General features: G+C 71.4%; 49 protein-coding genes, 5 tRNA genes and 1 pseudogene (1 of these 55 running past the window's edge). 40 read left to right on the forward strand and 15 right to left on the reverse strand.

Going from position 1 to position 57,308, the window contains the following annotated elements:
- The 3 genes from J7F03_RS07185 to J7F03_RS07195 form a co-directional block, all read right to left on the reverse strand.
- A partial coding sequence (locus J7F03_RS07185; protein ID WP_214947821.1) for a DUF742 domain-containing protein occupies positions 1 to 390 on the reverse strand: 390 nt, incomplete at its 3' end.
- Between the two features lie 151 nt (positions 391 to 541).
- The gene (locus tag J7F03_RS07190; RefSeq protein WP_214947952.1) at positions 542 to 955 is read right to left on the reverse strand and encodes a roadblock/LC7 domain-containing protein; all 414 of its coding nucleotides are present in this window, start codon (positions 953 to 955) and stop codon (positions 542 to 544) included.
- A 9-nt stretch (positions 956 to 964) separates the two neighbouring features.
- On the reverse strand, positions 965 to 4,798 hold the full coding sequence (locus tag J7F03_RS07195; protein WP_214947822.1) for a nitrate- and nitrite sensing domain-containing protein: 3,834 nt from the start codon (positions 4,796 to 4,798) through the stop codon (positions 965 to 967).
- Between the two features lie 602 nt (positions 4,799 to 5,400).
- On the opposite strand from J7F03_RS07195, the gene J7F03_RS07200 reads away from it, so the two are divergent.
- From J7F03_RS07200 to J7F03_RS07240, 9 genes are all read left to right on the forward strand, one after another.
- Positions 5,401 to 5,586, forward strand: a complete 186-nt coding sequence (locus J7F03_RS07200) for a hypothetical protein (RefSeq protein WP_214947823.1) — start codon at positions 5,401 to 5,403, stop codon at positions 5,584 to 5,586.
- Between the two features lie 98 nt (positions 5,587 to 5,684).
- Positions 5,685 to 6,491 (forward strand): fumarylacetoacetate hydrolase family protein, encoded by an 807-nt coding sequence (locus J7F03_RS07205; protein WP_214947824.1) that lies wholly within the window; start codon positions 5,685 to 5,687, stop codon positions 6,489 to 6,491.
- Complete coding sequence (gene gltX, locus J7F03_RS07210; RefSeq protein WP_214947825.1) at positions 6,484 to 7,959, forward strand: glutamate--tRNA ligase; 1,476 nt, start codon at positions 6,484 to 6,486, stop codon at positions 7,957 to 7,959. The genes J7F03_RS07205 and gltX overlap by 8 nt, the downstream gene beginning before the upstream one ends.
- Positions 7,960 to 8,095: 136 nt before the next feature.
- Positions 8,096 to 8,824: an HAD family hydrolase gene (locus J7F03_RS07215; protein ID WP_214947826.1), complete on the forward strand. Its 729-nt coding sequence runs from the start codon at positions 8,096 to 8,098 to the stop codon at positions 8,822 to 8,824.
- Between the two features lie 86 nt (positions 8,825 to 8,910).
- Positions 8,911 to 8,982: transfer RNA gene (locus J7F03_RS07220), tRNA-Gln, on the forward strand.
- A 26-nt stretch (positions 8,983 to 9,008) separates the two neighbouring features.
- A tRNA-Glu gene (locus J7F03_RS07225) sits at positions 9,009 to 9,081 on the forward strand.
- A gap of 61 nt (positions 9,082 to 9,142) precedes the next feature.
- Positions 9,143 to 9,215: transfer RNA gene (locus tag J7F03_RS07230), tRNA-Glu, on the forward strand.
- A 24-nt stretch (positions 9,216 to 9,239) separates the two neighbouring features.
- Positions 9,240 to 9,311 (forward strand) — tRNA-Gln (locus J7F03_RS07235).
- A 22-nt stretch (positions 9,312 to 9,333) separates the two neighbouring features.
- A tRNA-Glu gene (locus J7F03_RS07240) sits at positions 9,334 to 9,406 on the forward strand.
- Between the two features lie 151 nt (positions 9,407 to 9,557).
- Here the strand turns inward: J7F03_RS07240 and ndgR are convergent.
- Positions 9,558 to 10,274: an IclR family transcriptional regulator NdgR gene (ndgR, locus tag J7F03_RS07245; protein ID WP_112450208.1), complete on the reverse strand. Its 717-nt coding sequence runs from the start codon at positions 10,272 to 10,274 to the stop codon at positions 9,558 to 9,560.
- A 184-nt stretch (positions 10,275 to 10,458) separates the two neighbouring features.
- Here ndgR and leuC point away from each other — a divergent pair, with 184 nt between their 5' ends.
- From leuC to J7F03_RS07265, 4 genes are all read left to right on the forward strand, one after another.
- Positions 10,459 to 11,883 carry a 3-isopropylmalate dehydratase large subunit gene (gene leuC, locus J7F03_RS07250; protein WP_214947827.1) on the forward strand — a complete coding sequence of 475 codons (1,425 nt, stop codon included), beginning with the start codon at positions 10,459 to 10,461 and terminating at the stop codon, positions 11,881 to 11,883.
- 5 nt (positions 11,884 to 11,888) lie between these two features.
- Positions 11,889 to 12,482 (forward strand): 3-isopropylmalate dehydratase small subunit, encoded by a 594-nt coding sequence (gene leuD / locus J7F03_RS07255; RefSeq protein WP_214947828.1) that lies wholly within the window; start codon positions 11,889 to 11,891, stop codon positions 12,480 to 12,482.
- A gap of 137 nt (positions 12,483 to 12,619) precedes the next feature.
- On the forward strand, positions 12,620 to 12,847 hold the full coding sequence (locus J7F03_RS07260; protein ID WP_112450211.1) for a hypothetical protein: 228 nt from the start codon (positions 12,620 to 12,622) through the stop codon (positions 12,845 to 12,847).
- A gap of 145 nt (positions 12,848 to 12,992) precedes the next feature.
- Positions 12,993 to 13,676: an HU family DNA-binding protein gene (locus J7F03_RS07265; protein WP_214947829.1), complete on the forward strand. Its 684-nt coding sequence runs from the start codon at positions 12,993 to 12,995 to the stop codon at positions 13,674 to 13,676.
- Positions 13,677 to 14,006: 330 nt separating this feature from the next.
- Here the strand turns inward: J7F03_RS07265 and cofC are convergent.
- Positions 14,007 to 14,672, reverse strand: a pseudogene (cofC, locus tag J7F03_RS07270) (2-phospho-L-lactate guanylyltransferase); the annotation flags it as partial.
- 181 nt (positions 14,673 to 14,853) lie between these two features.
- Here cofC and J7F03_RS07275 point away from each other — a divergent pair.
- Genes J7F03_RS07275 through J7F03_RS07285 form a run of 3 tightly spaced genes read left to right on the forward strand, consistent with a single transcriptional unit; the run spans position 14,854 to position 17,810 of the window.
- Positions 14,854 to 15,606: a 1-acyl-sn-glycerol-3-phosphate acyltransferase gene (locus J7F03_RS07275; RefSeq protein WP_214947831.1), complete on the forward strand. Its 753-nt coding sequence runs from the start codon at positions 14,854 to 14,856 to the stop codon at positions 15,604 to 15,606.
- Entirely contained in the window at positions 15,603 to 16,613 is a 1,011-nt protein-coding gene (locus J7F03_RS07280) for an NAD(P)H-dependent glycerol-3-phosphate dehydrogenase (protein ID WP_214947832.1), read from the forward strand. The genes J7F03_RS07275 and J7F03_RS07280 overlap by 4 nt, the downstream gene beginning before the upstream one ends.
- A 39-nt stretch (positions 16,614 to 16,652) precedes the next feature.
- Positions 16,653 to 17,810, forward strand: a complete 1,158-nt coding sequence (locus tag J7F03_RS07285) for a D-alanine--D-alanine ligase family protein (protein WP_214947833.1) — start codon at positions 16,653 to 16,655, stop codon at positions 17,808 to 17,810.
- Positions 17,811 to 17,947: 137 nt separating this feature from the next.
- Here the strand turns inward: J7F03_RS07285 and J7F03_RS07290 are convergent, their stop codons facing one another.
- Positions 17,948 to 18,442, reverse strand: coding sequence for a DUF3515 domain-containing protein (locus J7F03_RS07290; RefSeq protein WP_214947834.1), 495 nt, complete (start codon positions 18,440 to 18,442; stop codon positions 17,948 to 17,950).
- 23 nt (positions 18,443 to 18,465) lie between these two features.
- Positions 18,466 to 18,699: an Lrp/AsnC ligand binding domain-containing protein gene (locus J7F03_RS07295; RefSeq protein WP_214947835.1), complete on the reverse strand. Its 234-nt coding sequence runs from the start codon at positions 18,697 to 18,699 to the stop codon at positions 18,466 to 18,468.
- A gap of 245 nt (positions 18,700 to 18,944) precedes the next feature.
- Between J7F03_RS07295 and J7F03_RS07300 the strand changes: the two genes are divergently transcribed.
- Positions 18,945 to 19,928, forward strand: a complete 984-nt coding sequence (locus tag J7F03_RS07300) for a thiamine-phosphate kinase (RefSeq protein ID WP_214947836.1) — start codon at positions 18,945 to 18,947, stop codon at positions 19,926 to 19,928.
- Positions 19,925 to 20,743 carry a bifunctional hydroxymethylpyrimidine kinase/phosphomethylpyrimidine kinase gene (gene thiD / locus J7F03_RS07305; RefSeq protein ID WP_214947837.1) on the forward strand — a complete coding sequence of 273 codons (819 nt, stop codon included), beginning with the start codon at positions 19,925 to 19,927 and terminating at the stop codon, positions 20,741 to 20,743. Before J7F03_RS07300 ends, thiD begins: the two co-directional genes overlap by 4 nt.
- A 143-nt stretch (positions 20,744 to 20,886) precedes the next feature.
- On the opposite strand, the gene rpmB is transcribed toward thiD, so the two are convergent.
- Positions 20,887 to 21,072 (reverse strand): 50S ribosomal protein L28, encoded by a 186-nt coding sequence (gene rpmB / locus J7F03_RS07310; RefSeq protein ID WP_073911113.1) that lies wholly within the window; start codon positions 21,070 to 21,072, stop codon positions 20,887 to 20,889.
- Between the two features lie 243 nt (positions 21,073 to 21,315).
- Between rpmB and J7F03_RS07315 the strand changes: the two genes are divergently transcribed.
- The 9 genes from J7F03_RS07315 to mutM all read left to right on the forward strand — a co-directional run bounded on the left by J7F03_RS07315 (position 21,316) and on the right by mutM (position 30,275).
- Entirely contained in the window at positions 21,316 to 22,968 is a 1,653-nt protein-coding gene (locus tag J7F03_RS07315; protein WP_214947838.1) for a DAK2 domain-containing protein, read from the forward strand.
- 16 nt (positions 22,969 to 22,984) lie between these two features.
- Positions 22,985 to 25,210, forward strand: a complete 2,226-nt coding sequence (recG, locus tag J7F03_RS07320; protein ID WP_214947839.1) for an ATP-dependent DNA helicase RecG — start codon at positions 22,985 to 22,987, stop codon at positions 25,208 to 25,210.
- Positions 25,211 to 25,272: 62 nt separating this feature from the next.
- Positions 25,273 to 25,851, forward strand: a complete 579-nt coding sequence (gene rsmD, locus J7F03_RS07325) for a 16S rRNA (guanine(966)-N(2))-methyltransferase RsmD (protein ID WP_214947840.1) — start codon at positions 25,273 to 25,275, stop codon at positions 25,849 to 25,851.
- 29 nt (positions 25,852 to 25,880) lie between these two features.
- Positions 25,881 to 26,360 carry a pantetheine-phosphate adenylyltransferase gene (gene coaD, locus J7F03_RS07330; protein WP_214947953.1) on the forward strand — a complete coding sequence of 160 codons (480 nt, stop codon included), beginning with the start codon at positions 25,881 to 25,883 and terminating at the stop codon, positions 26,358 to 26,360.
- Between the two features lie 95 nt (positions 26,361 to 26,455).
- Positions 26,456 to 27,505, forward strand: coding sequence for a DivIVA domain-containing protein (locus tag J7F03_RS07335; RefSeq protein ID WP_214947841.1), 1,050 nt, complete (start codon positions 26,456 to 26,458; stop codon positions 27,503 to 27,505).
- A 134-nt stretch (positions 27,506 to 27,639) separates the two neighbouring features.
- Positions 27,640 to 28,305, forward strand: a complete 666-nt coding sequence (locus J7F03_RS07340) for a DUF177 domain-containing protein (RefSeq protein WP_214947842.1) — start codon at positions 27,640 to 27,642, stop codon at positions 28,303 to 28,305.
- 2 nt (positions 28,306 to 28,307) lie between these two features.
- Complete coding sequence (gene rpmF, locus J7F03_RS07345; RefSeq protein ID WP_003965982.1) at positions 28,308 to 28,481, forward strand: 50S ribosomal protein L32; 174 nt, start codon at positions 28,308 to 28,310, stop codon at positions 28,479 to 28,481.
- A 19-nt stretch (positions 28,482 to 28,500) separates the two neighbouring features.
- A complete protein-coding gene (gene rnc, locus J7F03_RS07350) occupies positions 28,501 to 29,280 on the forward strand; it encodes a ribonuclease III (RefSeq protein WP_214947843.1) in 780 nt (259 codons plus the stop codon).
- Between the two features lie 125 nt (positions 29,281 to 29,405).
- Entirely contained in the window at positions 29,406 to 30,275 is an 870-nt protein-coding gene (mutM, locus tag J7F03_RS07355; protein ID WP_214947844.1) for a bifunctional DNA-formamidopyrimidine glycosylase/DNA-(apurinic or apyrimidinic site) lyase, read from the forward strand.
- Here mutM and J7F03_RS07360 read toward each other — a convergent pair.
- Complete coding sequence (locus tag J7F03_RS07360) at positions 30,248 to 30,661, reverse strand: helix-turn-helix domain-containing protein (protein WP_214947845.1); 414 nt, start codon at positions 30,659 to 30,661, stop codon at positions 30,248 to 30,250. The genes mutM and J7F03_RS07360 overlap by 28 nt on opposite strands.
- Before the next feature lie 132 nt (positions 30,662 to 30,793).
- Between J7F03_RS07360 and J7F03_RS07365 the strand changes: the two genes are divergently transcribed.
- The gene (locus tag J7F03_RS07365) at positions 30,794 to 31,399 is read left to right on the forward strand and encodes a flavodoxin family protein (RefSeq protein ID WP_214947846.1); all 606 of its coding nucleotides are present in this window, start codon (positions 30,794 to 30,796) and stop codon (positions 31,397 to 31,399) included.
- 70 nt (positions 31,400 to 31,469) lie between these two features.
- Here J7F03_RS07365 and J7F03_RS07370 read toward each other — a convergent pair whose 3' ends face one another.
- Positions 31,470 to 32,405, reverse strand: coding sequence for an aldo/keto reductase (locus J7F03_RS07370; protein ID WP_214947847.1), 936 nt, complete (start codon positions 32,403 to 32,405; stop codon positions 31,470 to 31,472).
- 111 nt (positions 32,406 to 32,516) lie between these two features.
- On the reverse strand, positions 32,517 to 33,386 hold the full coding sequence (locus tag J7F03_RS07375; protein WP_214947848.1) for a CAP domain-containing protein: 870 nt from the start codon (positions 33,384 to 33,386) through the stop codon (positions 32,517 to 32,519).
- A gap of 134 nt (positions 33,387 to 33,520) precedes the next feature.
- On the opposite strand from J7F03_RS07375, the gene J7F03_RS07380 reads away from it, so the two are divergent.
- The 4 genes from J7F03_RS07380 to J7F03_RS07395 all read left to right on the forward strand — a co-directional run bounded on the left by J7F03_RS07380 (position 33,521) and on the right by J7F03_RS07395 (position 39,952).
- The gene (locus J7F03_RS07380; protein ID WP_112452854.1) at positions 33,521 to 33,802 is read left to right on the forward strand and encodes an acylphosphatase; all 282 of its coding nucleotides are present in this window, start codon (positions 33,521 to 33,523) and stop codon (positions 33,800 to 33,802) included.
- Positions 33,803 to 34,159: 357 nt separating this feature from the next.
- Positions 34,160 to 34,375 (forward strand): hypothetical protein, encoded by a 216-nt coding sequence (locus tag J7F03_RS07385; protein WP_214947849.1) that lies wholly within the window; start codon positions 34,160 to 34,162, stop codon positions 34,373 to 34,375.
- A 186-nt stretch (positions 34,376 to 34,561) separates the two neighbouring features.
- Positions 34,562 to 38,290, forward strand: a complete 3,729-nt coding sequence (locus J7F03_RS07390; protein WP_214947850.1) for an AAA family ATPase — start codon at positions 34,562 to 34,564, stop codon at positions 38,288 to 38,290.
- Positions 38,291 to 38,515: 225 nt separating this feature from the next.
- Positions 38,516 to 39,952 (forward strand): sugar porter family MFS transporter, encoded by a 1,437-nt coding sequence (locus tag J7F03_RS07395; protein ID WP_214947851.1) that lies wholly within the window; start codon positions 38,516 to 38,518, stop codon positions 39,950 to 39,952.
- Positions 39,953 to 40,006: 54 nt separating this feature from the next.
- Here the strand turns inward: J7F03_RS07395 and J7F03_RS07400 are convergent, their stop codons facing one another.
- A complete protein-coding gene (locus J7F03_RS07400) occupies positions 40,007 to 40,993 on the reverse strand; it encodes an LLM class flavin-dependent oxidoreductase (protein ID WP_214947852.1) in 987 nt (328 codons plus the stop codon).
- 63 nt (positions 40,994 to 41,056) lie between these two features.
- Positions 41,057 to 42,526: a cytosine permease gene (locus tag J7F03_RS07405; protein ID WP_214947853.1), complete on the reverse strand. Its 1,470-nt coding sequence runs from the start codon at positions 42,524 to 42,526 to the stop codon at positions 41,057 to 41,059.
- A 145-nt stretch (positions 42,527 to 42,671) separates the two neighbouring features.
- Between J7F03_RS07405 and ftsY the strand changes: the two genes are divergently transcribed.
- Positions 42,672 to 43,895 (forward strand): signal recognition particle-docking protein FtsY, encoded by a 1,224-nt coding sequence (gene ftsY, locus J7F03_RS07410; RefSeq protein ID WP_214947854.1) that lies wholly within the window; start codon positions 42,672 to 42,674, stop codon positions 43,893 to 43,895.
- Between the two features lie 129 nt (positions 43,896 to 44,024).
- On the opposite strand, the gene J7F03_RS07415 is transcribed toward ftsY, so the two are convergent.
- Positions 44,025 to 44,696, reverse strand: a complete 672-nt coding sequence (locus J7F03_RS07415; protein ID WP_214947855.1) for a bifunctional DNA primase/polymerase — start codon at positions 44,694 to 44,696, stop codon at positions 44,025 to 44,027.
- Positions 44,697 to 45,120: 424 nt separating this feature from the next.
- On the opposite strand from J7F03_RS07415, the gene J7F03_RS07420 reads away from it, so the two are divergent.
- The 6 genes from J7F03_RS07420 (at position 45,121) to ftsH (ending at position 55,004) form a co-directional block, all read left to right on the forward strand.
- Entirely contained in the window at positions 45,121 to 46,647 is a 1,527-nt protein-coding gene (locus tag J7F03_RS07420) for a hypothetical protein (protein ID WP_374104281.1), read from the forward strand.
- 332 nt (positions 46,648 to 46,979) lie between these two features.
- Positions 46,980 to 48,326, forward strand: a complete 1,347-nt coding sequence (locus J7F03_RS07425) for an ammonium transporter (protein WP_214947856.1) — start codon at positions 46,980 to 46,982, stop codon at positions 48,324 to 48,326.
- On the forward strand, positions 48,323 to 48,661 hold the full coding sequence (locus J7F03_RS07430; RefSeq protein WP_214947857.1) for a P-II family nitrogen regulator: 339 nt from the start codon (positions 48,323 to 48,325) through the stop codon (positions 48,659 to 48,661). Before J7F03_RS07425 ends, J7F03_RS07430 begins: the two co-directional genes overlap by 4 nt.
- Before the next feature lie 48 nt (positions 48,662 to 48,709).
- The gene (locus J7F03_RS07435) at positions 48,710 to 51,136 is read left to right on the forward strand and encodes a [protein-PII] uridylyltransferase (protein ID WP_214947858.1); all 2,427 of its coding nucleotides are present in this window, start codon (positions 48,710 to 48,712) and stop codon (positions 51,134 to 51,136) included.
- A gap of 201 nt (positions 51,137 to 51,337) precedes the next feature.
- Complete coding sequence (gene ffh, locus J7F03_RS07440) at positions 51,338 to 52,912, forward strand: signal recognition particle protein (protein ID WP_214947859.1); 1,575 nt, start codon at positions 51,338 to 51,340, stop codon at positions 52,910 to 52,912.
- Between the two features lie 169 nt (positions 52,913 to 53,081).
- Positions 53,082 to 55,004, forward strand: coding sequence for an ATP-dependent zinc metalloprotease FtsH (gene ftsH / locus J7F03_RS07445; protein ID WP_214947860.1), 1,923 nt, complete (start codon positions 53,082 to 53,084; stop codon positions 55,002 to 55,004).
- A gap of 72 nt (positions 55,005 to 55,076) precedes the next feature.
- Here the strand turns inward: ftsH and J7F03_RS07450 are convergent, their stop codons facing one another.
- Entirely contained in the window at positions 55,077 to 55,757 is a 681-nt protein-coding gene (locus J7F03_RS07450; protein ID WP_251071557.1) for a methyltransferase type 11, read from the reverse strand.
- 142 nt (positions 55,758 to 55,899) lie between these two features.
- Here J7F03_RS07450 and proS point away from each other — a divergent pair, with 142 nt between their 5' ends.
- Positions 55,900 to 57,308 carry the 5' portion of a proline--tRNA ligase gene (gene proS, locus J7F03_RS07455; protein ID WP_214947861.1) on the forward strand. Its footprint extends 4 nt past the window's final position, so 1,409 of the gene's 1,413 nt are visible here — the first part of the coding sequence; its start codon is at positions 55,900 to 55,902; its stop codon lies off the right edge, out of view.

Here is a 57,308-nt window from a genome sequence, read left to right on the forward strand (position 1 = left end):
GAGCTTGCGAAGTCCACTGAGAACCCTCTCGAGCAGCGTTACGTCCGGAGTTCCGCCGGCCTCTCCATTGCCCGGCTGGTGGATGGCCACCATGCCGGCCTCCGCCAGGTCGGCGACGAGGATCCGGGCGACACCGAGCGGCATCGACAGCAGCGCGGAGACCTCCGCGACCGACTTCACCTCACGGCAGAGCGTGCAGATGCGCTGGTGCTCCGGGAGCAGCCCGGACAGGTGCATCGGATCGGCCGTGGTGCTGACCAGGGCCTCGATGGCGAGCTGGTAGCGCGGTCGGGTCCGGCCGCCGGTCATCGCGTACGGACGAACCAGCGGCTGGTCGCCATCCGAGTACGAGTCTCCGTACTGATCGGAATAGGCGGGGGGCGGGGTCATTGATCCTCCGGGCTGGACAGCAGTGGTCAGCGTGCCGTCTGACGGGGCGGCCGGTGGGGGGACGGTATGACGGCCTGGCGGCGGTACTTGGTTCCGGGGCGGGCGCCCCGGTCCCCCGGCCGGAAGTACCGTCCGGCCGGGAGAGCGTCAGTCAGATGAGCAGGCTTCCCTGCAGTTCCGCGCGCAGGTCCGGGGTGAGGACACTGCCCGCGCGGTCCACCAGGAGGGCCATCTCGTAGCCGACGAGGCCGATGTCGCAGTCGGGGTGCGCGAGCACGGCCAGCGAGGATCCGTCGGAGACGGACATGAGGAAGAGGAATCCCCGGTCCATCTCGACCACGGTCTGGTTGACGGCGCCGCCCTCGAAGATGCGGGAGGCCCCGGCGGTCAGCGACGTCAGCCCGGAGGCCACGGCCGCCAGCTGGTCGGCGCGGTCGCGCGGGAATCCGTCGGACATCGCCAGAAGGAGGCCGTCGGCGGATACCACCACCGTGTGGGACACCCCAGGGGTGTTGTCCACGAAGTTGGTGATCAACCAGTTCAGGTTCTGTGCCGCCTGGCTCATCGAACTCAACTATCGCTCCTGCTGGTAAGTGGGGTCGATCTGGTAACTGCCGGTAGCCGGGCCGCTGTTGCCTGCCTGGCGTCCCTGCTGGATACCGCGTCGGAGGTTGGTCAGACGGCCGCGGACGTCGTCCGGCGCCCGCGAGACCTGCGGACCTGCCTGCGCCTCGGACTGCTGCTGCGCGGTGCCGGCCACGAGGTTCGCCCGCGGTACCCGGCGGGGCAGCCCCGAAGTGGTGATGCCGCCGGCGGCGGGCTGGCGCACGCGCTCGGCCTGCCGCATCAGCTCGTCGTTCGGCGAGGAGCGCCAGCTGACGGTCGGCATCGCGCCCGTCTGCGTTTGCGGCGACTCCGCCGACCCGGCCGGTGTCTGTTCCTGGCCGCGCTGCGGCAGCGAAGGCTGCTGCGGGCGCTGGGGGGAGGCCGGAACGGGAGCCGTCGGGGCGGGCTGCTGCGACTGCTGGCCCTGGTTGGGTGCCGCCGTGGCCGGTCCTTGCGCGGGGGGCTGAGCGCCCTCCTGGCGGAACCAGTTCGACTCCAGCGTGTCGAAGATCGGGCTGCGGCCCTCGCCGGCGCCCGGGCCGGCCGGGGGCAGTGCCTCCGGCCGGGGCGCCTGCGGCAGCCGCGGAGCCTCCGCGCGCGGAGGCGGTACGGGGGCGTAGCCGGCCTGGCCCGGCTGGCCGTAGCCGCCGACACCGGGACCGCCGGGCCGCTGGCCCTGGAAGTCCGGTCGCGGGAACTGGCCGGTGGAGGCAGGGTCGGCGAAGTCCGGGCGGGGGAACTGGCCGGTGGAGGCAGGGTCGGCGAAGTCCGGGCGGGGGAACTGGCCCGTACCGCTGTTGTCGGTGTAGTCGGCCCGGCCGGCGCCGCCGAGGTTGCCGCCGGCCTGCGGGGCCGGGGCGTTGAAGTCGGGACGGGCGAACTCGGAGGTCGAGCCGGGGCCCGACAGCTCGTCGTGGCCGCGCGGTACGTCGTGCCCGCGCTGGCCGGAGCCCCAGCTGGTCGTCTGCGGGATCCCGGTGGGGGAGGTTCCCGCCCCCGGGAGCTCCGGACGAGGAGCGCCACCGCGCGGCGGCAGCTGCGGCCGGGGGCCGCGCGCGGCCGGACCGGCGGGAGCCGGGGCCGCGGGGGCGCCGGTCTGCTGCTGCGCCTGCGGGGGCTGCTGCATCTGCTGCTGGGGCGGCTGCGGACGCTCGAAGCCGTTGCCCTGCGGGAAGCCGCCGGGCCCGGACGCCGTGGGAGCGCCGGCCGGGCGGGCCTGCGGACCACCGAAGCCGCCGGGAGCGCCGGGGCCGGAGGGGGCGCCGGGGCCGGAGGGGGCGCCGGGACCCGAGACCGGACCGCGGCCCGGCAGCGGGGCACCCGAGCCGAAGGTGCTCTGCGTCTGCCCGCCGGGAGCGCCCTGCTGGGGACGGCCTGCCTGCGGTCCCTGCGGACCGCCCTGCTGGCCGGGCCCCTGGGGACGCTGTCCGCCGGGGGCTCCGCTCTGGCCGGGCAGGGCCGCGCGCTGGGCGCCGCCGGCGACCTGGCCGCGCTGCGCGGCCGCGCCCACGGGGGCACGTACGCCGGGACCGGGAAGGGAACCCTGGGCCTGAGCGCCGGAACCGCCCTGACCGGGACCGCCCTGGCCGCCGGGACCGTTCTGGCCGGGCATCGGCGCCGGCTTCTTGCCGCCCTGGGCGACGTCCACCGGGAGCATGACGAGGGCCGTCGTACCGCCCGAGTCGGAGGGGCGCAGCTGGATGCGGATGCCGTGTCGCAGGGACAGGCGGCCGACCACGAACAGGCCCATGCGGCGGGAGACGGAGACGTCCACGGTCGGCGGCGAGGCGAGCCGCTCGTTGATCGCGGCGAGGTCCTCGGGGGAGAGGCCGATGCCGGTGTCGTGGATCTCGACGAGCACGCGGCCGTCGGGAAGGGCGTGGCCGGTGACCTTGACCTTGGTCTGCGGGGAGGAGAACGAGGTGGCGTTCTCCAGCAGCTCGGCGAGCAGGTGCACGAGGTCGTTGACGACGCGGCCGGCGACATCGGTGCCGGGCACCGACGCGAGTTCGATGCGCTCGTACTGCTCCACCTCGGACGCCGCGGCGCGGAGCACGTCGACGAGCGGGACGGGGCGGGTCCACCGGCGGCCCGGCTCCTCACCCGCGAGGACGAGGAGGTTTTCGCCGTTACGGCGCATGCGGGTCGCGAGGTGGTCGAGCTTGAAGAGCGATGACAGCTGGTCCGGGTCGGCCTCGCGCGACTCCAGCTCGGAGATGAGCGAGAGCTGACGCTGGATGAGGCCCTGCGAGCGGCGCGAGAGGTTGGTGAACATCGCGTTGACGTTGCCTCGCAGGAGGGCCTGCTCGGCGGCGAGGCGGACGGCCTCGCGGTGCACGTCGTCGAAGGCCGCGGCCACCTGGCCGATCTCGTCGCGGGTGTGCAGGCCGACGGACTCCACCGTCGTGTCCACGTCCTGCGGGTCGGACTCGGACAGCTGCTTGACGAGCTCGGGCAGGCGGTCCTGGGCGACGCGGGTCGCGGTGTCCTGCAGGCGGCGCAGCGAGCGGATCATCGAGCGGGCCATGACGAAGGCGCCGACGAGGGAGACGCCGAGGACGAGGAAGATCAGCGCACCGTTGATGATGGCGTCGCGCTGCGACTCGTTCTTGAGCTCGCGGGCCTTCTGCTCCATGTCCTCGAGCAGGGTGAGCTCGATGACCTTCATGGCCTGGAGCTTGGTGTCGTCCGCGTCGTACCAGTCCATCCAGGACCGGTTCTTCTCCTTGGCGAACTGGTCCTTGGTGTTCAGGACGCGGCGGGCGTAGTGGTCGGCGGTGCCGATCTCCTGGTTGCCGTCGCCGAGCACCGAGAGGAGTTCCTCGGGCTTGCCCTGGTAGACGAGTTCGAAGGTCTTCTTCGACTGCTCCTCGCCGCGGAGCGCGGAGAGGGCGTACAGCCGGTCGTTCTCGTTGAGGACGCCGCCCTTGGTGGGGTCCTCGGGGAGCGAGGCCGCGATGATCGCGCGCTGGATCGAGGCGTACTCCTTGGCGGAGGAGAACGCCGCCAGGGCGCGCGTGCGCTTGATCATCTCGGGGTTCGAGGTGGCCTGGGCCATGTCCTGCGAGAGCGAGAGCAGCGAGACGATCAGCGAGTTGTACTCGGTGACGGTCTGCTGGGCGCCGTTCTGGTACGCCTTCTTGCGGATTTCCTCGATGTTGGTGAGCTGGCGGCCGATCTGCAGGATGTTGTTGCGGATCGACTTGAGCGTCTCGTCCTTGTCCTCCGCGTTGTCGACCTTGTCGGTCGCGGCGGCGAAGGCCTTGGCGGCGGAGTCGGTCTGGTCGCGGACGCCCTGGACGAGGCTGTTGGGCTTGCCCGCCTGGCCGGGTACCGACAGCGGACCGGCGGAGTTGTCACGCTCGGCCTGCAGCATGGCGGCCAGGTTGGTGGCCTGCCGGGTCATCGTCGTCAGCAGCTGCATGTGCTCCAGCTGCGCGATGTCGTTCATCGAGTCGTTGATGCGGAAGCCACCGAGCGTGGTGGCGGCGACGACCGGCAGGGTCAGCAGCGACACCAGTCGCGTGCTGATGCGCCAGTTCTGCATGGCGAGACGGGAACCGGACCCACTGGGGGCCTTGGGTATCGCCGTGTCGCGCTCGGCCGACTCGTCGTTGCCCCTGGGCGCGCCCTTGGGCTTGGCGCGTCCCTTCGCCTTCACCGCGACGGAGGCGTCGGGGCCCCCGCCTTCGACAGCCGGCCCGCGGTTTTGGGCGTGCTGGGGCGAGGAGCCACGGTCGGTCCCGCCGCGCGGCTCCTGCTCCGCCGCAGCGCTGCCATCCCTCTTGAATCGTCCCTGCACTAGCGTCGCAACCTCTGGACCAGGCGTCCCGCCGGGCGACCGGTGGGACGGTGTCGAGTCGTGGGGCAATGCGCCCCATGGTGGTCGTCGGTGACCGGCGCGTCTCCCTCTCCGTTGCCGCCGCGCTCGGCGCTGTCTCGCGCCACCTGCGCGCCGGCTGATTCCCGCGGCGGTCCCGCGAATTCCAGCACAGAGGCGGATCTCCAACAAGGTGCGAGTGTCGGCCCGGAGAGTCGGTCACGGCTTGCGACCGAGGCACTACCCGGCGTGGGGGCCAATTCATCTGTAATCGGACTTACGCCGCCCAAACTCCACGCCTGTCAAGGTGCCCTAGTCGAGATGATCAGGAGCGGAATGGCGCATTCAGTGGCGCAATGTCTGTTTTTTCGGGTGCAATTGACTGCCCGTAATGCCCGTAATGACCGGTCACGGGTGAGCAAACTCACATAGCCGTGGCCATTACTTCCCGGTTCAGCCGGGGATTCAGATGTTTAGCCTTGAGCTTTACAGGGTTGGCGCGTGCGACAAGCGGCACCCCCGAAGGCATCCCGGCGGCACCCGCCGCCGCCATCCGACCAGCGAGCCGAGGGCCCCACACTCCGATGAAGACGACGATGATGTTCCGCAACATAGCCAACCCGCGCCGCACCACCCTCGCGCACCTCAAGGACGCCGAGGAGCTGCAGGCCGTACCGGCCCCGGAGCACACCGTCGAGCTGCCGGGCCAGACCGCGAACCCGCGCCGCACCATCCTGATGGACGCGCCGGTCGCCGCCGCCGCGCAGTAGGCCCCCGGCGAAAGCCGCGCGAAGCGTCGGCCCCCACCGCGTTAGCCTGGAGTCTGCAGACTCCAGCCAGCGGAAATACAGAGGGGCAGACGCAACACGTGCGCATCGCCAGGTTCTCGATCGACGGCAATGTCGCGTTCGGCGTGGTCGAGGGCAGCACTGCCCCCGGCGCCGAAGGTGAGCTCGTCCTCGACATCATCAAGGGCATCCCGTTCGCGGACTTCGAGCTCTCCGGCACGAAGGTCCCGCTGAGCAAGGTCCGGCTGCTGCCGCCCGTGCTCCCCAACAAGGTCGTGGCCATCGGCCGCAACTACGCGGAGCACGCGGCGGAGCTGGGCAACACCATCGTCGACAGCGAAGGCCGTCCGGACGCCCCGATCACGTTCTTCAAGCCCTCCACCTCGGTGGTCGGCCCGGGCGACCCGATCGCGTACCCCTCCTTCTCCCAGGACCTCCACCACGAGGCGGAACTCGCCGTGGTCATCGGACGCATGTGCCGCGAGGTCCCGCGCGAGCGGGTCAAGGACGTCATCCTCGGCTACACCTGCGCCAACGACGTCACCGCGCGCGACGTCCAGCAGCGCGAGAAGCAGTGGGCCCGCGCCAAGGGCTTCGACAGCGCCTGCCCCCTCGGCCCCTGGATCGAGACCGACCTCGACCCGAGCGACCTGACCATCCAGTGCACCGTCAACGGCGAACAGCGCCAGCTCGGCCGCACCAGTCAGATGATCCGCTCCATCGAGGACCTGATCGTGCACATCACCGAGGCCATGACGCTGCTCCCGGGCGACGTCATCCTCACGGGGACCCCGGCCGGAGTCGGCCCCCTCAACGTCGGCGACGAGGTCGCCGTCACCATCGAAGGCATCGGCACTCTCACCAACAAGGTGATCAAGCGTGGCTAACGCGAACGTCCGCGTACGTTTCTGTCCGTCCCCGACCGGCAACCCCCACGTGGGCCTGGTCCGCACGGCCCTCTTCAACTGGGCGTTCGCCCGCCACCACGGCGGTACGTTCGTCTTCCGCATCGAGGACACCGACGCGGCCCGCGACTCCGAGGAGTCGTACGGGCAGCTGCTCGACTCGCTGCGCTGGCTCGGCTTCACCTGGGACGAGGGTCCCGAGGTCGGCGGCCCGCACGCCCCGTACCGCCAGTCCGAGCGCATGGACATCTACAAGGATGTCGCGCAGAAGCTGCTCGACGGCGGTTACGCGTACCACTGCTACTGCACCACCGAGGAGCTCGACGCGCGCCGCGCCGCCGCCCGCGCGGCCGGCAAGCCCTCCGGCTACGACGGCCACTGCCGCGAGCTGACCACCGTGCAGGTCGAGGCGTACCAGGGCGAGCACCGCTCCTCCATCGTCCGCTTCCGGATGCCCGAGGAGCCGATCACCTTCACGGACCTCGTCCGCGGCGAGCTGACCTTCACCCCGGACAACGTGCCGGACTTCGGCATCCTCCGGGCCAACGGCGCCCCGCTGTACACGCTGGTCAACCCGGTCGACGACGCGCTCATGGAGATCACCCACGTCCTGCGCGGCGAGGACCTGCTCTCCTCGACCCCCCGCCAGATCGCCCTGTACAAGGCGCTGATCGAGCTGGGCGTCGCCAAGACCACCCCCGCCTTCGGCCACCTGCCGTACGTGATGGGCGAGGGCAACAAGAAGCTCTCCAAGCGCGACCCCGAGGCCTCCCTCAACCTGTACCGCGAGCGCGGCTTCCTGCCCGAGGGCCTGCTGAACTACCTCTCGCTGCTGGGATGGTCCTTCTCCAAGGACCAGGACATCTTCTCGATCGATGAGATGGTCGCGAAGTTCGACATTCCGGACGTCAACGCGAACCCGGCGCGCTTCGACCTCAAGAAGGCCGAGTCGATCAACGCGGACCACATCCGCATGCTGGACCCGAAGGCCTTCGCGGACGCCTGCGCCCCGTGGCTGACGGCCCCGCACGCCAACTGGGCCCCCGAGGACTTCGACGCCGCGGCCTGGGAGCGCATCGCGCCCTACGCCCAGACCCGCGTCACGGTCCTGTCTGACATCACGGCCAACGTCGACTTCCTGTTCCTGAAGGAGCCGGTGGAGGACCAGGCCTCGTGGGACAAGGCGATGAAGGGCGACCCGGCGGCCCTGCTGACGACGGCCCGCGAGAACCTGTCCGCCGCCGACTGGTCGGACCCCGAGTCCCTCAAGCAGGCGGTCCTGACCGCCGGCGAGACCCACGGCCTCAAGCTCGGCAAGGCCCAGGCTCCGGTCCGCGTCGCGGTCACCGGCCGCACGATCGGCCTCCCGCTCTTCGAGTCCCTGGAGATCCTGGGCAAGGACCGCTCCCTGTCCCGCATCGACGCGACCCTGGCGAAGCTCGCCGCGTAAGCGCACGGCGCGTACGCGCACCCGCACGCCCCGCAGGGGCGGCCACCGGACCTCCGGCGGCCGCCCCTGCGGCGTTTTCGGCCCGACTTCCCCGTCGTGCCCGTGCCCGACGGGGCCGCGGCGTAGGGTCGGCCGTATGGCGATACGCGCGGTGCTGTGGGACATCGACGACACCCTGTTCGACTACACCGGGGCCGACCGGGCCGGGCTCGCGGCGCACCTCGCCGACGAGGGGCTGGCCGAGCGGTACGGGACCGCGAGCGAGGCGCTCGCGCTCTGGCGGCGCATCACCGACCGGCACTGGGAGCGCTTCGCCGCCGGGGAGGGGACCTTCCAGGGGCAGCGCCGGGACCGGGTGCGGGAGTTCCTCGGGGCGCCCGCGCTGAGCGACGCGCAGGCCGACGACTGGTTCGGGCGGTACGTCGAGCACTACCAGGCCGCCTGGGAGCTGTTCCCCGACGTGGTGCCCGTACTGGACGCCCTGGCCGGCGGCTACCGGCACGGGGTGCTCTCCAACTCCTCCGTGGCCAACCAGGACCCCAAGCTGCGCCACCTGGGCCTGCGCGACCGCTTCGAGGTCCTCGTGTGCGCCGTGGAGCTGGGCGTCAGCAAGCCCGAGGCCGGCGCCTTCCTCGCCGCGTGCGCCGAGATGGGGCTGGAGCCCGGGGAAGTGGTCTACGTGGGGGACCAGCCGGAGATCGACGCGCGCGGTGCCCGTGACGCCGGACTGACGGCCGTCTGGCTCGACCGCGACGGGGAGCGCGGGCCGGGACCGGACGGAGTGCACCGGATCGCCGGACTCGACCGGCTCCCGCAGGTGCTGGCCGGGGATACCCGTTTTGGAGCACGGTCAGCCATCCGGTAATGTTCTTTCTGCGCCGCCCGCTCGGGCCGAAAGGCCGGGCCGGAGACGCTAACCGAACGAAAGTCCCTCAGGGTCTTGCGTTTTGGTGGGCTATAGTGTAATTGGCAACACGAGAGTTTCTGGTTCTCTTATTCTAGGTTCGAGTCCTGGTAGCCCAGCGCAGTTCAGCAGTAACGCAGTGCTTGCCCCCGTTGTGTAGCGGCCTAGCACGCCGCCCTCTCAAGGCGGTAGCGCCGGTTCGAATCCGGTCGGGGGTACAGATCCTTCCCGCGAGATCTCCAGGGTCGCACCCGGATGTTTTGATGCAGGATCGCTAGGGCCCCCGTTGTGTAGCGGCCTAGCACGCCGCCCTCTCAAGGCGGTAGCGCCGGTTCGAATCCGGTCGGGGGTACGGTGTCTAGCTGGTCTAGACCTGTGGGCTATAGTGTAATTGGCAACACGAGAGTTTCTGGTTCTCTTATTCTAGGTTCGAGTCCTGGTAGCCCAGCGCAGTACCGCAGTAGCAGCTAGCCCCCGTTGTGTAGCGGCCTAGCACGCCGCCCTCTCAAGGCGGTAGCGCCGGTTCGAATCCGGTCGGGGGTACGCACAGGAGAGGCCTTCCGCGTTCATCGCGGAGGGCCTCTTCTTCGTTTCACGGACAAGGCGCACAAGTATGGGCCCGAAGGCGCGCGTTCGGACGTGTGCGGCGTCGTGCGCGCCCCCGGGCCCGGGGGAGTGGTGGGAGGTCGGAAGGTCAGCTGGAGCGGCGCAGGGCCTCGGTCAGGCGGGCCGCCGCGTCGATGACGGCCTGGGCGTGCATGCGCCCCGGGTGCCGGGTCAGGCGCTCGATCGGTCCGGAGACCGACACGGAGGCCACCACCCGGTTCGAGGGGCCGCGCACCGGTGCCGATACGGAGGCCACGCCGGGCTCCCGCTCGCCGATCGACTGCGCCCAGCCGCGGCGCCGTACGCCCGAGAGCGCCGTCGCCGTGAAGCGCGCGCCCTGCAGGCCGCGGTGGAGCCGCTCGGGCTCCTCCCAGGCCATCAGGATCTGCGCGGCCGAGCCGGCCTTCATCGGAAGCGTGGAGCCCACCGGGACGGTGTCCCGCAGGCCCGACAGCCGCTCGGCGGCCGCCACGCAGATGCGCATGTCGCCCTGACGCCGGTAGAGCTGCGCGCTCTCTCCCGTCACGTCCCGGAGGTGGGTGAGCACCGGTCCGGCCGTGGCCAGCAGGCGGTCCTCGCCGGCCGCGGCGGCGAGCTCCGCCAGCCGCGGTCCGAGGATGAACCGGCCCTGCATGTCCCTCGCCACCATCCGGTGGTGTTCCAGTGCCACGGCAAGGCGATGTGCCGTGGGTCGTGCGAGCCCTGTCGCCGCGACCAGCCCGGCGAGGGTGGCCGGACCGGACTCCAGTGCGCTCAATACCAGAGCTGCCTTGTCGAGAACGCCGACGCCGCTAGAGTTGTCCATGAAACGATATTCGCGTCTCACACTGTGAAACGCAAGTTCAATTTTTCCAAGAACGAGCGAGTCTGTATGTGCGGGTCCACGAACCACTGGGTCCGAGCCGTCGTCCGGGACGTGGGGTACGGGCGATCAGGCGCACAAGATCTCTATGAAGCGCCGGCACAACCGGCCGGCCGGAGGGAAAGCGATGGGTAGGACACTCGCGGAGAAGGTCTGGGACGACCATGTCGTCCGGCGCGCGGAGGGCGAGCCCGATCTCCTCTTCATCGATCTGCACCTGCTGCACGAGGTGACCAGCCCGCAGGCCTTCGAGGGTCTGCGCCAGGCCGGCCGCAAGGTCCGCCGTCTCGACCTCACCATCGCGACCGAGGACCACAACACCCCCACGATCGACATCGACAAGCCGATCGCGGATCCGGTCTCCCGGGCCCAGCTCGAGACGCTGCGGGCGAACTGCGCGGAGTTCGGCGTACGCCTGCACTCGCTGGGCGACGTGGAGCAGGGTGTCGTCCACGTCGTGGGGCCGCAGCTGGGCCTGACCCAGCCGGGCACCACGGTGGTCTGCGGCGACTCGCACACCTCCACGCACGGCGCCTTCGGCGCGCTGGCCTTCGGCATCGGCACGAGCCAGGTCGAGCACGTGCTGGCGACCCAGACGCTGCCCCTGGCCCGCCCCAAGACGATGGCGATCACCGTCACCGGCGCGCTGGCCGACGGCGTCACCGCCAAGGACCTGATCCTGGCGATCATCGCCAAGATCGGCACCGGCGGCGGCCAGGGCTACATCCTGGAGTACCGCGGCAAGGCCATCGAGCAGCTGTCGATGGAAGCCCGCATGACCATCTGCAACATGTCGATCGAGGCCGGCGCCCGCGCGGGCATGATCGCCCCCGACCAGACCACCTTCGACTACCTCCAGGGCCGCGACCACGCCCCGGCGGGCGAGGACTGGGACGCGGCGGTCGCGTACTGGAAGACCCTGCGCACCGACGAGGACGCGGTCTTCGACGCCGAGGTCGTCATCGACGGCACCACGCTGTCCCCGTTCGTCACCTGGGGCACCAACCCGGGCCAGGGCGCGCCGCTGTCGGCCGACGTCCCCGACCCTGCTTCGTACGAGGACGCTTCGGAGCGCCACGCCGCCGAAAAGGCCCTGGAGTACATGGGGTTGACCGCCGGGCAGCCGCTGCGCGACATCAAGGTCGACACCGTCTTCGTAGGTTCCTGCACCAACGGCCGCATCGAGGACCTGCGCGCCGTCGCCGGCATCATCGAGGGCCGCAAAGTCGCCGACGGCGTACGGATGCTGGTCGTCCCGGGCTCCGTCCGGGTCGCCCTGCAGGCCGTGGCGGAGGGCCTGGACAAGGTCTTCAAGGAGGCCGGCGCCGAATGGCGGCACGCGGGCTGCTCGATGTGTCTGGGCATGAACCCCGACCAACTGGCGCCTGGTGAGCGCTCCGCGTCCACCTCCAACCGCAACTTCGAGGGCCGGCAGGGCAAGGGCGGGCGCACCCACCTGGTCTCCCCGCAGGTGGCCGCCGCCACCGCGGTGCTGGGCCACCTGGCCTCGCCCGCCGACCTGTCCGACGCCACCGCGACCGCCGGAGTCTGAGAACGATGGAAGCCTTCACCACCCACACCGGCCGGGCCGTCCCGCTGCGCCGCAGCAACGTCGACACCGACCAGATCATCCCGGCCCACTGGCTGAAGAAGATCACCCGCGACGGGTTCGAGGACGGGCTCTTCGAGGCCTGGCGCAAGGACCCGGAGTTCATCACGAACCGTCCGGAGCGCGAGGGTGCGACCGTCCTGGTCGCCGGTCCCGACTTCGGCACCGGCTCCTCGCGCGAACACGCCGTCTGGGCCCTGCAGAACTTCGGCTTCAAGGCGGTCATCTCCTCCCGCTACGCCGACATCTTCCGCGGCAACTCGCTGAAGAACGGTCTGCTGACCGTCGTCCTGCCCCAGGAGACCGTCGAGCGGCTGTGGAAGCTGACCGAGGCCGACCCCACCGCCGAGATCACGGTCGACCTGGTCGACCGCCAGGTTCGAGCCGAAGGCGTCGTCGCGGAGTTCGAACTCGACGACAATGCCCGCTGGCGGCTGCTGGAGGGTCTGGACGACATCTCGCTCACCCTTCAGAACGAAGCGGACATCGCCATTTACGAAAGCGGCCGGCCCACCTTCAAGCCGCGCACGATTCAGGCGTGATTCCGGCCTGATCAGGGCTTATTCACCCTAGGGTGATCACATCGCCAACACTGTGCCCCCTGCCTTCCGGCAGGGGGCACAGCTGTGTGTTGAGGCCCCGTGAGGCGACAACTCGCCCCAGATGGCACAATCTGTGCATGGAACGCGACAGTCAACTTGAGCTCTACGAACTCGTCGCGGACCGATTGAAAGAAGCACACACAAGGGTGCGCGAACTGCAAGTCCCGGAGGGCGTAAGGATGGCGCTGTCCCGGAAGCTGTTGGTCGTCACGGCTGCGGCGAAGCATGATCTCGCCGATGCGGCAAGGCGCCTGGACAGGTTGATGAAGGACCTCGACGAGGGTCGATTCCCTGAAGGCGACTGATGCGAAGGAACTCCGTAACGGCCTACAGCGTTGCGGCACTAGGGTGATAAGCCCGTTTCGTGTTTGATTTGCGGTATATATCCGCCTAACGTGCGAAATAAGCTTGAACACATTCGTTCTGGCGAAGTCTCCGAAGGGGAAGACGTTGAACAAGGCGCAGCTCGTAGAAGCGATTGCCGACAAGCTGGGCGGCCGTCAGCAGGCCGCGGACGCTGTCGACGCGGTACTGGACGCCATCGTCCGCGCGACCGTCGCGGGCGACCGGGTCTCGGTCACGGGCTTCGGCTCGTTCGAGAAGGTCGACCGCCCGGCCCGCTACGCACGCAACCCGCAGACGGGTGAGCGCGTCCGGGTCAAGAAGACCTCGGTTCCCCGCTTCCGTGCGGGCCAGGGGTTCAAGGATCTGGTCGCCGGCACCAAGAAGCTGCCCAAGGGCGGCGAGGTGTCGGTGAAGAAGGCACCCAAGGGCAGCCTCACGGGTGGCTCTTCCGCCGCCGCCGCCACGGTGAAGAAGGCCGCGGCGAAGAAGGCCACCACCGCCAAGAAGGCGGCTGCCAAGACCGCGGTCGCCAAGAAGGTCACGGCCAAGAAGGTCGCCACCACCGCCAAGAAGACGGCCGCGAAGACCGCCGTGGCGAAGAAGGCCGCGCCCGCGGCCAAGAAGGCGACCGTCAAGAAGGCCGCGGCGACGGCGAAGAAGGCCACCGCCACCGCGAAGAAGACCGCTCCGGCGGCCAAGAAGGCCACCGCCGCGACGAAGGCGCCCGCCAAGAAGACGGCGACGCGCAAGGCCACCGCGAAGAAGGCCACCGCCCGCAAGACCAAGTAGGGCAGGAGTTCACGCGCCGGGCCGGCTTCCCCACCTCGGGGAAGCCGGCCCGCGGTGCGTTAGCGCAGGTCGCGGCCGCCAAGCCCGCGGCCTTGAAGGCCGTGGCGGGGAAGGCCGCGGCGGGGGAAGTCAGAACGTCAGCAGCGTCACCAGGGTGATCCGCAGGCCCGCGCCCTCGCCGTCCGTCTCGATCCGGACCCGCTGCCCGGGGCGCAGCAGCCGCAGGCCGCCCGCGTCGAACGCCGGGGCCTCGAAGGGCACCGGGGTGCCGTCGTCCAGCAGCACACTGCCGCTGCGGGTCTGGGAGTCGTACGTGTACGCGGTCGCCTGCATACGGGCACTGTATCGGGCCGTGTGGGGCCCCACGCCGAGGGTGAGGGCCGTCCGCAGATCCGCCGCCGTGTCCACGTCCCGGCGCACGCTGTCGACGCCTTCCAAGGCCATTTCCACCGCCCCCGACGCCGAATGGCGGGCCCGTGACGGGCCGCCGAACGAGGGTGTCAATTCCACGTCCGGAGCAGCGGAAAGCAAGGTCGTCCCGATTCCCGCCGCATCCGCCAGAAATGCCCGGGGAAATACCGATGCGGTTTCGAGCACGCGTAGCAATTCGGGCGGCCGCAACGCCGGCAGGTCGGCATTCATCGCGGCCACCGCCGCCCCCGGCCTGCCCGTACGTATCTCCCGTGCCCCGTGGGCCAGTGCCGCGTTGAGCCCGGCCGCCGGGGAATCCGGCACGATCCGCGCCCCCAGCCGCGCCAGTTCCGCCCCGGCCGCGGGGTCGTCCGTGACGACCACCACATCGGCGACCGCCGCGCAGGCCAGCGCCCCCGCGACGGTGTCCAGCGCGAACGCCAGGGCCAGCCCCGGCCGGGATCCGCCGACGGCCTCCGCGAGACGGCTCTTGGCCACCGCCAAGGGCTTCAGCGGAACCACCAGACTCCAGACGGCGTTCGTGACGGACCCCTTCCCTCCGGTTGTGCTCGCGAGGCCGCGCAGACCATGCGCGGGTCATGACCTGGTCATGCGTGGGCCCATTGTCACCTCATGCCGGGCGACCCGGGGCCTGACCCGGGTGTGCGGGGCGTACGGTGTTCTCGACAGAGACCGGACCCGGGGCGACACTTGTCCGGCCCCGAGGCGCCCAAGCCGCGCACCGGTCCTAGAGGAAGGTGTCCGAGTGTCCCGCCGCAGAATCGGCTTCTGGTACCGCCTTGCGGCGGCCATCGCGAAACCGCCGCTGGTAGTGCTGTTCAAGCGGGACTGGCGGGGAACGGAACATATTCCGGCCGAGGGCGGATTCATCACCGCCGTCAATCACAACTCGTATCTGGACCCGCTGTCCTACGCGCACTTCCAGTACAACACCGGCCGGGTGCCCCGATTGCTCGGCAAGGCGGCCCTCTTCGACGTCCCGATTGTCGGCGCGATCCTGCGCGGATCCGGCCAGATCCCCGTCTACCGGGAGTCCACCAACGCCCTGGACGCATTCCGGGCGGCCGTGGATGCGATCGAGAAGGGGGAATGCGTCGCTTTCTACCCGGAAGGCACCCTCACCCGCGACCCCGACATGTGGCCGATGGCCGGCAAGACCGGCGCCGCACGCGTGGCACTCATGACCAAGGCCCCCGTCATCCCGGTGGCCCAGTGGGGCGCGAACCTCGCGATGCCGCCCTACGCCAAGGAGAACAAGCTCAGCCTGTTCCCGCGCAAAACCCTCCAGGTCCTCGCCGGACCGCCCGTGGACCTCTCCGAGTACTACGACCGGGAACCCACCCCGGACGTGCTCAAGGACGTCACCGAAGTCATCATGGCGGCCGTCACCGGGCTGCTGGAGGAGCTGCGGGGAGAGAAGGCGCCCGCGCAGCCGTACGACCATCGCAAGGCCAGGGCGGAACAGCGGCGCAAAGCCGCGGGGGAGGGCAACAAGTGACACGTCCCGTGAAGGCAGCCGTATTCGGAACCGGCTCCTGGGGCACGGCCTTCGCCATGGTGCTCGCCGACGCCGGCTGCGAGGTGGTCCTGTGGGGCCGCCGCCAGGAGCTCGCCGACGCCGTCAACGACAGCCGGACCAACCCGGACTACCTGCCCGGCGTCGAACTCCCCGCGAACATCCGCGCCACCACCGACCCGGCCGAGGCCGCGGCGGGCGCCGACTTCACCGTCCTCGCCGTCCCCTCCCAGACCCTGCGCGGCAACCTCGCCGACTGGGCGCCGCTGCTCGCCCCCGACACCGTGCTCGTCTCCCTGATGAAGGGCGTCGAACTCGGCACCGCCAAGCGGATGAGCGAGGTCATCGAAGAGGTGGCCAAGGTCCCCGCCGGCCGCGTCGCCGTCGTCACCGGCCCCAACCTGGCCCGCGAGATCGCCGCCCGGCAGCCCGCCGCATCCGTGGTCGCCTGCGTGGACGAAGCAGTCGCCCGGCGCCTCCAGGCCGCCTGCCACACCCCGTACTTCCGCCCGTACACGAGCACCGACGTCGTCGGCTGCGAGCTCGGCGGCGCCGTCAAGAACGTCATCGGCCTGGCCGTCGGCATCGCGGACGGCATGGGCCTCGGCGACAACACCAAGGGCTCGCTCATCACCCGGGGCCTCGCCGAAGCCACCCGCCTGGGCCTGGCGATGGGCGCCGACCCGCTCACCTTCTCCGGCCTCGCGGGCCTCGGCGACCTCGTCGCCACCTGCTCCTCGCCGCTCTCCCGGAACCACACCTTCGGCACCAACCTCGGCCGCGGGATGACCCTGGAGGAGACCATCGCGGTCACCAAGCAGACCGCCGAGGGCGTCAAGTCCTGCCAGTCCGTGGCCGATCTGGCCCGCCGCCACGGGGTCGACATGCCGATCACCGACACCGTCGTCGACATCGTCCACCACGGCAAGCCCACCCTGGTCGCCCTCAAGGAACTCATGGGGCGCAGCGCCAAACCGGAACGGCGCTGACTGCTTTCCGGACGTCCGAGCGGGTACCCTCGTGGCGATATGAGCAGCGAGAACCTCCCCCAGACCCCTGAGCAGCAGGGCCGCAAGCCCCGCGTGGCCGTCGTGTTCGGCGGCCGCAGCTCGGAACACGCCATCTCGGTCGTCACCGCGGGCGCCGTCCTGCGCTCGATCGACCGCTCCAAGTACGAGGTGCTGCCCATCGGCATCACCACGGACGGCCGGTGGGCGCTGACCGCCGACGAGCCCTCCCGGATGGCCATCGCCGACCGGCAGCTCCCGAACGTCGAGCAGCTCGCGGACTCCGAGTACGGCGCCGTGGTGCTCTCCGTCGACCCGGCCAGCCGCGAGGTCGTCTACACCGAGCCCGGCGCCGTCCCCAAGGCCCTGGGCGAGGTCGACGTCGTCTTCCCCGTCCTGCACGGCCCGTACGGCGAGGACGGCACGCTCCAGGGCCTCCTGGAGCTCTCCGGCGTCCCGTACGTCGGCTCGGGCGTCCTCGCCTCGGCCGTCGGCCAGGACAAGGACTACATGAAGCGGGTCTTCACGTCCTTCGGGCTGCGCGTCGGCCCGTACGTGACCATCCGCCCCCGCGAGTGGGAGAACGACCGCGAGGGCGCCCTCGCCCGCATCACGGACTTCGCCGGCGAGCACGGCTGGCCGCTGTTCATCAAGCCCGCGCGGGCCGGCTCCTCGATCGGCATCACCAAGGTCGACGACGCCTCCGGGCTGGACGCCGCCATCCGCGAGGCCCGCCGCCACGACCCGAAGATCATCGTGGAGGCGCTGCTGCGCGGCCGCGAGATCGAGTGCGGGGTCCTGGAGTTCGAGGACGGGCCGCGCGCGAGCGTGCCCGCCGAGATCCCGCCGGTCTCCAGCCACGACTTCTACGACTTCGAGGCGAAGTACATCGACTCCGCCTCCGGAATCGTGCCGGCCCCGCTCACCGCGGAGCAGACCGCCGAGGTGCAGAAGCTCGCGATCGAGGCCTTCGACGCCGCGTCCTGCGAGGGCCTGGTGCGCGCCGACTTCTTCCTCACCGAGGACGGCACCTTCGTCATCAACGAGATCAACACGATGCCGGGCTTCACCCCGATCTCCATGTACCCGCGGATGTGGCAGGAGTCGGGCATCGAGTACCCGGAGCTGGTGGACTGCCTGATCCAGGCCGCCCTGCGCCGCTCCACCGGGCTGCGCTAGGGCCTAGGCCCTGGGCCGCGCGTTCTCCCGTACGCACAAGGACCGCCCGCCGCCCGCCCTGAAAAGGGTGGCCGGCGGGCGGTCCTTGTGAGCGGCGGGCGGCGGGCGGGTGCGAAACCCGTACGCCGCCGCGGGCCTCAGTACGAGGAGATGCCCTTCGGAACGGTCTTGGCGATCGCGGCGGACAGGCCCACCAGCATGCCTGCATCCGTGGCATGCTCCTTGTCGACCCGGACCTCCGTGTACGCCAGCCGCGTCCCGGTGGTGAACCGGAAGCCGCCGTCGTCCAGCTTCTCCAGGAGCCAGCCGACACCGTTCACGTCGATGCCGTCCTGCGCCTCGTCCGCCATCTTCTCGGGTCTGGCGATACCGCACCGCAGTACGATCGCCGAGCCGCCCCACGCGGCGGTCAGATCGGACGCCGGAACCGCCGGGGTCCGGTCCAGGCCGGACACCGTCGCGGGGAGCTCCTTGTGCAGCGCCGCACACAAGTCCGCGACCTTGGCGGGCGGAGCGGACGGCGGATTCACACGGGCTTCGGAACCACCCGGCGAACAGCCCGCGAGGGCCGCCGGAGCGGCCAGCGCGGTCAGTGCGGCGAGCAGAGAGAAGGGCCGGCGGTGTCGTGACATCACCGGCCAAGAGTAGACGGGGGCTACAGATGGACCACCGGGCAGGTCAAGGTGCGGGTGATCCCCTCCACCTGCTGGACCTTGGCCACGACCATGCGGCCGAGTTCGTCCACGGTGTCGGCCTGGGCGCGCACGATCACGTCGTACGGGCCCGTCACGTCCTCGGCCTGGATCACCCCCGCGATCTGCGCGATGGACTCGGCGACGAACGACGCCTTGCCCACCTCGGTCTGGATGAGGATGTACGCCTGTACCACGGAACCTCCAGGGCGGCCACGAGGATCATTTCCCCTACCCTTCGGGTGGGCCCGGGGATCACGGGTGGGCCCGGGGAAGAAGGGACGCCACGGTACCGCGTCGCCGAGCGCCGCGGGGAGACCCGCGGGTCCGGCTCCACGCACAGCGGGGCGTACGAAGAGCAGAAGTTGACGTATCTGTTGACGGTACCCAGAGCTGTGACGGCTCGCGACCGCAAGCGGACTGGGCAAGAAGGGGCACAGCGATGAAGGGCACTGTGGGCGAGCTGGGGGAGTTCGGGCTCATTCGAGAGCTCACCTCACGGCTCACCACCACCCCGGCGGTCCGGCTCGGACCGGGCGATGACGCCGCGGTCGTGTCGGCCCCCGACCGGCGGGTCGTGGCGAGCACGGACATCCTGCTGGAGGGCCGGCACTTCCGCCGCGACTGGTCCACCGCCTACGACGTCGGCCGCAAGGCCGCCGCGCAGAACCTCGCGGACATCGCCGCCATGGGCGCGGTGCCGACCGCGCTGCTGCTCGGCCTCGTCGTCCCGGCCGAGCTGCCGGTCACCTGGCCCACCGAGCTGATGGACGGCATCCGCGACGAGTGCCAGGTCGCCGGCGCGGCGGTGGTCGGCGGGGACGTGGTCCGCGGCGACACCATCACCGTCGCCATCACCGCCCTCGGCGACCTGCGCAACCGCGAGCCCGTGCTGCGCTCCGGCGCCCAGCCCGGCGACGTCGTGGCGGTCACCGGCTGGCTCGGCTGGTCCGCGGCCGGCTTCGCGGTGCTCTCGCGCGGCTTCCGCTCGCCGCGGGCCTTCGTGGAGGCCCACCGGCGCCCCGAGCCGCCCTACCACGCGGGCCCCGCGGCCGCCGGGCTCGGCGCCACCGCCATGACCGACGTCAGCGACGGCCTGATCGCCGACCTCGGGCACATCGCCGAGGCCAGCAAGGTACGGATCGACCTGCGCTCGGCGGCCGTCGACATCCCGACGCAGATGCACGACATCGGGCAGGCCGTCGGAGTGGACCCGCTCCAGTGGGTCCTCACCGGGGGAGAGGACCACGCCATCGTGGCCACCTTCCCGCCCGACGTGAAGCTCCCCGCCCGCTGGAAGGTGATCGGGGAGGTGCAGAACCGCTCCGCGCTGCCCCAGGTGACCGTGGACGGCGCCCCCTGGACCAGCACCGGCGGCTGGGACCACTTCGGCGGCGACCAGGCCGCCGAGGAGTCCCCGCGTTGACCGGGGCCCCCCCAGGCCGCCCGCACCCGCCGCTGTGCCTGACCGTCGCCGGATCCGACTCCGGCGGCGGCGCGGGCATCCAGGCCGACCTCAAGACGATGCTCGCGCTCGGGGTCCACGGGATGAGCGTGGTGACCGCTGTGACCGCGCAGAACTCGCTGGGCGTCAAAGGCGTCTGGGAACTGCCCGCCGAGGCCGTCAGGGGCCAGTACAGGGCCGTGGTGGACGACATCGGCGTCCAGGCCGTGAAGACGGGCATGCTGTCCAGCGCCGAACTCGTGGAAACCGTCGCCGAGCTGCTGGCCGGGACCCGTGCCCCGGCCGTCGTGGACCCGGTCGGAGTCTCCAAGCACGGGGACGCGCTGCTCGCCGCCACGGCGCTGGACGCCGTACGCGGGGAACTGCTGCCCCGGGCCACCGTGGCGACCCCGAACCTCGACGAGGTGACCCAGCTCACCGGCGTCGTCGTGGAGGGCGAGGACGACATGCGCCGGGCCGCCGACGCCGTCCTCGCGTACGGGCCCGCGTGGGTGCTGATCAAGGGCGGCCACCTCGCCGCGCACGGGGGCGAGGCCGTGGACCTGCTGACGGACGGGACCGCCGAGCACTGGCTGCGCGCCCCCCGCCACGGCAACCGGCACACGCACGGCACCGGCTGCACCCTGGCCAGCGCGATCACGGCGGGCCTGGCGAAGGGCCTGGAGGTCCCGGAAGCGGTCACGGCGGCCAAGGAGTACGTCACGGGCGCCATCGCGGCCGGTTTCGCGCTGGGCGCGGGCATCGGACCGGTCGACCACGCGTGGCGTTGGCGCTGAAACGCCTGTAGGGCCTGCTTCACCGCGTGAGTTCACGAGGTGAGGCAGGCCCCACAGGTTCGATCAGGCAAAGCAAGAGGCCGGCCCACCAGGTGGACCGGCCTTCTCAGCAACCGGAAAGGGCTGCGCTACGACGGGAGGCGTCAGCGCGAGACCTTGCCGGCCTTGATGCACGAGGTGCAGGCGTTGAGGCGCTTCGGCGTCCCATTGACCACGGCACGGACGCGCTGGATGTTCGGGTTCCAGCGACGCGAGGTGCGGCGGTGCGAGTGGGAAATGCTGTTGCCGAAGCTCGGCCCCTTGGCGCAAACGTCGCAGTTGGCAGCCACAGGTCACTCCAAAGACTTCAGATGCACTTACAGTGAATTCCGGCGCACCGGAATCAGGGAGTCTGAAGTGGTTTGCCGGAGGAATGGCCCGACTCTCATCGGGCAACCGGAGCAGCATACAACGCCTGCCTCGGTCCAAGAAAACTACCATGGCCGCCGCCACCCCCGCCCCGGGGTCCCGCCTCCCCGGCAGTCCTTCGTTACCCTGCGGTGAACCCTGGCCCGCACAAGGAGGAACGCCCGGTGGCGCACGAGCCTCAGCCGTACCCCCTCGACGCCCTCGACGCCGAAGCGGTGCGCACCTGGAGCTCGCTGGCCCTGGCCGCACTGGGCCGGGCCCGCGAGGACATCGACGCGATCAACGTCTACCCCGTCGCGGACGCGGACACCGGAACCAACCTCTACCTGACCGCCGAATCGGCCGACCGGGAGCTCGGGGAAGCCTTCGCCGGAGTGACGGACGGCACAGCGGAAGCCTCCCTGCCCCGGGCCGTACGGGCCTTCGCGCACGGCGCCCTCATAGGCGCCCGGGGCAACTCCGGGACGATCCTCGCGCAGCTGCTGCGCGGAGTCGCCGACGTACTCGGTGACGAGCCCGCCGGTCGCGGGCCGGCGAGCCTGCTCGCGCAGGCGCTGGACCGGGCCGCCGAGGAGGCGTACCAGGCCGTCGCGCACCCGGTGGAGGGCACGATGCTCACCGTCGCCGCCGCCGCCGCGCAGGCCGCCGTCATCGCCGAGGCTGACGCCGGGACCGCCGCCGACGTGGCCCGGGCCGCCTACGACGGGGCCCGCGCGGCCCTGGAGCGGACCCCCGGGCAGCTGGCCGTACTGGGCCGGGCCGGGGTGGTGGACGCCGGGGGCTGCGGACTGGTCGCGGTCCTCGGAGCCCTGTGGCAGGCGCTGTCCGGGCAGGTGCCCGCCCCCGAGCCGGTGCGCGGCCGGGCCGTGTCCGTACCGCGGCCGCCCGAGCCCTGCGCGCAGGAGGGCGGCGGGCCCGGGTACGAGGTGGTGTACCTGCTGGAGGCCTCCGAGGCGGCGGTCGGGGGGCTGCGCACGCGGCTCGACCGACTCGGCGACTCCCTGGTGGTGGTCGGCGGCGACGAACTGTGGAACGTCCACGTGCACGTCGACGACCCCGGCGCGGCCGTGGAGGCCGGCGTGGTCGCCGGGCGGCCGTACCGGATCCGCATCACGCACTTCGGCGACGAGCGGCGGCGGGCCCGCGGCGAGCGCGTCCAACGGGCCGTCGTCGCCGTGGTCCAGGGCGAGGGACTGGCCCGCCTGTGCGAGGAGGCGGGCGCCACCACCGTGCTCGCCCGGCCCGACGGACCGCCGGCCGTCGCCGAACTGGCCGCCGCCGTCCGCCGGGCGCACGCACGCGAGGTGGTGCTGCTGCCGAACGACACCGAACTGCGGGCGGTGGCGGCCGCCGCCGCCGAGCAGGCCCGCGCCGACGGCGTACGGGTCGCCGTGATCCCCACCCGCTCCGAGGTCCAGGGCCTGGCCGCGCTCGCCGTGCATGACGCCGACGGCACCTTCGACGAGGACGTGGTCGCCATGACCGCGGCCGCCGGAGCCACCCGCTACGGCGAACTCGCCGTCGCCGAACGGCAGTCCTTCACCTCGGCCGGCATCTGCCAGGCCGGCGACGTGCTCGGGCTCATCGACGGCGACGTGGCCGTCATCGGCCAGGGCCTGCCCGAGACCGCCGAAGCCGTCCTGGCCCGGATGCTCGGATCCGGCGGCGAACTCGTCACGCTGGTCCTGGGACCCGAGGTCCCGGACGCGCTGGCCGAGCGGCTGGAGGCGTACGTCCAGCACGGGCACCTGGCCGTCGACACCGTGACCTACCGGGGCGGGCGCTGGTCGGCGCCGCTGCTCATCGGGGTGGAATAGCCGGGTTGTCGGCGCCATGGTGTGCAATGAACACGTGCCCGCGCTCGACGAAGACCTCAAGAAGACCCTCGGCCCCGCCACCGCCAAGGTGCTGGCCGAGCAGCTCGGCCTGCACACGGCCCTGGACCTGCTCCACCACTACCCCCGGCGGTACGCGGAGCGCGGCGAGCTGACCTCCCTGGCCGAACTCGCCGACCAGATCGACGAGCACGTCACGGTCGTCGCGCAGGTCGCCGACGCGCGGCTGATGACCTACCAGGGCAGCCGCGGCGGCGGCAAACGCCTCGAAGTCACCATCACCGACGGCAGCGGGCGGCTCCAGCTCGTCTTCTTCGGGTCGGGCGTCCACAAACCGCACAAGGACCTGCTGCCCGGCAGCCGGGCGATGTTCGCCGGCAAGGTCTCGAAGTTCAACCACAAGCTCCAGCTCGCCCACCCCGCCTACGAGCCGCTGGGCGCGGAGGCCGGCGAGTCCGACGCGGCGGCCGCCTTCGCGAACCAGCTGATCCCCATCTACCCGGCCTGCGCGAAGCTGGAGTCCTGGAAGATCGCCAAGTGCGTGGACGCGGTGCTGCCCAGGGCCCAGGAGGTCGTGGACCCGCTGCCCGGCGCTCTGCGCGAGGGCCGCGGGCTGGTCCCGCTCACCGACGCCCTGCTGAAGATCCACCGCCCTGCGACCAAGGCCGACATCGAGGACGCCCGCGGGCGCCTGAAGTGGGACGAGGCCTTCGTCCTCCAGGTCGCCCTGGCCCGCCGCCGCCGCGCCGACTCCCAGCTCCCGGCCGTCCCGCGCCGCCCCGCGCCCGGCGGCCTCCTCGACTCCTTCGACGTGAAGCTCCCCTTCACCCTCACCGAAGGCCAGCAGGCCGTCTCGAAGGAGATCTTCGACGACCTCGCCACCGAGCACCCCATGCACCGCCTTCTCCAGGGCGAGGTCGGAAGCGGCAAGACGCTGGTCGCCCTGCGCGCGATGCTCGCCGTCGTGGACTGCGGCGGGCAGGCCGCGATGCTCGCGCCCACCGAGGTGCTCGCTCAGCAGCACCACCGGTCCATCACCGAGATGATGGGCGAGCTCGCCGAGGGCGGGATGCTGGGCGGCTCCGACCGGGGCACCAAGGTCGTGCTGCTCACCGGCTCCATGGGGATGCCCGCGCGCCGTCAGGCGCTGCTCGACCTGATCACCGGCGAGGCCGGGATCGTGATCGGCACCCACGCGCTGATCGAGGACAAGGTGCAGTTCCACGACCTCGGCCTGGTCGTCGTCGACGAACAGCACCGCTTCGGCGTGGAACAGCGCGACGCCCTGCGCTCCAAGGGCAAGCAGCCGCCGCACCTGCTCGTCATGACCGCCACCCCGATCCCGCGCACGGTCGCCATGACCGTCTTCGGTGATCTGGAGACCTCCGTCCTGGACCAGTTGCCGGCCGGCCGCTCCCCGATCGCCACCCACGTGGTGCCCGCCAAGGACAAGCCGCACTTCCTGGCCCGGGCCTGGGAGCGGGTCCGCGAGGAAGTCGAGAACGGCCACCAGGCGTACGTGGTCTGCCCGCGCATCGGCGACGGGGAGGACGATGCGAAGAACGGCAAGAACGCCAAGAAGAAGGCGGCCGAGGAGGACGGCGACAAGCGGCCCCCGCTCGCGGTGCTGGAGATCGCCGAGCAGCTCACCCGCGGCCCCCTCGCCGGGCTGTCCGTCGAGGTGCTGCACGGGCGGATGGACCCCGCCGACAAGGACGACGTCATGCGCCGCTTCACCGCCGGCGAGGTCAAGGTGCTGGTCGCCACCACCGTCATCGAGGTCGGGGTGAACGTCCCGAACTCCACCGTCATGGTGATCATGGACGCGGACCGCTTCGGCGTCTCCCAGCTCCACCAGCTGCGCGGCCGCGTCGGCCGCGGCTCCGCCCCCGGACTGTGCCTGCTGGTCAGCGAGATGCACGAGGCCAGCCCCGCCCGCGCCCGACTCGCCGCCGTCGCCGCCACCCTGGACGGCTTCGAGCTCTCCCGCATCGACCTGGAGCAGCGCCGTGAGGGCGACGTCCTCGGCCAGGCCCAGTCCGGAGTCCGCTCCTCGCTGCGCATGCTCGCGGTCATCGAGGACGAGGAGGTCATCACGCAAGCCCGCGAGGAGGCCACCCGCGTGGTCGCCGCCGACCCCGAGCTCGCGCGGCTGCCGGGCCTGCGGACGGCCCTGGAGGCGCTGCTGGACACCGAGCGCGAGCAGTACCTGGAGAAGGGATGAGCGGTACGACCTATCGTTGAGGGCCTGCACCACCTCCCCGCTCGCCTCACGAAGGACCCCAGATGACCCGCGTGATCGCCGGAAGCGCCGGCGGGCGACGCCTCGCCGTACCGCCCGGCACCGGCACCCGCCCGACCTCGGACCGGATGCGCGAAGGCCTGTTCTCCACCTGGGAGTCGCTGCACGGAGTCGAGGGGGCCCGCGTGCTCGACCTCTACGCGGGCTCCGGCGCCGTCGGCCTGGAGGCGCTCTCCCGCGGCGCCGGCCACGCGCTGCTGGTCGAGCCCGACGCCAAGGCGGCCAAGGCCATCCGGGACAACATCAAGGCCATCGGCCTGCCCGGCGCCGAATTCCGGGCCGGCAGGGCCGAGCAGATCGCGGCGCTCCCCCTGCACGGGGAGCCGTACGACGTGGTCTTCCTGGACCCGCCGTACGACGTCGAGCACGACGATCTTCGCGAGATCCTGCTCACACTCCGGTCCAATGGCTGGCTCACCGGCGATGCGCTCGTCACCGTGGAGCGCAGGACGAGGAGCGGCGCCTTCCCGTGGCCCGAGGGCTTCGAGCCGCTCCGGTCCCGGAAGTACGGCGAAGGCACCCTTTGGTACGGTCGCGCCGCCTTCACCGGCGAAGAGTCATGAAGCCCGCACCCGGGAGCGAGGGAATCCAGTTGCGCCGCGCCGTCTGTCCGGGGTCGTTCGACCCCATCACCAACGGTCACCTCGACATCATCGGCAGGGCCTCCAGGCTCTACGACGTGGTCCACGTGGCCGTGATGATCAACCAGTCCAAGCAGGGGCTGTTCACCGTCGACGAGCGGATCGAGCTGATCCGCGAGGCGACCGCCGACTACGGCAACATCGAGGTCGAGTCCTTCCACGGACTCCTCGTCGACTTCTGCAAGCAGCGGGACATCCCGGCCATCGTCAAGGGCCTGCGGGCCGTCAGCGACTTCGACTACGAGCTGCAGATGGCCCAGATGAACATGGGGCTGTCGGGCGTCGAGACGCTCTTCGTCCCGACCAACCCCACCTACAGCTTCCTGTCCTCCTCGCTGGTCAAGGAAGTGGCCGCCTGGGGCGGCGACGTCGCCCACCTGCTGCCCGCGCACGTGCACGCGGCGCTGATGGAGCGCCTGGCCGACCGCTGAGAGGGCATCGGCCGTTGCCGGGTCCCGGCCCGGTGGCCTTAAAGTCGTCCCGTCCGTCTCGGGAACCGCCCGAGGCCGAGAGAGTGCGAGCCCCCATGGACGTGCAGAAGAAGCTCGACGAGATCGTCGCGGCCGTCGGCAGTGCCCGCTCCATGCCCATGTCGGCCTCGTGCGTGATCAACCGCGCCGAGCTGCTCGCCCAGCTCGAAGAGGTGCGCGGGGCCCTGCCGGGCTCGCTCGCGCAGGCTCAGGAGCTCATCGGCGGCCGGGAGCAGATGGTCGAGGAGGCCCGCCGCGAGGCGGAGCGGATCATCGAGTCGGCGCACGCCCAGCGCGGTTCGCTGATCTCCGACACCGAGGTCGCGCGCCGCTCCCAGGACGAGGCGGACCGGATCCTGGGCGAGGCCCGCCGGGAGGCCGAGGAGATCCGGGCCGAGGCCGACGACTACGTCGACAGCAAGCTCGCGAACTTCGAGGTCGTGCTCACCAAGACCATCGGCTCCGTGGACCGCGGCCGCGAGAAGCTGTTGGGCCGCGGACCCGGGCTCGACGAGCAGGGCTATCCCGACGCGGAGGCGCCCGAGCGCAGCCACGACCCGCAGACGCAGCGCGAGCAGGCGGACGCGTACGTGGACACCAAGCTGGCGACCTTCGAGGCGGTGCTCTCCAAGACCCTGGAGGCCGTCGGGCGGGGCCGGCAGAAGCTCCTCGGCCAGGTGGCCACCGACGACCTCGGCGCGCACATGGCCGCCCAGGACGCGGCCGGGATCCAGCAGTCGCGCTCGGCGAGCGACGCGGACTTCCTGGCGGGCCTGGCCGAGCCGCAGGCGCCGCTGATCCCCGCGCAGTCACAGGCGCGGGTCCACGCCCAGCCGCAGCAGGAGCCGGTGTACGACACGTACTCCTACCAGCAGCCCGTCCAGCAGGACGCCTACGGCTATCAGGACCCCTACGGGAACTACCAGCAGGTCCAGCAGCCGGACCCCTACGCGGTCTCCTACGAGCAGCAGCCCGACCCGTACGGGGGCTACCAGCAGCCGCAGCAGGGCACGCAGGAGCAGCAGGCGGCGCTGGACGAGACCAGCTTCTTCGACACGAGCATGATCAACTTGGAGCAGCTGCGCCAGTACGAGCAGGGCCGCTGAGCGCTCCTCGGGGCCTGGATTGGGCTCAGGGCGAAGCGGCGGGTATCCTGGCTCTTCGGTCGCGCGTATGCACCGCGATCCATGCTGCCCTTGAGTGGCGGAATTCTTGATCTTCAGCAGTCTCCAGTGATTTTGTGAAAGCAGGAACGGCCCTGAATACCCGCCTCGACCACCACAACCCCCTCGTGTTCGACACGCACGAGCTGGGTCGGCGTCCTGGTGCCATGCTGCGGCTGTCCCGTGAGATCGCGGCACCGGCGGACCTCGGTCTCGCCGGCGTCATCGGAGTGCCGGAAGGCAACCGGCTGAACATCAAGCTCCGCCTCGAGTCGGTCATGGAAGGGGTGCTTGTCACAGGCACCGTCCGTGGAATGGCCGCAGGGGAGTGCGTAAGGTGTCTGGAGGCCGTCGAGAGCGAGCTCAAGGCGGACTTCCAGGAGATGTTCTCGTACCCTGACGCCGACGACCGGATCCGCTCGAAGGCGGAGCCGGCCGACGACGCCGAGGACGACGAGGACACGCTCTTTCTCGAGGACGGCTTGTTCGACCTCGAACCCGTGCTGCGCGACGTGGTGGTGCTCGCACTGCCGCTGCAGCCGGTGTGCCGGGAGGACTGTCTCGGACTGTGCCCCGATTGCGGGCTCAGCCTGAACGACGACCCGGACCACCACCATGACGCCGTCGACATCCGTTGGGCGGCATTGCAAGGACTCGTCACCGATCAGGGCGTCGAGAAGGACAACATGAGCGGCACTGCGTCTGACGGAGTTCAGAGCGCCGCCGAGAAGCAGGAGAAGTAGCCGTGGCTGTTCCGAAGCGGAAGATGTCGCGCAGCAACACGCGCCACCGCCGGTCGCAGTGGAAGGCTGCGGTCCCCACCTTGGTTTCGTGTGAGCGTTGCCAGGAGCCGAAGCTCCAGCACATTGCGTGCCCGAGCTGCGGCACCTACAACAAGCGCCAGGTCCTCGAGGTCTGAGCGGCTGGTGAGAGGCGCAATGTCTGAGCTGTCCAACGCTGAGAAGCAGGCAGACAGTAAGAACGCGGCCTCGTCCCACACGCTTCTGGAAGGGCGGCTCGGGTATCACCTCGAGTCCGCCCTTCTGGTGCGTGCGCTGACCCACCGTTCGTACGCGTACGAGAACGGCGGTCTGCCCACCAACGAGCGGCTGGAGTTCCTCGGGGACTCAGTGCTGGGCCTGGTGGTCACGGACACGCTGTATACGACCCACCCCGATCTGCCGGAAGGCCAACTGGCCAAACTGCGGGCCGCGGTAGTCAACTCGCGTGCACTTGCGGAGGTCAGCCGCGGCCTCCAACTCGGCTCCTTCATCCGGCTCGGCCGGGGCGAAGAGGGCACGGGCGGCCGGGACAAGGCGTCCATCCTCGCCGACACCCTTGAAGCGGTGATCGGCGCGGTCTACCTCGACCAGGGCCTCGACGCGGCCTCGGAGCTGGTTCACCGGCTCTTCGACCCGCTCATCGAGAAGTCCTCGAACCTCGGTGCCGGCCTGGACTGGAAGACCAGTCTCCAGGAGCTCACGGCAGCCGAAGGTCTTGGTGTGCCGGAATACCTGGTCACCGAGACCGGTCCGGACCACGAGAAGACCTTCACCGCTGCCGCTCGCGTCGGTGGTGTCTCGTACGGCACCGGCACCGGCCGCAGCAAGAAGGAAGCTGAACAGCAGGCGGCGGAGTCCGCGTGGCGCGGTATCCGTACCGCGGCGGACGAGCGGATCGCGGCGCAGACGCCCGTCGACCCGGCGCCCGGAGCCTGACGCTTTCTTCCGGATTTCACCCGCCCGCCCTCGCACCGCGAGGGCGGGCGGACCCGTTTCCGGACGCCGCCGGGAAGGCCGGTACGCTCGCCGTGAGAGCCACCGCACCCTTCCGGAGGAAACCCGTGCCCGAGCTGCCCGAAGTCGAAGTGGTGCGGCGCGGCCTGGAGCGCTGGGTGGCCGGGCGGACCGTCGAGGCCGTCGAGGTGCTGCATCCGCGTGCGGTACGCCGCCACGCGGGCGGTGGCGCCGACTTCGCGGCGCGGCTCGCGGGGGAGACCTTCGCGGTGCCCCGGCGCCGCGGGAAGTACCTGTGGCTGCCGCTGGCGGAGCGGGACCTGTCCGTGCTCGGCCACCTCGGGATGAGCGGGCAGCTGCTCGTGCAGCCCGCGGACGCGCCGGACGAGAAGCACCTGCGCGTCAGGGTGCGGTTCCAGGACGACGCCGGGACCGAGCTGCGCTTCGTGGACCAGCGGACCTTCGGCGGGCTGTCGCTGCACGAGTGCGTCGCCGACAGCGCGGACGGGCTGCCCGACGTCATCGCGCACATCGCGCGGGACCCGCTGGACGCGCTCTTCGACGAGGAGGCCTACCACCGGGCGCTGCGCGCCAAGCGCACCACGGTGAAGCGGGCGCTGCTCGACCAGTCGCTGATCAGCGGGGTCGGCAACATCTACGCGGACGAGGCGCTGTGGCGCGCCAGATTGCACTACGAGCGCCCGACGGCCACCCTCACGCGCCCCGTGAGCACCGAGCTCCTCGGCCATGTCCGGGACGTCATGAACGCGGCCCTCGCCGTCGGCGGCACCAGCTTCGACAGCCTCTACGTGAACGTCAACGGCGAGTCCGGCTACTTCGACCGGTCCCTCGACGCCTACGGGCGCGAGGACGAGCCCTGCCGCCGCTGCGGCACCCCGATACGGCGCCGGCCGTGGATGAACCGGTCGAGCTACTTCTGCCCGCGCTGTCAGCGCCGGCCGCGCGAAGCGTCGTAGACGGCCCTGGACGAGAGCACCGCCGGCATCCTGCCTTCGAGCAGCTCGATGAGCGTGATCAGGCGTTCCGCGATCTCGGCGCCCAGGGGGGTCAGCTCGTAGTCGACCCGGGGCGGGTTGGTCGGCTGGGCCTCGCGCAGGACGAGGCCGTCGCGTTCGAGTGCCTGCAAGGTCTGGGACAGCATCTTCTCGCTGATGCCGTCCACGCGGCGGCGCAGCTCGTTGAAGCGGCACGGGCTTTCACGCAGGGCGCCCAAGGTGAGGCTGCCCCAGCGACCGGTGACGTGCTCCAGCGTCTCGCGGGACGGACAGTCGCGAGCGAACACGTCGAATGATTGATCGGCGGCGCCGTCGTCCTCGGCTTCGCCGCAGGCTGCAGTCTGCATGGTTTCAGCCTACTCCTACGCAGCGCCAGCCATTCTGCTTGCGCTTTCCAAAAGTTAGTGGTTGGCTCCTTCTCGTCACATCACGCCGTACAACACCGTGACCCACCACGGTGTTCTTCGAGGGAGCCCGCCTTGTCCGGTCTTACGTACACCCCTGTTGTCTCGATCGCCTACCACTCCGGCTACGGCCACACCACCGTCATCGCCGAGGCCGTCCGTGCGGGCGCCGTCGACGCCGGTGCGACGGTTCACCTGATCAAGGTCGACGAGATCGACGACGCGCAGTGGGAGCTTCTGACCGCGTCCGACGCGATCGTCTTCGGCGCCCCCACCTACATGGGCACCGCCTCGGGCGCCTTCCACGTCTTCGCCGAGGCCACCTCCAAGATCTGGTTCACGGCCGGCTGGCAGGACAAGGTCGCCGCGGGCTTCACCAACTCCGGTTCCAAGTCCGGCGACAAGGGCAACACCCTCGACTTCTTCCAGACGCTGGCCTCGCAGCACGGCATGAGCTGGGTCAACCTGGGTCTGAAGCCGGGCTGGAACTCCAGCACCGCTTCCGAGAACGACCTCAACCGCCTCGGCTTCTTCGACGGCGCCGCCGCCCAGTCCAACAGCGACCAGGGTGCCGAGGGCGTCCACAAGGCCGACATCGCGACCGCCGAGCACCTCGGCCGCCGCGTCACCGAGCAGACCCGCGTCCTCCTCGCCGGCCGCGCCGCCCTGGCCTCCGCCTGAGGCACTGCCTGAAGGCAGACAGGGACACGGCCGTGCGCGGCAGGAAGGCGCGCGGCCGTGTCCCGCGTTCTCACGCCGGTCCGTGGTGGGCCGACTCCAGCAGGGCCAGATCGGCCTGCGACAGCCGGATCGCCGCCGCCGCCACATTGGAGGCGAGGTGGACCGGGTCGCCGGTGCCGGGGATGGCCAGGACGTGCGGCCCGCGGTGCAGGGTCCACGCCAGCCGGATCTGCGCCGCGCTCGCCCCGTGCGCCCGGGCGACGGCCCGTACCTCCTGCATCTCGTCCGCGTCCGCTCCGTCCGCTCCGCCCGCTCCGCCCGCCCCCGCCTGCCGGCCCGGGCCGGCGATCGAGTAGAACGGGACGAAGGCGATGCCCTGCTCCCCGCAGGTGCGGACGAACTCGTCCTGATCGGGGCGCATGCCGATCCCGTACGGGTTCTGCACGCACACGACGGGCGCGATGGCCCGGGCCTCGGCGAGGTGTCCGGGTGTCACGTTGGAAATGCCCAGGTGGCGGATGAGCCCGGCCTCGCGCAGTTCGGCCAGCGCGCCGAACCGCTCGGCGATCGAAGCGGTCCCGACCACGCGCAGGTTGACCACGTCGAGGTGGTCGCGGCCGAGCTGGCGCAGATTCTCCTCGACCTGGCCGCGCAGCAGACCGGGGGTCGCGTGGGGCAGCCACGCCCCCGACGGGTCGCGGCCCGGCCCGACCTTCGTCGTGATGACGAGGTCCTTCGGGTACGGGGCCAGGGCGCGGCTGATCAGCTCGTTGGCCGAGCGCAGCGGCGAGAAGTAGAACGCGGCGGTGTCGATGTGGTTGACGCCGAGCTCGACGGCGCGGCGCAGCACCTCGACCGCCTGGCCGCGCCCGCGCGAAGCGGCGCCGGCCGTGAGCGCTTCACCGGTCTGAGGCAGGCGCATCGCGCCGAAGCCCATCCGGTTGATCTCCAGGTCGCCCAGTTTCCAGGTGCCCGACGCCTTCGTGGTGATCGTGTCCGAGGTCATGGAGGCATGATCCGCGCGCCACGGGGGAGAGCGCCATTGATTCAGTCGTGACCGAATCCTCGATGGGCACCTGTGGCGACGGAAGCGGGCCCGCGAGGGTCCGCAAGACCTCTAGAAGCCGAAGTCCTGGGTCCACCACGGGCCGCCGGAGGCGTTGTACACGCCGACGCCCAAGGTGCGGAACTCGCAGTTGAGGATGTTCGCCTTGTGGCCCGGGCTGTCCATCCAGGCCTTCATGACCGCCTGCGCGTCACCCTGGCCGCGCGCGATGTTCTCGCCGCCCATGCCCGAGAGGCCGGCCTTGGTGGCCCGGTCCCACGGCGTGTTGCCGTCGGGGTCCGTGTGGTCGAAGAAGCCCCGGACGGCCATGTCCTTGCTGAAGGCTCCGGCCAGCGCCGCCAGCGGCGGGTTCGCCCGGACCGGACCGCACCCGGCCTGCGCGCGCTCCTGGTTGACCAGGGTGAGTACGGCGGCCTCCTCGGCGGAGTGCCCGGTGGCGACCGTCGGGGCCGCGGGGGTGGCGGGCTTCGGGGCGGCCGGCTTCGGAGCGGCCGGCTTCGGGGCGGCCGGCTTCGGCGGGGTGGGGGTGGGGCTCGACTGCGGGGTCTTCGAGGGCTCCGCCGAGGGCGTCGGGGAAGGCGAGGCCGACGGGGAGGGCGAGGCGGAGGGGGACGCCGAAGGGGAGGCCGAGCCGGAGCCCGGGCCGGCGGAGGCGCGGCCGGAGAGGTTGGCGAGGCCGCCCTGCTGCTCCAGCGAGCGGCCGGGGCTCGGCGAGGCCTGGGCCTTGGCCTCGGTCTTCGTACCGGAGCCCGCACCCTCGACCCCTACGTAGGGGAAGGAGGAGCCGACCGGGACGACGCCCGTGGTGACGGCCGCGGTGCCGAGGACCACGGCCACGCAGGCGCCGAGGAGGCTGCCGCGCACGACGGTGCGGCGCTTCGCGCCGCCGCGGGGTGCGGCTTGGAGTCGGTGGCGTCCCATCTCGGCTTGCCTTCCTCGCAGTTCAAGATCAACCTTTACTCACCCAAATGGGTGAGCTCATTGGTGCGCGACTGTACGCCATGGCGCCAGGGGGCGACGTGACCCGAAAACGCTTGCCCGGTTAGCGTTCCGGCATGAATGAAGATGTCCGGATGACCGCCTGGGTGCGCGGCCGTGTACAGGGAGTGGGCTTCCGCTGGTTCACCAGGGCCAATGCTCTGGAGATCGGCGGACTGGCCGGCTTCGCGCTCAACCTCGACGACGGCCGAGTACAGGTGGTGGCCGAAGGTCAACGTGAGAATTGCCACCGGCTCCTGCAGTGGCTGCACGGAACCGACACGCCCGGGCGGGTGGACGGGGTGACAGAGATCTGGGGAACACCGCGCGGTGGCTACGACGGGTTCGCGATCCGGTGACCGATCGACTGATCATGCACTGAACAGATCTCCGGATGGTCCGCAGGCGGTCGGATCTGCGCATTCACCGCCGAGGCGTTGCCGACCGGCGCGATCCGTGGAAGGCTCGGAGACGAGGATGATCTCCACGCCCCTTGCGGGGCCCGGGCTGCCCGCCGATACGGGGCGTGATCGTGTTGACCGTCAAACTTTTTGGTGAGACGCTGGAAGCCCCGCGCACCTGAGCTGTTTGGCAGTGGTGGCAGTAGCCATAGAACGCGCGCAGTGACTGACTGTCGCTGCCGGACATCCGCGGGTGCGATTCCCTCACGACCCACACCGCTTCGGTCGGTCACTCAGTGTGGAGGACCATCCATCATGGCAAAGGCGCTTCTCGGTTACGTCGGCGGTTCCGACCCGCGACTCCTCGCCGAGATGCGACGGCTTCAGCAGCGCGTCCAGGACCTCGAGTCCGAGCTCGGACGAATCCAGTCCGAGAACGACGCACTGAACGCGGCCGCCGCACAGCACGGAGACTCGTTGCTTGACGGCATCGACCTCGACGTACCCCAGGCGGAGCCTGCGCTCACCTGATCCGCGCTCCCTCGTCGCTCGATAACCCCAGCATGATCTGCAAGGGACGCTTCGGCGTCCCTTCTTTCTTTCCCGCACGTGGGCGCCGGGCGGCGTTGCGCCAGGTGGGGGGCCGGTTCCTTTAACGTCTGATGTGCCCTGCACCTTCATGGGTGAAACCGAACGTGAAAGGTAGAGTCCGGCGGCGTGCACCTCAAGTCCCTGACCCTGCGCGGCTTCAAATCCTTCGCCTCCGCCACCACCCTGCGCTTCGAGCCGGGTATCACCTGTGTCGTGGGCCCCAACGGCTCCGGCAAGTCCAATGTGGTGGACGCGCTCTCCTGGGTCATGGGTGAACAAGGGGCCAAATCCCTGCGCGGCGGGAAGATGGAAGACGTCATCTTCGCCGGCACGACCGGCCGCCCCCCGCTCGGGCGCGCCGAGGTCTCGCTGACCATCGACAACTCCGACGGCGCGCTGCCCATCGACTACGCCGAAGTCACCATCACGCGGATCATGTTCCGCGGCGGCAGCAGCGAGTACCAGATCAACGGGGACACCTGCCGCCTCCTCGACATCCAGGAACTGCTCTCCGACTCCGGCATCGGCCGGGAGATGCACGTCATCGTCGGACAGGGCCAGCTGGACTCCGTACTGCACGCCGATCCGATGGGCCGCCGCGCCTTCATCGAGGAAGCGGCCGGGGTGTTGAAGCACCGCAAACGCAAAGAGAAGGCACTGCGCAAACTCGACGCGATGCAGGCCAATCTCGCGCGCGTGCAGGACCTGGGCGACGAACTGCGCCGCCAGCTCAAGCCGCTCGGGCGGCAGGCGGCGGTGGCCCGGCGGGCCGCCGTGATCCAGGCCGATCTGCGCGACGCGCGACTGCGGCTGCTCGCCGACGACCTCGTGACGCTCAAGGGCGCGCTCGACGCGGAGATCGCGGACGAGGCAGCCCTGAAGGAGCGCAAGGAGGCCGCCGAGGCGCAGCTCGCGGCGGCGGCGGGGCGGGAAGCGGAGCTGGAGGAAGCCGTACGGGAACTCGCGCCGCGGCTCCAGCGCGCGCAGCAGACCTGGTTCGAGCTGTCGCAGCTGGCCGAGCGGGTACGGGGGACCGCGTCCCTGGCGGACGCACGGGTCACGTCGGCTTCGGCACCGGCCGAGGAGGAGCGGCGCGGCCGCGACCCGGAGGACATGGAGAAGGAGGCCGCGCGGATCCGCGAGCAGGAAGCGGAGCTGACGGCCGCGCTGGAGGCGGCTTCGCGGGCGCTGGAGGACACCGTCTCCCACCGGGCCGAGCTGGAACGGTCGCTGGCGGACGAGGAACGGCGGCTGCGGGACGCGGCCCGGGCCATCGCCGACCGGCGCGAAGGGCTGGCGCGGCTGACGGGCCGGCTGGGCGCGGCCCGCTCCCGGGCGGGCGCGGCACAGGCGGAGATCGACCGGCTGGTGGCGGCGCGGGACGAGGCGGAGGCCCGGGCGGTCGCGGCGCGCGAGGAGTACGAGGCGCTGGCGGAGGACGTCGGGGAGCCGGGGGCCTCGTCGGGGTCGGCGTCGGGTGCGGTGTCTTTGGACGAGGAGTACGAGGCCGCGCGGGCCGGGCTGAGGGAGGCGGAAGCCGGACTGGGCGCGGCCCGGGACGCCTTGGCGGCCGCGGAGCGCTCGCGGGCGGCGGTGTCGGCGCGCCGGGACGCGCTGTCGATGGGGCTGCGCCGCAAGGACGGCACGGCCGCGCTGCTCGCGGCGCGACTGGAGGGGCTGCTGGGCCCCGCCGCGGAACGGTTGTCGGTGACCCCGGGGTACGAGACCGCGGTGGCGGCGGCGCTCGGCGCGGCGGCGGACGCGGTGGCCGTCGCGTCGGGCTCGTCGGCGGCGCGGGCGATCCGCCATCTGCGTACCGCGGACGCCGGGCGGGCCACGTTCCTGATCACCCCGCCGGTGGGCTGCGCCGCTGTTCCGGGACAGGGCGGGGGCCCTGACGGGGCGGCGGGAGGTGCCGCGGGCCCGGGCCGGGCTCCGGCCTCGGACCAGGGCGTCGGCCGTGAGGCCCAGGTGCCCGGCCCGGGATCCGGATCGCCCGGCGGGGCCGGGCCGAGTGTGCCGGGCCCTGTCGCTCAGGTGTCGGACGGGGCCCGGGGGGCGGTCGCGACGGCTCTGCGTGCCGGGGGGCTCGTGCACGGGGATGCCGAGGTCGTGCGGGCCGCGGCCTGGGTGTTGCGGGACTTCGTGGTCGTCGACGGCCTCGACGACGCCGAGGCGCTGGTCGCCGCGCGGCCCGACCTGGTGGCCGTGACGGCCGACGGTGACGTGCTCGGGGCGCACCTCGCGCACGGCGGGTCCGCCGGGGTGCCCAGCCTGATCGAGGTGCAGGCCGCCGTCGACGAGGCCGCGGCGGAGCTGGCCCGGCTGGACGAGCAGTGCCTGCTGCTGGCTGCCGGGAAGGAGGCCGCGGACACCCGCCGGGCTCTGGCCGGCGCCCGCGTCGAGGAGCTCGGGGAGCTGCGCCGGGCCGCCGAACAGGCCCGGGCCGGGGTCGCGCAGCAGCTCGGGCGGCTCGCCGGGCAGGCGAAGGGGGCGCTGGGCGAGGCCGAGCGTGCCGCCGCGGCCGCGGCCAAGGCCCAGGACGCGCTGGAGCAGGCGCTGGCCGAGGTGGAGGAATGCGCGGAGCGGCTCGCGGTCGCCGAGGAAATGCCTGTGGAAGAGGAGCCGGACACCTCCCGCCGGGACCGGCTCGCGGCTGACGGTGCGAACGCGCGGCAGACCGAGATGGAGGCCCGGCTGCAGCTCAGGACCCACGAGGAGCGGGTCAAGGGCTTGGCGGGACGGGCCGACTCCCTCGATCGCGCGGCCCGTGCCGAGCGGGAGGCACGCGCCCGGGCGGAGCGCCGCCGCGCGCGGCTGCGGTACGAGGCCGAGGTGGCGGGGGCCGTCGCCGACGGAGCCCGGCAGCTGCTCGCGCACATCGAGGTGTCGCTGACCCGCGCGGCCGAGGAGCGCACGGCCGCCGAGTACGCGAAGGGCCTGCGCGAGCGCGAGCTCGGCGAGGCCCGCACCCGGGGCCGTGACCTCAAGGCCGAGCTCGACAAGCTCACGGACTCCGTGCACCGCGGCGAGGTGCTCGGCGCCGAGAAGCGCATGCGGATCGAGCAGGTGGAAGGCCGCGCGCTGGAGGAGTTCGGGATCGGTGGGGCAGAGCTCGTCGCCGAGTACGGGCCCGATCAGCCGGTGCCGCCGAGTCCGCCCGCGGACGGCGAGGCGCCGGACGGTGACGCCGAGCCGGGACCCTTCGTACGGGCTCGGCAGGAGAAGCGGCTGAAGGCGGCCGAACGCGCGTACGAGCAGCTCGGCAAGGTCAATCCGCTGGCGCTGGAGGAGTTCGCGGCGCTGGAGGAGCGGCACAAATTCCTGAGCGAACAGCTGGAAGATCTGCGCAAGACCCGGTCCGACCTCCTTCAGGTCGTGAAGGAGGTCGACGCACGGGTCGAGCAGGTGTTCACGGAGGCCTACCGGGACACGGCCCGGCAGTTCGAGGGGGTCTTCTCGCGGTTGTTCCCCGGCGGCGAGGGCCGGCTGGTCCTCACGGATCCCGACAACATGCTGACCACCGGCGTCGACGTCGAGGCCCGCCCGCCGGGCAAGAAGGTCAAGCGGCTGTCGCTGCTGTCGGGCGGCGAGCGCTCGCTGACCGCCGTGGCGCTGCTGGTCTCCATCTTCAAGGCCCGGCCCAGTCCGTTCTACGTGATGGACGAGGTCGAGGCGGCGCTCGACGACACCAACCTGCAGCGGCTGATCCGGATCATGGAGGAGCTCCAGGAGAGCTCGCAGCTGATCGTGATCACGCACCAGAAGCGGACGATGGAGGTCGCCGACGCGCTGTACGGCGTCTCGATGCAGGGCGACGGCGTCTCGAAGGTCATCAGCCAGCGCCTGCGATGACACGCGTCAGCCCCTCATCTGTTCAAGAAGTGAATCTCAAGTCCTCTCATCCCTGGATGTGATGCGTGGAAATCAGACTCCCTTGAACTCTTGACTTCAAGAAATGAACACATAGGCTCGCTCCCGCTGCCCTTCCTTCGGGTGGTGCCCGATCTTGACCTGTGCGCCACTGGAAGGAATCACCCCACCCGCCCGCCACCGCAGCCGGGCACGCAGGAGCAGACCTTGACCAGCAGCAGCACAGCGCGGGCCTCGGCGTCAGGCGGCGGCCGCGCGTCCCAGCCCGACCACCTCGAGCACGTCATCTTCATCACCGCGGCCGCCGCCATGGGCGGTTTCCTCTTCGGCTACGACAGCTCGGTCATCAACGGCGCCGTCGTCGCGATCCAGGACCGCTTCGACGTCGGCTCGGGCACCCTCGCCCAGGTGATCGCCGCCGCGCTGATCGGCTGCGCTCTCGGCGCCGCCACCGCCGGCCGCATCGCCGACCGGATCGGCCGCATCCGCTGCATGCAGATCGCCGCGGCCCTCTTCACGGCGAGCGCGGTCGGCTCGGCCCTGCCCTTCGCCCTCTGGGACCTCGCCCTCTGGCGGGTCATCGGCGGCTTCGGCATCGGCATGGCCTCCGTCATCGGCCCGGCCTACATCGCCGAAGTGTCCCCGCCCGCGTACCGCGGCCGGCTGGCCTCCTTCCAGCAGGCGGCGATCGTCATCGGCATCGCCATCTCCCAGCTGGTGAACTGGGGGATCCTGAACCTCGCGGGCGGCGAGCAGCGCGGCGAGATCGGCGGCCTGGAAGCCTGGCAGTGGATGCTCGGCGTCATGGTGGTCCCGGCCGTGCTCTACGGACTGATGTCCTTCGTCATCCCGGAGTCCCCGCGCTTCCTGATCTCCGTCGGCCGCAACGCCGAGGCCAAGAAGGTGCTCAGCGAGGTCGAGGGCGCGCACATCGACCTCGACGTGCGCGTCGGGGAAATCGAGCACGCCATGCGTTCCGAGCACAAGTCCACCTTCAAGGACCTGCTCGGCGGCAAGTTCGGCTTCCTGCCGATCGTCTGGATCGGCATCGGCCTGTCGGTCTTCCAGCAGCTCGTCGGCATCAACGTGATCTTCTACTACAGCTCTTCTCTGTGGCAGTCGGTCGGCATCGACCCGAGCGCCTCGTTCCTGTACTCCTTCGAGACCTCGGTCGTGAACATCATCGGCACGGTGATCGCGATGATCTTCGTGGACCGGATCGGCCGCAAGCCGCTCGCGCTGATCGGCTCCGTCGGCATGGCGATCTCGCTGGGTCTGGCCGCCTGGGCCTTCTCGTCCAAGTCCGGCACCGGGGACGACATCGCGCTGCCGCACGCGCAGGGCATCGTGGCCCTGGTCGCGGCCAACTGCTTCGTCCTCTTCTTCGCGCTGTCCTGGGGCGTGGTCGTCTGGGTGCTGCTCGGGGAGATGTTCCCCGGCCGCATCCGCGCCGCCGCCCTCGGGGTCGCCGCCGCCGCCCAGTGGGTCGCCAACTGGGTCATCACCGTGTCGTTCCCGACCTTGTCGGACTGGAACCTGTCCGGCGCCTACGTGATCTACACCGTCTTCGCCGTGCTCTCGATCCCCTTCATCCTCAAATGGGTGCCGGAGACCAAGGGCAAGGCGTTGGAGGAGATGGGCTGACCACCCCGCCACAGCCCCTCTCCTCTCGGAACGGGTACTGCCCCGCTCGGCGCTTCAGCCCTTGAGCCGGGGCAGTACCCGTTCGCACAGCAGCTGCAGGCTCCGCCAGCCCTCGTCGACGGGCATCCCGCCGCAGAGCGGGTGCAGCACCAGGTTCCCCGCCTCGCCGGCGCCGCGCGCGTACGCGACCGCCTCGTCCGGGGTGAGGATGCGGTACACGCCCTCCGCCCGGAGCTCCTCCACCGTGTGCGCGCCCGACCGTACGGCGCTGCGGATGTCTTTGGACTGCCAGGACGCGTACATCCCGGCCTCGTGGAGGAAGCGCTCGCCGTGCTCGGCCCACACCTGGTCCGGGTCCTCGGCGATGTGCAGCAGCGGGGTCTCGGCCGCCGGCATCATGCAGAAGCCCTCCGTGCCGTACTCCGCGAGCTTCGCGTTGTAGTACGCCTCCAGCTCGGGCAGGTGCGCGCTGGGGAAGAACGGCAGCCCCAGCCGGGCCGCGCGGCGGGCCGCCGCCTCGGAGCTGCCGCCGACCAGGAGCAGCGGGTGCGGCTGGGTGAACGGCCGCGGGGTGACCCGTACGGTACGGCCCCGGAACTCGAACGGCTCGCCGGTCCACGCCTTCAGCAGCGTCTCCAGCAGCTCGTCCTGGAGCTTGCCGCGCCGGCCCCACTCCACGCCGTGCTGCTCGTACTCCTCGGGCCGGTAGCCGATGCCGGCCACCGTGACGAGGCGGCCGCCGCTGAGCAGGTCGAGGACCGCGATGTCCTCGGCGACCTTCAGGGGGTCGTACAGCGGGCCGATGATCGCCGAGACGGTGACCGCGATCCGGCGGGTGGCGCCGAAGACCGCGCCCGCGAAGGCGAAGGGGGAGGGCAGCCAGTTGTTGTCGGTGCCGTGGTGCTCCTCGGTCTGGATGGTGTCGATCCCGCGGTCGTCCGCGTACTTCGCCATCTCCAGCGCGGCCCTGTAGCGGGCGGAGAGGGTTTCCGGGGTGCCGTTCGGATCGATGAGGTTGAACCGGGCCACGGTGATGGGCATGGAGAAGTCCCCCTTCGCCGGATGTGGGTGGGCGGGCGAAGGGGGACGTTAGCTGACGTGGCGTCAGTTGGACAGGGATCCGGCGGGGGCCGGCTCGACCTCGGCGACCTCGGCGACCTCCACCGCTTCCGCGGCCGCCCGCTCCGGGGCCGGCGTGCGCGGGAGGATCGCGTACAGGGCCGCCGAGGTGATGATGCCCGCCGCCCAGCCCAGGCCGTTCTCGCCGATCCACGTGGTGGCCAGCGGGCCGCTGAACCAGTCGACCTTCGTGAACAGCAGGCCCACCACCAGGGCGAGGCCCCAGGCGGTCATGGCCTGCCAGGCGAAGCCGCCCTTGTACCAGTAGGCACTGGTCCGCGTGGTGTCCAGGAGCGCGGCGCCGTCGTAGGACGGGCGGCGCAGCATGTCGACGCCGAAGACGCCGATCCACGCGGAGAAGGCCACGGCCAGCAGCGTCAGGAAGGAGATGAACGAGCCGAAGAAGCTGGTGGCGACCACCATCAGCAGGAAGCCGAAGACCAGGCTGATGACGGCGTTGACGCTGACCGCCGCCGCGCGCGGGACCTTGATGCCGAGGGTCTGCGCGGTGAAGCCGGCCGAGTACATGGACATCGAGTTGATGAGCAGCATGCCGATCAGCGCGATCAGCAGGTACGGGACGGCGATCCAGATCGGCAGCAGTTCGCCGATGAAGGAGACCGGGTCCTGGGCGGTGGCCAGGTCGGGGGTGGCGACCGCCATCACCGCGCCCATCAGCACCATCGGGATCACCACGACGGCCGCGCCGCCGATGGTCGCGCCGACCATGCCCCTGGCGGAGGCGGTGCGGGGCAGGTAGCGCGTGAAGTCGGGGCCGGACGGGACCCAGCTGATGCCGCCGGCCGCGATGGTGCCGATGCCCGCGATCGTCATCGCGGTGGAGCCGGCGGGCTTGGCGAAGACGGCCGACCAGTCGGTCTCGGCGATCAGGTAGCCCAGGACGAGCACGCTGAAGGCGCCGAAGAGGTACGTGGACCACTTGGAGCAGACGCGCAGCGCGTTGATGCCGAGCCCGGAGACGAGGAAGGTGCAGCCGACGAAGAAGAGGAGGGTCACGACGATCAGGGCGGTGTTCTTCTTCACGCCGAAGACCAGGTCGAGGACGGTCAGGACGGCGTAGGCGCCGCTGACCGCGTTGATGGTCTCCCAGCCCCAGCGTGCGACCCAGATCAGGGCGCCGGGGAAGAGGTTGCCGCGCTGGCCGAAGACGGCCCGGGAGAGGGCCATGCCGGGGGAGCCGCCGCGCTTGCCCGCGATGGATATGAGCCCGACGATCCCGTAGGAGACGACGGGCGCGGCGATCGCGACGACGAGCACCTGCCAGAAGTTCAGCTTGTTGAAGATGACCAGGCCGGCGCCCATGGTCAGCAGCAGCACGCTGATGTTGGCCGCGACCCAGGTCGGGACGAGCTCGCGGACCCGGCCGCGGCGCTCGGCGTCCGGGACGGGCTCCAGGCCGCGTGACTCGACGGCGACGGCGGTCTCGGCGGGCATAGGTGTACTCCGTGGGGGGAGGCGGGCGTGGGGAGCTGTTCATCATCGTAGATTTGCCGCAAAAAGTATAAACAGAGGCTTACGTCCTGGTGTGAAGCTCCGAGGTCCACGTCCCTGGGTGCGCGTGGCCGATACTGGGTGGGTTATGACAGACATCCTCATCCTTGCCGTAGTCATCGCCCTGGTCGCGGTCGGCGTGATCAGCGGGCTCGTGGTCAGCAGCCGCAAGAAGAAGCAGCTGCCCCCGACGCCGCCCAGCACGCCGACCATCACTGCCCCGCCCGCCGAACCGCAGGTGGGGGAGGACGCCGCACCGACGGCGCAAGAGCCGCGCCGCACGATCGAGGAGGTCGCCCTTCCCGACGCGGAGACCGCCCTCGAATCGCCGGTCGCGGTCGAGGACCCGGTCGTCGAGGCCCCGCCCGCCCCCGAGATCGAGGTGCCCGAGCCCACCGCCGGCCGCCTGGTCCGGCTGCGCTCCCGCCTCGCCCGGTCGCAGAACTCGCTCGGCAAGGGGCTGCTCACGCTGCTCTCCCGCGAGCACCTCGACGAGGACACCTGGGAGGAGATCGAGGAGACCCTCCTCATCGCCGACGTCGGTGTCGCGCCGACCCAGGAACTGGTGGACCGGCTCCGCGAGCGGGTCAAGGTGCTCGGCACCCGCACCCCCGCCGATCTGCGCGCGCTGCTCAAGGAGGAGCTGGTCGCGCTTCTCGGCACCGACTTCGACCGCGCCGTGAAAACCGAGAGCGGTGTGGACACCCCCGCCGTCGTGATGGTCGTCGGCGTGAACGGCACCGGCAAGACCACCACCACCGGCAAGCTCGCCCGCGTGCTCGTCGCCGACGGGCGCAGCGTCGTGCTCGGCGCGGCCGACACCTTCCGCGCCGCCGCCGCCGACCAGCTCCAGACCTGGGGCGACCGGGTCGGCGCGCGCACGGTGCGCGGCCCCGAGGGCGGCGACCCGGCCTCGATCGCCTACGACGCGGTCAAGGAGGGCATCGCCGAGGGCGCCGACGTGGTGCTCATCGACACCGCCGGCCGTCTGCACACCAAGACCGGCCTGATGGACGAGCTCGGCAAGGTCAAGCGCGTCGTGGAGAAGCACGGCCCGCTCGACGAGATCCTGCTGGTCCTGGACGCCACCACCGGACAGAACGGCCTGACCCAGGCCCGCGTCTTCGCGGAGGTCGTCGACATCACCGGCATCGTCCTGACCAAGCTCGACGGCACCGCCAAGGGCGGCATCGTCATCGCCGTCCAGCGCGCGCTGGGCGTCCCGGTCAAGCTCGTCGGCCTCGGCGAGGGCGCGGACGACCTGGCGCCCTTCGAGCCGGAAGCCTTCGTGGACGCCCTGATCGGCGACTGACCGAAGCCCCCGGGGCGTTCGAAACGCCTCTACGCCGCCCAGCGCCCCCGCGGTCCACCGGACCCGGGGGCGCTGCCGTAGGCGGAGCCAAGGGCTGTCGCGTGATCCGGGACAGCCCTTAGGCCACCCTTAGGCCCGCCGCAGCCGGTGGCAGAGATAGGCGAGGGTGCCGAGCAGGAGCCGGGCCTGGGGTGGATCCCCGGCCGAGTCCAGCGACGGCGTGCGCAGCCAGCTCACCGGGCCGTGACCCGCGAAGTCGGACGGCGGGGCGGTGACGTAGGCCCCGTGGCCCAGTGCGCGCAGATCGAGGCCGGCGTCGTCCCAGCCCATCCGGTACAGCAGCTGCGGCAGCCCGTCCGCGGCACCCGGGGCCACGAAGAACTGGGCGCGGCCGTCGGGGGTCGCGGTGACCGGGCCCAGCGGCAGGCCCATCCGCTCCAGGCGGACCAGCGCCCGGCGCCCGGCCTCCTCGGCCACCTCGATGACGTCGAAGGAGCGGCCGACGGGGAGCAGCACCGCCGCCCCCGGGTACTCGCTCCAGGTCTCGGTGACCTCGTCGAGGGTGGCTCCGGCCGGCACCGTCGGTGCGAGGGCCAGCGGATGCGCCCCCGGCGCGCCACAACTCGTATGACCGCAGGAGCAGTCGCGCGCCGGCGCCGCGGCCCGGGCGCCCGGGACCACGTCCCAGCCCCACAGTCCGGTGTACTCCGCCACCGCCGTGCACTCCGACATCCGGCCCCGGCGCCGAGCGCCGGAACGGAACTCCTTGGTGCCGCGGCTGCCGCCGATCGTGAAGCCCATGCCCATGCCCCCTCCAACGGGTCGGACGTGCGGGTGGTTACGACGTCGGCGCAACCGGATGCCGGCCGGGCGAGGCGCCCGGGCGGCATCCGGTCCGCCCGGTCCGCCCGTCGGGCGCCCGGCGCACTCCTCGCCGCGCGCGCCCCGAGCGCACCTCTGCCCAGCCGATCCGTTTCGCCTTCCTGTCAAGTGAATCGCGCCTGGCCGGTGGCGAGTTCATTCGAAGGGGTGGCGAATGGTGGCGTTTCCGGGATCGACCTCGCCGAAGGGGTGATCGTAGGATTACTTTCGGTGCACGAAGAGCGAAGGCAGGCCCATCCGTGGGTATGCCGGAGGCAAGGTGTGGAGGACCTGTGAAGACCCGTCCCCTCACCGCCTCCGACGCGGTTTCGTGTCGAAGACGCAGAGGGATGGGGGCGTTCCAGTGAGCGGCAACGGCGCAAGCGGAACGAACGCGGAGTCCGATCTGTCCTCCGCCGAGGCGCCGGAGCAGGGGGCCACCGCCCGCAACGAGCAGCTGACTTCGTGGTTCGTGCGCAGCGGCTGGTCCAAGGGCGAGCTCGCCCGCCAGGTCAACCGCCGCGCCCGCCAGATGGGCGCCCACCACATCAGCACCGACACCTCCCGGGTCCGCCGCTGGCTCGACGGCGAACAGCCCCGCGAGCCCGTCCCGCGGATCCTGTCCGAGCTGTTCTCCGAACGCTTCGGATCCGTCGTCGCCATCGAGCACCTCGGCCTGCGCACCGCCCACCAGACCCCCTCCGTCTCCGGCGTCGACCTGCCCTGGGCGGGCCCGCGGACCGTCGAACTGCTCGGCGAGTTCTCCCGCAGCGACCTGATGCTGGCCCGCCGCGGCTTCCTCGGGACCTCGCTCGCCCTCTCCGCCGGCCCCGCCCTCATCGAGCCAATGCAGCGCTGGCTCGTCCCGGTCCCGGCCGCCGACCCGGGGCCGCGCGAGGCGGGGCCGGCGGGCGCCCTCGGCGGCCACCGGCCGCCCCGGCTCTCCGGGTCCGAGGTCGACCTCCTCGAAGCCACCACCGTGATGTTCCGCCAGTGGGACGCCCAGTGCGGCGGCGGACTGCGCCGCAAGGCGGTCGTCGGCCAGCTCCACGAGGTCACCGACCTGCTCCAGGAGAACCACCCGGCCCCGATCATGAAGCGGCTCTTCAAGGTCGCCGCCGAGCTCGCCGAGCTCGCCGGCTGGATGAGTTACGACATCGGCCTGCACCCGACGGCGCAGAAGTACTTCGTCCTCGCGCTGCACGCCGCCAAGCAGGGCGGCGACAAGCCGCTCGGCTCGTACATCCTCTCCAGCATGAGCCGCCAGATGATCCACCTGGGCCGCCCCGAGGACGCCTTGGAGCTCATCCACCTCGCCCAGTACGGCAGCCGCGACTGCGCGGGGCCCCGTACGCAGGCCATGCTGTATGCGATGGAGGCGCGCGCCTACGCCAACATGGGCCAGCCCAGCCGCTGCAAGCGGGCCGTGCGGATGGCCGAGGACACCTTCTCCGACGTCGGTTTCGGCGGCGAGCCCGAACCCGACTGGATCCGCTTCTTCTCCGAGGCCGAGCTCAACGGCGAGAACTCCCACTCGTACCGCGACCTGGCCTACGTCGCCGGCCGCAGCCCCATGTACGCCTCCCTCGCCGAGCCGGTCATGGAGCGTGCCGTCGAGCTCTTCGAGAAGGACGAGGAGCACCAGCGCTCCTACGCGCTCAACCTCATCGGCATGGCCACCGTGCACCTGCTCCAGCGCGAGCCCGAGCAGGCCACCGTCCTCGTCGGCCGTGCCCTCGACGTGGCGGGAAAGGTGCGGTCCGAACGGGTCAACACCCGGCTGCGCAAGACCGTCGACACCGCCGCGCGTGAGTACGGCGACGTCGCCGACGTGGTGCGCCTGACCGACCACCTCGCCTCCCGGCTCCCCGAAGCCGCGGAGGCCGTCTGACGGCCCTCGCGGCCGCCCCCCAGGCCCCGGCCGCGGCAGTCACCCCGTGAAGCCCGATCAGGCTCCCCCAGCCAGGACCTCCGGGTACCGCCGCGGCCGGTTTCGGCACGCGCGTCCATGAACCACTCGTTCATGGGCGCGTAACACGCCGGACCTCTTCGTCATCGACGCGAAACACCCAGCGGCGCCGCCGGAAACCGGCCTGCGCGAATCTCAGGGCCATTAACCGGCCAGCCCCCAGGCCGGCCCCCTCAGGCCTGATTCAAAAACCAGCGCCGCCCAGGTTTTCACGATCGCCCGCACGCGAACGTACCGACGACGAGGAGACGCCGATGGCATCAGCCATCACGACCCTCGCTGCAGACGCCCCGACACTGTCTGCCGCGAACACCGGGTTCATGCTCATCTGCTCCGCCCTGGTCATGCTGATGACCCCGGGACTCGCCTTCTTCTACGGAGGCATGGTCCGCGTCAAGAGCAGCCTCAACATGCTGATGATGAGCTTCATCAGCCTCGGGATCGTCACGATCCTCTGGGTCCTCTACGGATTCAGCCTCGCCTTCGGCGCCGACTCCGGCTCCCTCATCGGCTGGACCTCCGACTACGTGGGACTCAGCGGCATCGGCATCACCGAGCTGTGGGACGGCTACACCATCCCCGTCTACGTCTTCGCCGTCTTCCAGCTGATGTTCGCGATCATCACCCCCGCCCTGATAAGCGGTGCGCTGGCCGACCGCGTGAAGTTCAGCGCGTGGGCCCTGTTCATCACCCTCTGGGTCACCATCGTCTACTTCCCCGTCGCCCACTGGGTGTGGGGCGCCGGCGGCTGGCTCTTCGAGCTCGGCGTCATCGACTTCGCCGGCGGCACCGCCGTCCACATCAACGCCGGCGCCGCCGCCCTCGGCGTGATCCTGGTCATCGGCAAGCGCGTCGGCTTCAAGAAGGACCCGATGCGCCCGCACAGCCTCCCGCTGGTGATGCTGGGCGCCGGCCTCCTGTGGTTCGGCTGGTTCGGCTTCAACGCCGGATCCTGGCTCGGCAACGACGACGGCGTCGGCGCCGTCATGTTCGTCAACACGCAGGTCGCCACCGCCGCCGCCATGCTCGCCTGGCTCGGCTACGAGAAGCTGCGCCACGGCTCCTTCACCACCCTGGGCGCCGCCTCCGGCGCGGTCGCGGGCCTCGTCGCCATCACCCCCTCCGGCGGCTCCTGCTCCCCGCTCGGCGCGATCGCCATCGGCGTCATCGCCGGTGTCGTCTGCGCCATGGCCGTGGGCCTGAAGTACAAGTTCGGCTACGACGACTCCCTCGACGTGATCGGCGTCCACCTGGTCGGCGGTGTCCTCGGCTCGCTCCTCGTCGGGCTCTTCGCCACCGGCGGTGTCCAGTCCGACGCGGCCGGCCTCTTCTACGGCGGCGGTCTGGAGCAGCTGGGCAAGCAGGCCATCGGAGTCTTCTCCGTCCTCGCCTACTCTCTCGTGGCGTCCGCGGTGCTCGCCTTCCTCCTCGACAAGACGATCGGGATGCGGGTCTCCGAGGACGACGAGGTCTCCGGCATCGACCAGGTCGAGCACGCCGAGACCGCCTACGACTTCAGCGGGGCAGGCGGCGGTTCCTCTTCCCGGAGCACCGCCGTACCCGCCACCGCTGCCGCCGCGAGCAAGAAGGTTGACGCATGAAGCTCATCACCGCGATCGTGAAGCCGCACCGGCTGGACGAGATCAAGGAAGCCCTGCACCGGTACGGCGTCCAAGGCCTCACGGTCTCCGAGGCCAGCGGCTACGGCCGCCAGCGCGGCCACACCGAGGTCTACCGGGGCGCCGAGTACACCGTGGACCTCGTACCGAAGATCCGCATCGAGGTGCTCGTCGAGGACGGCGACGCCGAGGACGTGATGCGGATCGTCGTCGACGCCGCCCAGACCGGCAAGATCGGCGACGGCAAGGTGTGGAGCATCCCCGTGGACTCGGTCATCCGGGTCCGCACCGGCGAGCGCGGAGCCGACGCGCTGTAGAGCCCGGCACGATCGACCGGACAGGCCCAAACGGACGGGAGCTCCTGGGTGACGAGCGTCGAAGAGACCACGGACGACAACACGGCCGGCTCGGGACCCAGCGGCTACGCCGCGGCCCGGCTGCGACTCCTCCAGGAGGAGTCGCGGTCCGGGCCTTCCCGGCGTTCCGCCCTGGCCGCCCTGACCGACGACTGGCTGAAGGCGCTGTTCGCCACGGCCGTACGGGAGACGGGCGTGCGGGGCGCCACCCTCGTCGCCGTCGGCGGCTACGGCCGCGCCGAACTCTCCCCGCGCAGCGACCTCGACCTGGTCCTGCTCCACGACGGCAGGGCCGAACCCCGCGCCCTGGCCGCCCTGGCCGACCGGCTCTGGTACCCCGTCTGGGACATGGGCCTCGCCCTCGACCACTCGGTCCGCACCCCCGCGGAAGCCCGCAAGACGGCCTCCGAAGACCTCAAGGTGCACCTCGGGCTGCTGGACGCCCGGCCCGTCGCGGGCGACGTCGGACTCCTCGCCGGACTGCGCACCTCCGTCCTGGCCGACTGGCGCAACCTTGCCGCCAAGCGGCTCCCGCAGCTGCACTCCCTGTGCCTGGAGCGGGCGGAGCGCGCCGGCGAGCTCCGCTTCCTCCTCGAACCCGACCTCAAGGAGGCCCGCGGGGGCCTGCGCGACGTCACCGCGCTGCGGGCCGTCGCCGCGTCGTGGCTGGCGGACGCCCCGCGCGAGGGCCTCACCGAAGCCCGGCGCCGGCTGCTCGACGCCCGCGACGCCCTGCACCTGGTGACCGGCCGCGCCACCGAGCGGCTCTCCCTGCAGGAGCAGACGCCGGTCGCGGCGCAGCTGGGGCTGCTCGACGCCGACGCCCTGCTCAGGGAGGTGTACGAGGCCGCGCGCGTGGTCTCGTACGCCGGTGACGTGACCTGGCGCGAGGTCGGGCGCGTGCTGCGGGCCCGGTCCGCGCGACCGCGGCTGCGGGGCCTGCTCGGCACCCGTGGCGCCGTCTCCGAGCGGGCACCGCTCGCCGAGGGCGTCGTGGAGTCCGACGGCGAGGCCGTACTCGCCCTGGCCGCGCGCCCGGACCGCGACCCCGTGCTGCCGCTGCGGTTCGGCGCGGCGGCAGCGCAGGCGGGACTGCCCGTCTCGCTGCACGCCGTACGAAGGCTCGCGGCGCAGGCCAAGCCGCTGCCCGTGCCGTGGCCGGCCGAGGCCCGGGAGCAGCTGCTGACCCTGCTGGGCGCGGGGGAGCCGACGGTGGCCGTCTGGGAGGCGCTGGAGGCCGAGGGGATCATCACCAAGCTGCTGCCCGACTGGGAGCGGGTGCGGTGCCGGCCGCAGCGCAACCCGGTGCACACCTGGACCGTGGACCGGCACCTGGTCGAGACGGCGGTGCGCGCCTCGGCACTGACCCGCCGGGTGAGCCGCCCCGACCTCCTCCTCATGGCCGCGCTGCTGCACGACATCGGCAAGGGCTGGCCCGGCGACCACTCGGTGGCGGGCGAGACGATCGCGCGCGACGTGGCGGTGCGGGTCGGCTTCGACTCGGAGGACGTCGCCGTGCTGGGCGTGCTCGTACGCCACCACCTGCTGCTGATCGACACCGCGACGCGCAGGGACCTGGACGATCCGGCGACGGTGAAGGCGGTCGCGGAGGCCGTGGGCTCGCCGGGCACCCTGGAGATCCTGCACGCGCTGACGGAGGCCGACGCGCTGGCGACGGGGCCGGCGGCGTGGAGCGCGTGGCGGGGCTCGCTGGTGGCGGACCTGGTCGCGCGGGTCGCCGCCGTGCTGCGGGGTGCGGCGCCGGCGGTGACGGAGCTGGAGATCCCGACGACGGAACAAGAACGCCTCGCGGTCGAGGCGCTGCGCACCCGGGAGCCCGTCCTGGCCCTGCACGCCCGCCAGGAGGAGGACGCGGTCGGGGTGGAGCTGGTGGTGGCCGTCCCCGACCAGCCGGGGGTCCTGCCCGCGGTGGCGGGTGTGCTGGCCCTGCACCGCCTGACGGTGCGGGCGGCGGACCTGCGCTCGCTGGAGCTCCCGGACCGGCTGGGCGAGGTACTGGTGCTGCGGTGGCGGGTGGCCGCGGAGTACGGGTCCCTGCCCCAGGCGGCCCGGCTGCGCACGGACCTGGTGCGGGCGCTGGACGGCTCGCTCGACGTCCCGGCGAAGCTGGCGGACCGCGAGGCGGCGTATCCGCGCCGGCGCGGTGTCGTCCCGCCGCCGCCCCGGGTCACGGTGGTCCCGGAGGTTTCCACGCTGGCCACGGTCCTGGAGGTCCGAGCCCCCGACGCGGTCGGGCTGCTGCACCGGATCGGCCGCGCGCTGGAGGCGTCCGGAGTGCGGGTGCGCAGCGCGCACGTCTCCACGCTCGGCGCGAACGCGGTGGACACGCTGTACGTGACCACGGTGGACGGCAAACCGCTGGACCCCGCGGACGCGGCGGCCTTGGCCGCGTCGGTCGAGTCGACCCTGGCGTAGCGGGCCGGACCCTGTCCGCGAACGCCGGACGGGCCGGATTTTCCCGCCCCGCCGGCGTTCGGGGCGCGGGGTCCGGGGCGGAGCCCGGGGAAAGGGGAAAGGGCGGGGTGGGGGATTGCGGCCCGCAGGGCCAGGCCGGTGGCGCGGCCCGATACCCTGGGGGCGACCACACCGCCCCCGACCCGAGGAATCGCGACCACCGTGTTCGATACGCTTTCCGACCGCCTCAGCGCGACCTTCAAGTCCCTCCGGGGCAAAGGCCGCCTCTCCGAGCAGGACATCGACGCTGCGGCGCGGGAAATCCGTATCGCCCTCCTCGAGGCCGACGTCGCACTCCCCGTCGTCCGCTCCTTCATCGCGAACGTCAAGGAGCGCGCCCGCGGCGAAGAGGTCTCCAAGGCCCTGAACCCGGGCCAGCAGGTCCTCAAGATCGTCAACGACGAGCTGGTCTCCATCCTCGGCGGCGAGACCCGGCGGCTGCGCTTCGCCAAGACCGCGCCCACCGTGATCATGCTCGCCGGCCTCCAGGGTGCGGGTAAGACCACCCTCGCCGGAAAGCTCGGCCTGTGGCTGAAGGGGCAGGGCCACACCCCGCTCCTCGTCGCGTGCGACCTCCAGCGCCCCAACGCCGTCAACCAGCTCTCGGTCGTCGCCGAGCGCGCCGGCGTGGCCGTCTACGCGCCCGCCCCCGGCAACGGCGTCGGCGACCCGGTCCAGGTCGCCAAGGACTCCATCGAGTACGCCCGTACCAAGCAGTACGACGTCGTCATCGTCGACACCGCCGGCCGCCTCGGCATCGACGAGGAGCTGATGCGCCAGGCCGCGGACATCCGCGACGCCGTCAGCCCCGACGAGATCCTCTTCGTCGTCGACGCCATGATCGGCCAGGACGCGGTCAACACCGCCGAGGCCTTCCGCGACGGCGTCGGCTTCGACGGCGTCGTGCTCTCCAAGCTCGACGGCGACGCCCGAGGCGGTGCCGCGCTCTCCATCGCGCACGTCACCGGCAAGCAGATCATCTTCGCCTCGAACGGCGAGAAGCTCGACGAGTTCGACGCCTTCCACCCGGACCGCATGGCGGGCCGGATCCTCGACATGGGTGACATGCTCACCCTCATCGAGCAGGCCGAGAAGACCTTCAGCCAGGCCGAAGCCGAGAAGATGGCGGCCAAGCTGGCGAAGGGCCCCAAGGAGTTCACGCTCGACGACTTCCTGGCGCAGATGGAGCAGGTCCGCAAGATGGGCTCCATCTCCAAGCTGCTCGGCATGCTGCCCGGCATGGGGCAGATCAAGGACCAGATCAACAACATCGACGAGCGCGACGTCGACCGCACCGCCGCGATCATCAAGTCGATGACCCCGGCCGAGCGCCATGACCCGCACATCATCAACGGCTCGCGCCGCGCCCGTATCGCCAAGGGCTCCGGTGTCGAGGTCAGCGCCGTCAAGTCGCTCGTCGAGCGGTTCTTCGAGGCCCGCAAGATGATGTCCCGCATGGCCCAGGGCGGCGGCATGCCGGGCATGCCCGGCATCCCCGGGATGGGCGGCGGCCCCGGCCGGCAGAAGAAGCAGGTCAAGCAGGCCAAGGGCAAGCGCAAGAGCGGCAACCCGATGAAGCGCAGGGAAGAGGAGGCCGCGGCGGCCGCGCGCCGCGAGGCCGGTCCGCAGGCGGTCGAGCCCGCCGCCGGCGGCAACCCGTTCGGCCTTCCGGCGGGTGGCGGTCAGGCCGGCGAGGACTTCGACCTCCCGGACGAGTTCAAGAAGTTCATGAAGTAGGCACGCAGGTGCGGCGAAGGGCCCCGACGGGTGTCGGGGCCCTTCGCCGTGTCCGGGCCGGGCGCACCCCGGGACATTCCGGCCGGGCACCCCGGTCGGAGGCGCGCACCCGAGCGACGGTCCCATTTGTCGCTTATGGTCGGCCGGGAGGACGGCAGAAGGAGGCCACGTGCCAAGCCCCACCCCCGTACCGCCCCGCGACCGGGCCGATACGCCCTGGCGCTCCGAAGGCGCACCGCCCGCCCCGCCGCCCAAGAAGAAGATGCCGGGCGGCTGGCGAGGCCTGATCCTCGCCGCCCTGATCGTCTACCTGGTGACCAACCTGGTCCTCTCCTTCTTCAACGACGGCGACGAGCCGACCATCTCGTACACCGAGTTCAGCAAGCAGGTCGCCGCCGGCAACGTCTCGAAGATCTACGCCAAGGGCGACGCCATCCAGGGGCAGCTGAAGACCAAGCAGCCCAAGCCGGACGGCGCGAAGGGCGACTACACCAAATTCGTCTCCCAGCGCCCGGCCTTCGCCGACGACGACCTGTGGGCCGACCTCACCAAGCAGAACGTCGTCGTCACCGCCTCCCCGGTCGTCGAACAGCGCAGCTTCCTCGCCAACCTGCTGCTCTCCCTCGCCCCGATGCTGCTCCTGGTCCTCCTGTGGGTCTTCATCGCCCGCCGGATGAGCGCCGGGATGGGCGGGGCCATGGGCGGACTGGGCCGCAAGGCGCCGCCGAAACCGGTGGAGCTGGAGGGCGCCAAGCGCACGACCTTCGAGGACGTGGCCGGAATCGACGAGGTCGAGGGCGAGCTCAACGACGTCGTGGACTTCCTCAAGAACCCCGACGAGTACCGCAAGATGGGCGCCCGCATGCCCGGCGGCGTCCTGCTCGCCGGTGCGCCCGGCACCGGCAAGACCCTGCTCGCGCGAGCCGTCGCGGGCGAGGCCGGCGTGCCCTTCTTCTCCGCCTCGGCCTCCGAGTTCATCGAGATGATCGTCGGCGTCGGCGCGTCCCGGGTGCGCGAACTGTTCTCCGAGGCGCGCAAAGTGGCCCCCGCGATCGTCTTCATCGACGAGATCGACACCATCGGGCGGGTGCGCGGCGGCGGCGCGGCCATGGGCGGCCACGACGAGCGCGAGCAGACCCTCAACCAGATCCTCACCGAGATGGACGGCTTCTCCGGCTCCGAGGGCGTGGTCGTCCTCGCCGCGACCAACCGGGCCGACGTCCTGGACCCGGCGCTGACCCGGCCGGGCCGCTTCGACCGCACCGTCGTCGTCTCCCCGCCCGACAAGGCCGGCAGGGAAGCCATCCTGCGGATCCACACCCGGGACATCCCGCTGGCGGCCGCCGTCGACCTGGCCCAGGTGGCCCGTACGACGCCGGGCATGACCGGAGCCGAACTGGCCAACCTGGCCAACGAGGCCGCCCTGCTCGCCGTCAAGCGCCAGCAGGCGGAAGTCACCCAGGCGGACCTCTCCGACGCGCTGGAAAAGGTCCAGCTCGGCGCGGAACGGCCGCTGGTCATGCCGGACGAGGAGCGCCTGCGCACGGCGTACCACGAGAGCGGCCACGCCCTCCTGGGCATGCTGCAGCCGGGCGCCGACCCGGTACGCAAGATCACCATCGTTCCGCGCGGGCGGGCGCTCGGCGTCACCCTCTCCACCCCGGACGCGGACCGGTACGCGTACACCGAGGAGTACTTGCGCGGCCGCATCATCGGGGCGCTCGGGGGCATGGCTGCCGAGCAGGTCGTCTACGACGTCATCACCACGGGCGCGGAGAACGACCTCGAACAGGTCACCAACATCGTCCGGGGCATGGTCGGCCGCTGGGGCATGAGCGAGCGCATCGGCCGCCTCACCGCGATCCCCGCGGACGGCCAGGGCCCCTACGGCCTCGCCGCGGCCCCCGCCACCCTCGACGCGGTGGACCACGAAATGCGGCGCATCGTCGACGAGTGCTACGTGGAGGCCTGCCGCCTGCTGCGCGAGAACCGCGACAAGCTGGACGCGCTCGCGCAGGCCCTGATGGCGAACGAGACCCTGGACGAAGCCGCCGCCTACGAGGCGGCGGGCATCACGCGTCTGCACAAGTGACCGCGAAGCCGGGGCGGAACCGGATCCTCCGGCCCGCCCCGGCTTCGGCGAAGTCCTTGCCGGCGGCCGCCGTTACGCCGTCCGGGCGATCACGTACCGGAAGATGTTCGGCAGCCACACGGCCCCATCACCCCGCTCGTACGGGTGAAGTGCCTCGGCCAACTCCTTCTCCGTCAGGACCGGATCGGCCGAGCCGTCGTACAGCCCGGTCGACAGCAGCCCCCGTACCGCGCTGTCCACGTCCGCGTACCCGAAGGGGCAGAACACCCTGCCCGAACCGTCCGGCACCAGTCCCGCGGCGGCCGCCACCGCGTCCAGGTCGCGGGCCACCGGCCCGCCGCCCAGGACCGACGGCACCGTGCACCGTTCCATGGGGCCCCAGTCGGCCAGCACCACCACCCCGCCGGGCCTGCGCAGCGCCGGCAGGGCCGCCGCCAGGGCGCCCGGAGCGGGCGAGAAGGCCAGCAGCACGTCGTACGGCACCACGGGCGCCGGCGGGGCCGCCAGCACCTCCAGCAGCCGTTCCCGCGCCAGCGTCCGCCGCGCGGGATCCGCCTCCACACCCGTGGCCAGGGCTCCCCGCCCCGAGGCCAGCAGCAGCGGCAGCCCGGCCCCGCAGTCGAGGCCCAGCAGCCGGTCGCCCGGCCCGACCTCCAGCCGGTCGTAGACCGCCTCGTACAGCGGTACCAGCATCCGTTCCTGGATTTCCGCCCAGTCCCGGGCGACAAGCGTCGCCGTCGGCGTCGGTGTCATCGAAAGAGCGCTCCTGATTCCGTTTCGCCCCCATGCCCCCGTTGCCAGGGAACTCCCGATTCGCCCTCGCGTCCAGAGGAGCGCGCCACCCGATTCACACCCGATTCACGCTCGGCACGCCGGGCGCCGTACCATTCGCGCCATGGCAAAGGCACCCGTTCTCACCCCCCAGGCGGAGGATTTCCCCCGCTGGTACCAGGATCTGATCAACAAGGCCGAGCTGGCCGACAACGGTCCGGTACGCGGCACCATGGTCATCCGACCGTACGGCTACGGGCTGTGGGAGCGGATGCAGCAGGAGATGGACGCGCGCATCAAGGACGCGGGCGCCCAGAACGCGTACTTCCCGCTGTTCATCCCGCAGTCGTACCTGACCAGGGAAGCCGAGCACGTAGAGGGCTTCGCCCCCGAGCTCGCGGTCGTCACGCACGGCGGCGGCAAGGAGCTCGACGAGCCGGTCGTCGTCCGGCCCACCTCCGAGACGATCATCAACGAATACTTCTCCAAGTGGGTCCAGAGCTACCGCGACCTGCCCCTGCTGATCAACCAGTGGGCGAACGTGGTCCGCTGGGAGATGCGCCCGCGCGTGTTCCTCCGTACGAGCGAGTTCCTCTGGCAGGAGGGCCACACGGCCCACGTCTCCTACGAGGACGCCCGCGACTACGCGTCGCGCATCCACCGCGACGTCTACGGCGACTTCATGACGAACGTGCTCGGCATCGACGTCGTGCTCGGCCGCAAGACCGCCAAGGAGCGCTTCGCCGGCGCCATCAACACCCTCACCCTCGAGGGCATGATGGGTGACGGCAAGGCCCTGCAGCTGGGCACGAGCCACGAGCTCGGCACCAACTTCGCCAAGGCCTTCAACACGCAGTACCTGTCGAAGGAAGGCAAGCAGGAGCTCGTCTGGCAGACCTCCTGGGGCGTCTCGACCCGCATGGTCGGCGGCCTGATCATGTCGCACGGCGACGACAACGGCCTGCGGGTCCCGCCGCGCCTCGCGCACGTCCAGGTCGTCGTCATGGCGATCAAGGGCGACGAGGCCGTGGCGAAGGTCCGCGAGCTGGGCGCCCAGCTCAAGGCCGCGGGCCTGCGGGTCTTCATCGACGACCGCGTCGACACCCCCTTCGGCCGCCGTGCCGTGGACTGGGAGCTCAAGGGCGTACCGGTCCGCGTCGAGATCGGCCCCCGCGACCTGGAGGCCGGCACCGCGATGCTGGCCCGCCGGATCCCGGGCGGCAAGGAGGCCGTGCAGATCGCCGACCTCGCCGCCCTGCTGCCCAAGGTGCTGGAGGAGGACCAGGCGCAGCTGCTGCGAGAGTCCCGCGAGCGCCGCGAGTCCCGTACGTCCGACGTCGCCACCATCGAGGAGGCCGCCGAGGCCGCCATCGCCGGCGGCTGGGCGCGCATCCCGTGGGCCGACCTGGGCCCCGAGGGCGAGGCGAAGCTCGCCGAGCAGGCCGTCTCCGTACGCTGCCTCGTCGCCGCGGACGGGTCGGTTCCGGAGGCGGACGACACCCCCGGCAACCTCGCCATCGTCGCCCGCTCGTA

The sequence above is a fragment of the Streptomyces sp. ISL-43 genome, from assembly GCF_018614195.1.
Taxonomy (GTDB): domain Bacteria; phylum Actinomycetota; class Actinomycetes; order Streptomycetales; family Streptomycetaceae; genus Streptomyces.

Bases quoted from the DNA above. Each gene is read 5' to 3' on its own strand.
- J7F03_RS07190 (WP_214947952.1), bottom strand. From the start codon at position 955: ATGAGCCAGGCGGCACAGAACCTGAACTGGTTGATCACCAACTTCGTG.
- J7F03_RS07200 (WP_214947823.1), top strand. From the start codon at position 5,401: ATGAAGACGACGATGATGTTCCGCAACATAGCCAACCCGCGCCGCACC.
- J7F03_RS07215 (WP_214947826.1), top strand. From the start codon at position 8,096: ATGGCGATACGCGCGGTGCTGTGGGACATCGACGACACCCTGTTCGAC.
- ndgR (WP_112450208.1), bottom strand. From the start codon at position 10,274: ATGGACAACTCTAGCGGCGTCGGCGTTCTCGACAAGGCAGCTCTGGTA.
- leuC (WP_214947827.1), top strand. From the start codon at position 10,459: ATGGGTAGGACACTCGCGGAGAAGGTCTGGGACGACCATGTCGTCCGG.
- leuD (WP_214947828.1), top strand. From the start codon at position 11,889: ATGGAAGCCTTCACCACCCACACCGGCCGGGCCGTCCCGCTGCGCCGC.
- J7F03_RS07260 (WP_112450211.1), top strand. From the start codon at position 12,620: ATGGAACGCGACAGTCAACTTGAGCTCTACGAACTCGTCGCGGACCGA.
- J7F03_RS07285 (WP_214947833.1), top strand. From the start codon at position 16,653: ATGAGCAGCGAGAACCTCCCCCAGACCCCTGAGCAGCAGGGCCGCAAG.
- J7F03_RS07290 (WP_214947834.1), bottom strand. From the start codon at position 18,442: ATGTCACGACACCGCCGGCCCTTCTCTCTGCTCGCCGCACTGACCGCG.
- J7F03_RS07300 (WP_214947836.1), top strand. From the start codon at position 18,945: ATGAAGGGCACTGTGGGCGAGCTGGGGGAGTTCGGGCTCATTCGAGAG.
- recG (WP_214947839.1), top strand. From the start codon at position 22,985: ATGGTGTGCAATGAACACGTGCCCGCGCTCGACGAAGACCTCAAGAAG.
- rsmD (WP_214947840.1), top strand. From the start codon at position 25,273: ATGACCCGCGTGATCGCCGGAAGCGCCGGCGGGCGACGCCTCGCCGTA.
- J7F03_RS07335 (WP_214947841.1), top strand. From the start codon at position 26,456: ATGGACGTGCAGAAGAAGCTCGACGAGATCGTCGCGGCCGTCGGCAGT.
- rnc (WP_214947843.1), top strand. From the start codon at position 28,501: ATGTCTGAGCTGTCCAACGCTGAGAAGCAGGCAGACAGTAAGAACGCG.
- J7F03_RS07360 (WP_214947845.1), bottom strand. From the start codon at position 30,661: ATGCAGACTGCAGCCTGCGGCGAAGCCGAGGACGACGGCGCCGCCGAT.
- J7F03_RS07370 (WP_214947847.1), bottom strand. From the start codon at position 32,405: ATGACCTCGGACACGATCACCACGAAGGCGTCGGGCACCTGGAAACTG.
- J7F03_RS07375 (WP_214947848.1), bottom strand. From the start codon at position 33,386: ATGGGACGCCACCGACTCCAAGCCGCACCCCGCGGCGGCGCGAAGCGC.
- J7F03_RS07380 (WP_112452854.1), top strand. From the start codon at position 33,521: ATGAATGAAGATGTCCGGATGACCGCCTGGGTGCGCGGCCGTGTACAG.
- J7F03_RS07385 (WP_214947849.1), top strand. From the start codon at position 34,160: ATGGCAAAGGCGCTTCTCGGTTACGTCGGCGGTTCCGACCCGCGACTC.
- J7F03_RS07400 (WP_214947852.1), bottom strand. From the start codon at position 40,993: ATGCCCATCACCGTGGCCCGGTTCAACCTCATCGATCCGAACGGCACC.
- J7F03_RS07405 (WP_214947853.1), bottom strand. From the start codon at position 42,526: ATGCCCGCCGAGACCGCCGTCGCCGTCGAGTCACGCGGCCTGGAGCCC.
- ftsY (WP_214947854.1), top strand. From the start codon at position 42,672: ATGACAGACATCCTCATCCTTGCCGTAGTCATCGCCCTGGTCGCGGTC.
- J7F03_RS07415 (WP_214947855.1), bottom strand. From the start codon at position 44,696: ATGGGCTTCACGATCGGCGGCAGCCGCGGCACCAAGGAGTTCCGTTCC.
- J7F03_RS07425 (WP_214947856.1), top strand. From the start codon at position 46,980: ATGGCATCAGCCATCACGACCCTCGCTGCAGACGCCCCGACACTGTCT.
- J7F03_RS07430 (WP_214947857.1), top strand. From the start codon at position 48,323: ATGAAGCTCATCACCGCGATCGTGAAGCCGCACCGGCTGGACGAGATC.
- J7F03_RS07450 (WP_251071557.1), bottom strand. From the start codon at position 55,757: ATGACACCGACGCCGACGGCGACGCTTGTCGCCCGGGACTGGGCGGAA.